General features: G+C 50.4%; 44 protein-coding genes and 2 tRNA genes (2 of these 46 only partly in view). 17 read left to right on the top strand and 29 right to left on the bottom strand.

From position 1 onward, the window contains the following. The 12 genes from CWI69_RS05155 to dnaE form a co-directional block, all read right to left on the bottom strand. Nucleotides 1-98 carry the start of a dihydrolipoyllysine-residue acetyltransferase gene (locus CWI69_RS05155; protein ID WP_126762493.1) on the bottom strand. The gene continues 1,519 nt to the left of window position 1, outside the view, so only the first 98 of its 1,617 coding nucleotides appear in the window; it begins with the start codon at nucleotides 96-98; its stop codon lies off the left edge, out of view. A 14-nt stretch (nucleotides 99-112) separates the two neighbouring features. Beyond that, nucleotides 113-1,090 (bottom strand): alpha-ketoacid dehydrogenase subunit beta, encoded by a 978-nt coding sequence (locus CWI69_RS05160; protein ID WP_126762495.1) that lies wholly within the window; start codon nucleotides 1,088-1,090, stop codon nucleotides 113-115. Beyond that, the gene (locus tag CWI69_RS05165) at nucleotides 1,090-2,289 is read right to left on the bottom strand and encodes a thiamine pyrophosphate-dependent dehydrogenase E1 component subunit alpha (protein WP_126762497.1); all 1,200 of its coding nucleotides are present in this window, start codon (nucleotides 2,287-2,289) and stop codon (nucleotides 1,090-1,092) included. Before CWI69_RS05165 ends, CWI69_RS05160 begins: the two co-directional genes overlap by 1 nt. Nucleotides 2,290-2,375: 86 nt before the next feature. After that, complete coding sequence (gene astE / locus CWI69_RS05170) at nucleotides 2,376-3,413, bottom strand: succinylglutamate desuccinylase (RefSeq protein ID WP_126762858.1); 1,038 nt, start codon at nucleotides 3,411-3,413, stop codon at nucleotides 2,376-2,378. Next, nucleotides 3,406-4,146, bottom strand: a complete 741-nt coding sequence (locus tag CWI69_RS05175; protein WP_126762499.1) for a DUF599 domain-containing protein — start codon at nucleotides 4,144-4,146, stop codon at nucleotides 3,406-3,408. Before CWI69_RS05175 ends, astE begins: the two co-directional genes overlap by 8 nt. 97 nt (nucleotides 4,147-4,243) lie before the next feature. Then, on the bottom strand, nucleotides 4,244-7,432 hold the full coding sequence (locus CWI69_RS05180) for an efflux RND transporter permease subunit (RefSeq protein WP_126762501.1): 3,189 nt from the start codon (nucleotides 7,430-7,432) through the stop codon (nucleotides 4,244-4,246). A 12-nt stretch (nucleotides 7,433-7,444) separates the two neighbouring features. After that, on the bottom strand, nucleotides 7,445-8,683 hold the full coding sequence (locus CWI69_RS05185; RefSeq protein WP_126762503.1) for an efflux RND transporter periplasmic adaptor subunit: 1,239 nt from the start codon (nucleotides 8,681-8,683) through the stop codon (nucleotides 7,445-7,447). A 99-nt stretch (nucleotides 8,684-8,782) separates the two neighbouring features. Continuing rightward, the gene (locus tag CWI69_RS05190; RefSeq protein ID WP_126762505.1) at nucleotides 8,783-10,750 is read right to left on the bottom strand and encodes a monovalent cation:proton antiporter family protein; all 1,968 of its coding nucleotides are present in this window, start codon (nucleotides 10,748-10,750) and stop codon (nucleotides 8,783-8,785) included. Then, nucleotides 10,747-11,646 carry a DMT family transporter gene (locus CWI69_RS05195; protein WP_241971033.1) on the bottom strand — a complete coding sequence of 300 codons (900 nt, stop codon included), beginning with the start codon at nucleotides 11,644-11,646 and terminating at the stop codon, nucleotides 10,747-10,749. The genes CWI69_RS05190 and CWI69_RS05195 overlap by 4 nt, the downstream gene beginning before the upstream one ends. Nucleotides 11,647-11,659: 13 nt before the next feature. Then, complete coding sequence (gene tilS / locus CWI69_RS05200) at nucleotides 11,660-12,667, bottom strand: tRNA lysidine(34) synthetase TilS (RefSeq protein WP_126762507.1); 1,008 nt, start codon at nucleotides 12,665-12,667, stop codon at nucleotides 11,660-11,662. 6 nt (nucleotides 12,668-12,673) lie between these two features. Further along, nucleotides 12,674-13,630 (bottom strand): acetyl-CoA carboxylase carboxyl transferase subunit alpha, encoded by a 957-nt coding sequence (gene accA, locus CWI69_RS05205; RefSeq protein ID WP_126762509.1) that lies wholly within the window; start codon nucleotides 13,628-13,630, stop codon nucleotides 12,674-12,676. A 42-nt stretch (nucleotides 13,631-13,672) separates the two neighbouring features. After that, on the bottom strand, nucleotides 13,673-17,185 hold the full coding sequence (dnaE, locus tag CWI69_RS05210; protein WP_126762511.1) for a DNA polymerase III subunit alpha: 3,513 nt from the start codon (nucleotides 17,183-17,185) through the stop codon (nucleotides 13,673-13,675). A gap of 190 nt (nucleotides 17,186-17,375) precedes the next feature. Between dnaE and CWI69_RS05215 the strand changes: the two genes are divergently transcribed. The 4 genes from CWI69_RS05215 to CWI69_RS05230 all read left to right on the top strand — a co-directional run bounded on the left by CWI69_RS05215 (nucleotide 17,376) and on the right by CWI69_RS05230 (nucleotide 22,427). Continuing rightward, nucleotides 17,376-18,284, top strand: a complete 909-nt coding sequence (locus CWI69_RS05215; protein ID WP_126762513.1) for an SMP-30/gluconolactonase/LRE family protein — start codon at nucleotides 17,376-17,378, stop codon at nucleotides 18,282-18,284. 12 nt (nucleotides 18,285-18,296) lie between these two features. After that, nucleotides 18,297-19,715, top strand: a complete 1,419-nt coding sequence (locus CWI69_RS05220) for a serine hydrolase domain-containing protein (RefSeq protein WP_241971034.1) — start codon at nucleotides 18,297-18,299, stop codon at nucleotides 19,713-19,715. Next, the gene (locus tag CWI69_RS05225; protein ID WP_126762515.1) at nucleotides 19,712-20,317 is read left to right on the top strand and encodes a YqiA/YcfP family alpha/beta fold hydrolase; all 606 of its coding nucleotides are present in this window, start codon (nucleotides 19,712-19,714) and stop codon (nucleotides 20,315-20,317) included. The genes CWI69_RS05220 and CWI69_RS05225 overlap by 4 nt, the downstream gene beginning before the upstream one ends. A gap of 73 nt (nucleotides 20,318-20,390) precedes the next feature. After that, nucleotides 20,391-22,427: a GGDEF domain-containing protein gene (locus CWI69_RS05230; protein ID WP_126762517.1), complete on the top strand. Its 2,037-nt coding sequence runs from the start codon at nucleotides 20,391-20,393 to the stop codon at nucleotides 22,425-22,427. A gap of 48 nt (nucleotides 22,428-22,475) precedes the next feature. Here the strand turns inward: CWI69_RS05230 and CWI69_RS05235 are convergent, their stop codons facing one another. Next, nucleotides 22,476-24,701, bottom strand: a complete 2,226-nt coding sequence (locus tag CWI69_RS05235; RefSeq protein ID WP_126762519.1) for an NADP-dependent isocitrate dehydrogenase — start codon at nucleotides 24,699-24,701, stop codon at nucleotides 22,476-22,478. 197 nt (nucleotides 24,702-24,898) lie between these two features. On the opposite strand from CWI69_RS05235, the gene CWI69_RS05240 reads away from it, so the two are divergent. Beyond that, on the top strand, nucleotides 24,899-25,387 hold the full coding sequence (locus CWI69_RS05240) for a DUF2165 family protein (RefSeq protein ID WP_126762521.1): 489 nt from the start codon (nucleotides 24,899-24,901) through the stop codon (nucleotides 25,385-25,387). 51 nt (nucleotides 25,388-25,438) lie between these two features. On the opposite strand, the gene CWI69_RS05245 is transcribed toward CWI69_RS05240, so the two are convergent. The 4 genes from CWI69_RS05245 to CWI69_RS05260 form a co-directional block, all read right to left on the bottom strand. Further along, entirely contained in the window at nucleotides 25,439-27,640 is a 2,202-nt protein-coding gene (locus CWI69_RS05245; RefSeq protein ID WP_126762523.1) for a M3 family metallopeptidase, read from the bottom strand. Nucleotides 27,641-27,783: 143 nt separating this feature from the next. Further along, nucleotides 27,784-28,131 carry a YkgJ family cysteine cluster protein gene (locus CWI69_RS05250; RefSeq protein WP_126762525.1) on the bottom strand — a complete coding sequence of 116 codons (348 nt, stop codon included), beginning with the start codon at nucleotides 28,129-28,131 and terminating at the stop codon, nucleotides 27,784-27,786. A 36-nt stretch (nucleotides 28,132-28,167) separates the two neighbouring features. Further along, nucleotides 28,168-28,244: transfer RNA gene (locus CWI69_RS05255), tRNA-Asp, on the bottom strand. 26 nt (nucleotides 28,245-28,270) lie between these two features. Beyond that, a tRNA-Asp gene (locus CWI69_RS05260) sits at nucleotides 28,271-28,347 on the bottom strand. A 231-nt stretch (nucleotides 28,348-28,578) separates the two neighbouring features. Between CWI69_RS05260 and dnaQ the strand changes: the two genes are divergently transcribed. Together dnaQ and rnhA are read left to right on the top strand one after the other, a co-directional pair. After that, entirely contained in the window at nucleotides 28,579-29,274 is a 696-nt protein-coding gene (dnaQ, locus tag CWI69_RS05265; RefSeq protein WP_126762527.1) for a DNA polymerase III subunit epsilon, read from the top strand. Next, nucleotides 29,271-29,741 (top strand): ribonuclease HI, encoded by a 471-nt coding sequence (rnhA, locus tag CWI69_RS05270; RefSeq protein WP_126762529.1) that lies wholly within the window; start codon nucleotides 29,271-29,273, stop codon nucleotides 29,739-29,741. Before dnaQ ends, rnhA begins: the two co-directional genes overlap by 4 nt. Before the next feature lie 3 nt (nucleotides 29,742-29,744). Here the strand turns inward: rnhA and CWI69_RS05275 are convergent, their stop codons facing one another. Next, a complete protein-coding gene (locus tag CWI69_RS05275) occupies nucleotides 29,745-30,134 on the bottom strand; it encodes a rhodanese-like domain-containing protein (RefSeq protein ID WP_126762531.1) in 390 nt (129 codons plus the stop codon). After that, on the bottom strand, nucleotides 30,134-30,883 hold the full coding sequence (locus CWI69_RS05280) for a methyltransferase domain-containing protein (protein WP_126762532.1): 750 nt from the start codon (nucleotides 30,881-30,883) through the stop codon (nucleotides 30,134-30,136). The genes CWI69_RS05275 and CWI69_RS05280 overlap by 1 nt, the downstream gene beginning before the upstream one ends. 56 nt (nucleotides 30,884-30,939) lie before the next feature. Between CWI69_RS05280 and gloB the strand changes: the two genes are divergently transcribed. Both gloB and CWI69_RS05290 read left to right on the top strand, forming a co-directional pair. Continuing rightward, the gene (gene gloB, locus CWI69_RS05285; RefSeq protein WP_126762534.1) at nucleotides 30,940-31,653 is read left to right on the top strand and encodes a hydroxyacylglutathione hydrolase; all 714 of its coding nucleotides are present in this window, start codon (nucleotides 30,940-30,942) and stop codon (nucleotides 31,651-31,653) included. Nucleotides 31,654-31,708: 55 nt separating this feature from the next. Then, nucleotides 31,709-33,316: a lytic transglycosylase gene (locus CWI69_RS05290; protein WP_126762536.1), complete on the top strand. Its 1,608-nt coding sequence runs from the start codon at nucleotides 31,709-31,711 to the stop codon at nucleotides 33,314-33,316. A gap of 5 nt (nucleotides 33,317-33,321) precedes the next feature. Here CWI69_RS05290 and ligA read toward each other — a convergent pair whose 3' ends face one another. Genes ligA through smc form a run of 3 tightly spaced genes read right to left on the bottom strand, consistent with a single transcriptional unit; the run spans nucleotide 33,322 to nucleotide 39,979 of the window. Continuing rightward, the gene (gene ligA, locus CWI69_RS05295) at nucleotides 33,322-35,337 is read right to left on the bottom strand and encodes an NAD-dependent DNA ligase LigA (protein WP_126762538.1); all 2,016 of its coding nucleotides are present in this window, start codon (nucleotides 35,335-35,337) and stop codon (nucleotides 33,322-33,324) included. 8 nt (nucleotides 35,338-35,345) lie between these two features. Further along, a complete protein-coding gene (gene zipA / locus CWI69_RS05300; protein ID WP_126762540.1) occupies nucleotides 35,346-36,458 on the bottom strand; it encodes a cell division protein ZipA in 1,113 nt (370 codons plus the stop codon). A 44-nt stretch (nucleotides 36,459-36,502) separates the two neighbouring features. Beyond that, nucleotides 36,503-39,979, bottom strand: a complete 3,477-nt coding sequence (smc, locus tag CWI69_RS05305) for a chromosome segregation protein SMC (protein ID WP_126762542.1) — start codon at nucleotides 39,977-39,979, stop codon at nucleotides 36,503-36,505. A 145-nt stretch (nucleotides 39,980-40,124) separates the two neighbouring features. On the opposite strand from smc, the gene cysZ reads away from it, so the two are divergent. From cysZ to rimO, 4 genes are read left to right on the top strand one after another with little or no spacing between them, the layout of a single operon-like run. Further along, nucleotides 40,125-40,865 (top strand): sulfate transporter CysZ, encoded by a 741-nt coding sequence (cysZ, locus tag CWI69_RS05310; RefSeq protein WP_126762544.1) that lies wholly within the window; start codon nucleotides 40,125-40,127, stop codon nucleotides 40,863-40,865. Nucleotides 40,866-40,886: 21 nt separating this feature from the next. After that, the gene (locus tag CWI69_RS05315) at nucleotides 40,887-41,744 is read left to right on the top strand and encodes a hypothetical protein (RefSeq protein ID WP_126762546.1); all 858 of its coding nucleotides are present in this window, start codon (nucleotides 40,887-40,889) and stop codon (nucleotides 41,742-41,744) included. A 52-nt stretch (nucleotides 41,745-41,796) separates the two neighbouring features. Next, nucleotides 41,797-42,621: a S1/P1 nuclease gene (locus tag CWI69_RS05320; RefSeq protein WP_126762548.1), complete on the top strand. Its 825-nt coding sequence runs from the start codon at nucleotides 41,797-41,799 to the stop codon at nucleotides 42,619-42,621. 1 nt (nucleotide 42,622) lies between these two features. Beyond that, nucleotides 42,623-43,978 carry a 30S ribosomal protein S12 methylthiotransferase RimO gene (rimO, locus tag CWI69_RS05325; RefSeq protein ID WP_126762550.1) on the top strand — a complete coding sequence of 452 codons (1,356 nt, stop codon included), beginning with the start codon at nucleotides 42,623-42,625 and terminating at the stop codon, nucleotides 43,976-43,978. Here rimO and rmuC read toward each other — a convergent pair. Both rmuC and CWI69_RS05335 read right to left on the bottom strand, forming a co-directional pair. Continuing rightward, complete coding sequence (gene rmuC / locus CWI69_RS05330; protein ID WP_126762552.1) at nucleotides 43,975-45,354, bottom strand: DNA recombination protein RmuC; 1,380 nt, start codon at nucleotides 45,352-45,354, stop codon at nucleotides 43,975-43,977. The two genes, rimO and rmuC, sit on opposite strands and share 4 nt — an antisense overlap. After that, nucleotides 45,347-46,858, bottom strand: coding sequence for a fumarate hydratase (locus tag CWI69_RS05335; RefSeq protein WP_126762554.1), 1,512 nt, complete (start codon nucleotides 46,856-46,858; stop codon nucleotides 45,347-45,349). The genes rmuC and CWI69_RS05335 overlap by 8 nt, the downstream gene beginning before the upstream one ends. Nucleotides 46,859-46,978: 120 nt before the next feature. On the opposite strand from CWI69_RS05335, the gene pabB reads away from it, so the two are divergent. The 3 genes from pabB to CWI69_RS05350 are packed head-to-tail and all read left to right on the top strand — an operon-like array spanning nucleotide 46,979 to nucleotide 50,287. Next, nucleotides 46,979-48,304: an aminodeoxychorismate synthase component I gene (pabB, locus tag CWI69_RS05340; protein WP_126762556.1), complete on the top strand. Its 1,326-nt coding sequence runs from the start codon at nucleotides 46,979-46,981 to the stop codon at nucleotides 48,302-48,304. After that, nucleotides 48,301-48,894: a CoA pyrophosphatase gene (locus CWI69_RS05345; RefSeq protein ID WP_126762558.1), complete on the top strand. Its 594-nt coding sequence runs from the start codon at nucleotides 48,301-48,303 to the stop codon at nucleotides 48,892-48,894. The genes pabB and CWI69_RS05345 overlap by 4 nt, the downstream gene beginning before the upstream one ends. A gap of 19 nt (nucleotides 48,895-48,913) precedes the next feature. Further along, nucleotides 48,914-50,287, top strand: a complete 1,374-nt coding sequence (locus CWI69_RS05350; protein ID WP_126762560.1) for an L-serine ammonia-lyase — start codon at nucleotides 48,914-48,916, stop codon at nucleotides 50,285-50,287. A 9-nt stretch (nucleotides 50,288-50,296) separates the two neighbouring features. On the opposite strand, the gene cysB is transcribed toward CWI69_RS05350, so the two are convergent. Beyond that, nucleotides 50,297-51,271: an HTH-type transcriptional regulator CysB gene (cysB, locus tag CWI69_RS05355; protein WP_126762562.1), complete on the bottom strand. Its 975-nt coding sequence runs from the start codon at nucleotides 51,269-51,271 to the stop codon at nucleotides 50,297-50,299. Between the two features lie 81 nt (nucleotides 51,272-51,352). Between cysB and CWI69_RS05360 the strand changes: the two genes are divergently transcribed. Next, nucleotides 51,353-51,688: a translation initiation factor gene (locus CWI69_RS05360; protein WP_198678890.1), complete on the top strand. Its 336-nt coding sequence runs from the start codon at nucleotides 51,353-51,355 to the stop codon at nucleotides 51,686-51,688. Here the strand turns inward: CWI69_RS05360 and CWI69_RS05365 are convergent. From CWI69_RS05365 to CWI69_RS05380, 4 genes are all read right to left on the bottom strand, one after another. Further along, on the bottom strand, nucleotides 51,674-53,317 hold the full coding sequence (locus tag CWI69_RS05365; RefSeq protein WP_126762564.1) for an ATP-binding SpoIIE family protein phosphatase: 1,644 nt from the start codon (nucleotides 53,315-53,317) through the stop codon (nucleotides 51,674-51,676). The two genes, CWI69_RS05360 and CWI69_RS05365, sit on opposite strands and share 15 nt — an antisense overlap. Before the next feature lie 23 nt (nucleotides 53,318-53,340). Further along, complete coding sequence (locus tag CWI69_RS05370) at nucleotides 53,341-53,646, bottom strand: STAS domain-containing protein (protein ID WP_126762565.1); 306 nt, start codon at nucleotides 53,644-53,646, stop codon at nucleotides 53,341-53,343. A 150-nt stretch (nucleotides 53,647-53,796) separates the two neighbouring features. After that, entirely contained in the window at nucleotides 53,797-55,080 is a 1,284-nt protein-coding gene (locus tag CWI69_RS05375) for an amidohydrolase family protein (RefSeq protein ID WP_126762566.1), read from the bottom strand. A gap of 2 nt (nucleotides 55,081-55,082) precedes the next feature. Further along, nucleotides 55,083-57,671 carry the 3' portion of an amidohydrolase family protein gene (locus tag CWI69_RS05380; RefSeq protein ID WP_126762567.1) on the bottom strand. 504 nt of this gene lie beyond the right edge of the window, so the window shows 2,589 of its 3,093 coding nt (coding positions 505-3,093); its start codon lies beyond the right edge, outside the window — the gene reads right to left on this strand; its stop codon occupies nucleotides 55,083-55,085.

The following is a 57,671-nucleotide window of genomic DNA, read 5'->3' on the forward strand; positions in this document are numbered from 1 at the left end:
TCTTCTTTAATGGTGTCACCTTCCTGGACCAACCATTCGACAATCTCGCACTCTACGATGCCTTCGCCGATGTCTGGTAAGATAAAATCTTTACTCATAGGTCACGGCCCTCTTAATAGGTCATCGAAGCTTTAATGGCTTCGTACACTTTCAGGTGGTCAACGAAGTACTCTTTCTCGTGACACAATGGGTACGGGGTGTCTAAACCGCACACGCGGGCGATGGGTGATTCCAGATACAGGAAGCACTTATCTTGTATGGTGGCGGCAACTTCACTGGCAAAGCCACTGGTCAAAGGTGCTTCCTGAGTAACGACTAAACGCCCGGTTTTCATTACCGATTTAGCCACTGTCTCGGCATCCCATGGCAGTAAACTAACCAGATCGATAATTTCACAATCGATACCGTCTTCAGCTGCTTTATCGGCAGCTTTTTCGGCCATTTCAACCTGAGCGCCCCAGGCGACGATGGTAAGGTCTTTACCTTCACGAACAACGTCAGCTTTGCCTAGCTCTAGCGTATACTCTTCTTCAGGCACTTCACCGGTCGACGCACGGTAAAGGCGCTTCGGTTCCATGAAAAGTACCGGGTTTGGATCAAATATCGCGCTCAGCAACAGACCTTTAGCCATGTATGGATTACGTGGCATGACGATTTTTAAGCCTGGGGTGTGGGCGAAATAAGCTTCCGGTGACTGTGAGTGGTAATGACCACCGGCAATGCCACCACCATACGGGGTACGTATGGTCAGGCCACCGACGTTAAATTCGTTACCCGAACGATAACGGAATTTAGCTGACTCATTCACAATCTGATCAAACGCAGGGAAAATGTAATCGCCAAACTGAATTTCAGCAATGGCATAGCTGCCTTGCGAAGCCAGGCCATTGGCAAAACCTAAAATACCTTGCTCGACCAACGGTGTATTAAAATTACGATGACGACCGTACTTCTCGGTTAAACCGGAAGTCGCCCGGAAAACCCCACCAAAAGAGCCGGTGTCTTCACCAAAACTGTAAACTTTTTCACTTTTCGCCATCGCGATATCAAGTGCGCTATTGATGGCTTGTAGCAGATTCATCTTGGCCATTACTTCTCTCCCCCATCAATGCGTGACGCTGTTTTCGGGTACGCTTCCGGGTACTTACGAATATGCGCTTTTAATTGTTCCAACTGCTCTTTAAGCTGTTTGGGTGGAGTGTCATAAACGTCATTAATGAGTTCATCAATATGTGGCGCAGGAACTTTCTCAGCTTTCTTCAGGGCTGCCAGTACTGCGGCCTTTTTCTCAGCGAAGATCTCTTCCGCATCTTTCTCGGTCAGCCACTTCTTCTTGATCAGATAGGTCTGGAAGCGCGCCAGCGGATCTTTCGCGCGCCATTCTTCCTCTTCTTCGCGGGTACGGTAGCCCGTCGGGTCATCTGACGTCGAATGACCGGCCATGCGGTACGACATGCCTTCAATCAATACTGGCTCATCTTCTTCAACTGCCAACTTACGTGCCAGCTGGGTAGCCTGATACACAGCGAGGATGTCATTGCCGTCGACACGGATGGTTTTCATGCCATAAGCGACACCACGTGGCGCTATGCCATCACCGGCATACTGCTCACCCTGTGACGGGGTTGAGATGGCATAACCATTGTTGCGGCAAAAGAAAATAGCCGGGACTTTATAAACTGCTGCCATATTCAGGGCTGCGTGGAAATCACCTTCTGAAGCAGCACCCTCACCAAAATAGCATATGGTGCAGTTGCCGGTTTTATCCATTTTCTGACCGAACGCATAACCTGTTGCTTGCGGAATTTGCGTCGCTAACGGGGAAGCTATGGTCATGAAGTTCAGCGCCGCAGAACCATAATGCACAGGCATCTGACGACCTTTACCTAAGTCGCGCTCATTAGAGAACAACTGATCCATAAACTGCTCAACGGTAAAACCGCGATATGCTAACGCACCTTGCTCACGGTATTGCCCCATGATCATGTCACCATCATCCAGTGCTGCAGCTGAACCAATGCTCGCCGCTTCCTCACCGAGTGATGATAAATAGAAACTGATACGCCCCTGGCGCTGTGCGGCAATCATGCGTTCATCTAATATGCGGATGAATTGCATGGTATCGAACATTTTAAGTGCCAACTCTTTATCGAGCTTCGGCGCCTCTGCACCTTTGTGCAAGGTGCCATCCTCTTTGAGGATTTGAAGCATTGGAATCTTCAACGCAGAACCGTCAATAAATTTCGGTTCGGTCACGATTTCAAGCTGGTGTTGTTTATCCTTTGCCATAACTTTCTCGTTCTCGGAAAAATTGCGCTCACTTTACCTTTACGTCAACTGACATGCAAATGAGCGGGGATGCTTAAATTAAAAAATCAGACCAGTTGCAGTCGTTCGATAGGCACATCTTTTACGATCAATAATGCCCGCTGACCCAACGCCACTTTAGCGTTAGGGAACACGATCCTCTCCCCTGCCTGCTCTACGCGATGTTCTGTGTCACCGTCCATTGCCAGCAAATAACCTTGCTCAAAAGCGGTAAAGTTCGCGACATCATCGGGGAAGTGCAGAGTGAAGTCTTCAACTGTACGGTTTATTGTACGGCAAACATCCAGAACTTTTGTCCGCTCTGGGTCAAACTCCGGCAACGACAACTCCCGTTCACAAATCAGTCGGGTAAACATTCGCTCCGCTGCAGCAAATTTGCTGCGGTCATTTTCGCCAAACGGCCGCACTTTACCTAACTCAACGGTAAAGGCGTCAGCTCCGTGGGTGCGCACACTGTAATAGCTAAAGGTGGTGGTCGGTGACTGACTCAGCAGTATGGTCGTGATACCGCACTCAGCTAAAAAAGTGAGCTGTGACTTTTTGTACGGCCCACCATGGGTATAAGGATAGACGGCAAATTTCTCATAGCGCGAATCGCGGATCGCGGTATGTAAGTCATAGTGAAAGCGCTGGCGTTCGCCCCCGGGAGCATCCTGATAAAAGGCTGTCACATAATGTTCTAAACTCGCAGCACGTTTATGCTCCGGCGTGTCACCTTCAGCATGAGCCCCGCTGAACAGGCGGTTCATATTCATATCGACAAAGCGCTTATTAATTGCTATTGCCGCCGGATTGGCAATTAAAAACAGGGTTCGTTGGACAGGCTTTATCTGGCCTTGCATGATGCCGTGAATCATATCCCGCACGATTTCAATCGGTGCTGTTTCATCACCATGCACCGCGCACGAAAATATCACGTCTTTATCGCCCGGCGAACTGGGCTCTACCACTACCACGCCATAGTCCTGAAAGATCAGACGCCCGCCATCATAATCAACAGTTTTGTTCAGCAGTTGTGCCTCGTCGGCTAACTGTTCACCAGCATAGCCAGCAAGTGTCCATTCAAGTACATCAACATCATTCAGTTTCACTTTTCGACTCCTGTTGTTTAAATCGTCCGGGCTCCAGCCCTTTAATTGCTAACAGGGCGCGTAACACCCGTGAACGGTACTCCCGACGATATAACACCGATACCACTACTATAGTCGCAGCGACAAACAATAAGGGATGTAAAAACCAACACAGAAAAGCTAGAGCAAAATAGTAAGCACGCAAACCATTATTGTATTCATGACCGGCTTGATCGAACACCTTCGCGGCCTGATGCGCAAAAATATCCCGCTGTTCATCGGAGAAATCCGTGCTTCGATACTGTGGTGCGGCGCCGAGTAACACTGAAACAAACCCGAACTGCCGTATTGCCCAGGTAAATTTGAAAAAAGCAAAAACGAAGATGAGAGCTAGCCCGGCTAACTTAAATTGCACTTTGTCCGGTGATGTTGCGGCAGTAAATGGCAGCGATTGCAGCACCAAAACCACTTTATCGGCAGAGGCTAACAAAGTCAGCACGCCTGCTAGTACCAGCACCGTAGAGGAGGCAAAGAAGGTTACCACGCGCTCAACATTTCCCAACAAAGCCGCATCAGCAATTTGGTGCTCTTTACGGGTTAACGTGGTCATCCAGTCAATGCGCAATTGTCTGAGAATATGCGAGAGACTATAAGTACTGCGGGCACGTATTCGGGCGAATTGGATGTAGAAAACCCAAACCGAAAGAAAAAATGCCAGAGTTACAATATCGAGTGTGGTTAAACTCATGCTATTGACCTTGCGCTGACAGCATCGTTAGAAGCCCCATGCTTACCTAGCGCAAGCACGGGGAATCATTAATCATTGTAAGGTCACTAGTTTACCATTATGTGACGGAATTGTCCGACTCAGATTTAGGTGCAGGTTTGTCGGCCAGACCATACCAGGACAACATCGTTTTCAAGCCACGTTTGGTGTCATTAAGAATCAGATACAAGCATGGAATCAACAGCAACGTAATGACGGTGGCAAAGAGGATGCCAAACGCCAGCGAAATTGCCATCGGGATAACCATTTTTGCTTGCAGGCTTTTCTCAAGCACGATCGGCAACAGACCAAAGAAGGTGGTCAAGCTGGTTAGAATAATTGCCCGGAAGCGAGCTGCGCCAGCGTCCTGAACCGCAGTACGCAGCGCTACTCCATCTTTACGCGCCTGATTGACGTAATCGACCATTACCAGTGAGTCATTTACCACAACCCCGGCCAGTGCAATGATACCAAACAAGCTTAAGATAGAGATCGGCATACCGATAATCCAGTGACCAATGACCGCACCGATCATACCAAACGGAATCACCGACATAATGATCAACGGCTGACTGTAAGACTTCAGGGGTACTGCCATCAACGCATAAATCGCAAATAAGGCCAGCATGAAGCCTATTGCCAGCGAGTTGGTGGCTTCCGCTTCGTCCTGCGAAGCACCTTCAAGCTGAACGCTGACCGATGGGTACTTGTCGAGAATCGGTTGCATATGCTGCTGGCGAACCTGTTGCACAACCTCAAAAGGTTCCACCCGGTCTTTATCGACCCGGGCCCGTACGTTGACCGAACGCTCGCGGTCGATACGGGTGATGGTGTTATAGCCTTTAGCAAAGCGAATATTGGCAAGCTCAGTAAATGGAATTAAGTCGCCATCTGCGGTGCGCAGCTTCATGTCTTCCAGATTACCCACCGACTGACGCTCTTCCAGCGGGTAACGCACCATCACCCGAACTTCTTCGTCACCGCGCTGAATACGCTGAGCTTCCGCGCCATAAAAGGCGTAACGCACCTGATTCGCTAGATCACTCAGAGTAATTCCCATTGCCGTCGCCAAAGGTTTCAACTCAAGGATAATTTCATCGTTGCCCGCGCCGAAGGTATCTTCAATGTCAAATACCCCCTCAAACTGGCCCAGAGCTTCTTTGATTTCTTTTGCCGCCGCAGAGAGCTGGCCCAAGTCTTCACCAGCCAACTGAAACTCGACATCAAAGCCGCCACCGCCGCCAATACTGCCCTGGAAGTTAATCGCTTTTACCCCGGCTATTTCCGGAGTCTCTTCACGCCAGCGATTGATGATAGCAAAGCCATCGATCTCACGTTCTTCACCTTTTGCCAGCTCACTCATAACCATGCCACTGGTGGTGCCATTTAGCCAGGTGGTGGTGTGGCGAACGACATCCTCGCCCTGCTCTTCCTTCACCTCTTCGTTAACTTTCATTAACGAAGCTGTGAGCGTCTGCAAAGCATTGATAGTTGCTTCTTCGGATGAGCCGGGCTGCATTTCAATACTGGTTTGAATGAAATCACTCGGAATATTTGGGAAAAACACCCAACGCACCACACCGCCGCTAATCAGGCCGATCATTAAAATAAACATGGCAAAAAACGAAGCCAAAGTAGTGTAACGGTAGTGCAGACATTTTTTTAAGAACGGTCGATAGTAACGCTCGACGAATACCCGCAGGCTGTCAGAAATCTTATTCCGGGTACGTTGAAATGCATTTTGCTTTTCATTTGCTGATTTGCTGAATTTCATCCCTGCAATATGCGCAGGCAGGATTAATTTGGATTCAACCAACGAAAAGGCAAGACAGAGAATGACCACTACTGCGATCGACTCCCAGATCGCTCCCATACCACCATCTACCATAAGCATCGGGATGAAAGCGACCATGGTGGTCAGCACCCCAAAAGTTGCCGGAATCGCAACTTTCTTCGCGCCACGCACTACGTTATCCGTGGTTTTGCCGTACTTCTCAATTTCTGAGTAGGCACTTTCCCCGATGACTATGGCATCATCCACCACGATACCCAACACCAGAATAAAACCAAACAAACTGATCATATTGATGGAGATATCAAACATGGGTAAAGGCATCAGCGCAATGGTGCCAAGAAAACAAATTGGAATACCAATCATGACCCAGAATGCCAGTCGCAACTGCAAAAACAACGACAGCATTAAGAATACCAGTAGACCACCGGTAATCATGTTGTCGGTCATCAGATCGAGACGTCCCTGGAGGTAATAGGATGAGTCCCCCCAATGCGCGACTTTCACTTCGGGTGGTAGTTCTTTCTGCTTACGCTCAACATAATTGCGTACGACCTCAGCGACCGCTAGATCATTTTGATCGCCAACTGAATCGACCCGGACAAAGGTCGCAGGCTTACCGTCAAACCGGGTAAAGCGACGACGCTCAACGAATTCATCTTTGACGGTCGCGATATCCCCGAGAGTTAACCGAGTGCCGTCAGGTCGGTTGATCAGTACGATATTCTCGTATTCTTCGCCAAAGTAGGCCTGGTTGTTGGCGCGCAACAAAATATCGCCGTTCGGCGTGCGGATTGAGCCACCGGCGACGTCAATTGAGGTGCCACGAACAGCATTTACTATCTGTTGGAAAGTAAGATTATAGCGCTGCAGGTCCTGCTCTGAAATTTCAATGGATATTTCATAATCACGCGCACCTACTACATCAACTTTAGTGATGCCGCCAATGGACTTTAAGTCATCGCGAATTGATTTTGCCAGCTCTTTTTGATTGCGTTCGGTCATGTCGCCATAGACACTGATCCAAATCACCTGACGTTGCGGCCGGATACGATAAATATTGGGACTTTCAATTTGCTGGGGAAAATTGGGTATTGCATCCACCAGCATTTTCACTTCGTCCATGACCACCTGCGGGTCATAACCGCTTTCGACTTCTACTGAGACTGAACCGCCACCCTCCCGGGCAGTTGAGACAATACGTTCAACGCCATTTACGTCTTCTAAGGCATCTTCAATCAGTACCAGAACGCCTTGTTCGACTTCTTGCGGTGCCGCTCCGGGGAATGGCACCTGAATACTGATATTGTTCAGTTCAATTTCCGGAAACATCTGCTTCCGTACTTCAAACACCATGAAAAGACCGGTGATGATGATTAACAGCATCAACAGATTGGCAGCAACTTTATTGTTTGCCCACCAGGCGATTAAGCCACGTTCTTGATTCGATTCTGGAGCTTGATTCGGCGTTTGCATGGTCATAATTCCTTACTCGTCAGCTGAAGTATCAGCAGTGTCGTTACTGACATCAGTTGACTCACCTGAATCACCCGGACCTTCCATCTGCTCCGGCAGTGGATCGCCTGGCAACCGCACTTTCATACTTGGTAAGGCATTCGTAAGCTGGGTCAACACAACGTTGTCGCCAGGATTAAGCCCTTCATTGATGATGACGTGATTTTCTTCGGCACGCAGAACTTCAACGTGCTGTCGCTGCAAACGGCGATCATCATCGACTAACCAGACATTGCCGTCAGCAGTTAATGCGTAGCGCGGGATACGGTAAACATTTTCTACATAAATACCTTCAATTTCGAGTGCCACAAAACGCCCGAACCGTAACACGCGCTCGTGGGTTTGGCCCGCCCGGTTGTATGGGTCCTGTACTTCCACAACGCCGTAGATGACCCGGCTTGCGCGATCAAGCACGCCCTCGCTGCGCACCAGGCGCCCACGCCACTGATATTTTTGTCCCGCCACTTGAGACGTCAGCAGAACTTCAGGGAAATCGCTGGTCTGTTCTGAATCTGGCAAATCCAGATACGCGAGATCACGATCACTTAATGGCACGCGTATTTCAGCGGTTTCAGTACCTAACATTTCTGCGATTTGGCTGCTGACATTAACAAATTGGCCTAAATCTACATTTTTGCTTTGCAAAATGCCGTCAAACGGTGCGCGAATGGTGGTTCGATCTAAATCGCGTTGTGCCTTTGCCACCGCAGCTTCTGCCGATTGCATGGCAGCGACCGCACTGGCAACCTGAGGCTTGCGTAAACCTAAATCAGGAATTTCGCCCAGTTGCAATGACTCCCACTCTTCACGAGCGACTTCTGCGCGGGCACTCTCTTCTGCTAACGCTGCTTTTGCCTGCGCGAGATTCGCCTTAGCACTTTGTAACGCTACTTCATAGTCACGGGTATCGATCTGAATCAGCATCTCACCTTTGTTAAAGAATCCACCGTTTTGGAAATTCGGTGCAATTTCGGTAATTTGACCGCCAACTTGCGCAATCAGATTGGTTGTGTGTTTTGGCATGACATTGCCCTGTCCACTGACCAATAAGTTAATATTTTGCGGCTCAGCTTGCTGCACCTCCACCAACACCGCCGGGCGCTCTGTTGAACGCATCGGTAATTGTGGACGCAACATACCTAAGACTACGACCAGAGCAATCGCAACAAGAATAATAAGTGGTGGTAATAGCGCACGCTTTTTGAAAGTCATCTAGATCATTCCAGTTAAACATGAAGATGGCGCATAGTATGCGCCATCCCAGAGGGATTATTAAGGCGGATTATGTTGCGAGTTGTAACAATTGAAACATTAACCGTTTAACAAATAACTTTCGCCGGCTTCGATAGCCCTGGGTCCACCGGCAAGTAGCACGACATCGCCTTGCTGCAAAGTGAAGTCACCATGTACTTCACTATATTCTTCGTTATCCCGGCGCACCGACTTCACTTGAATTGCCAGCTCATCAAGCCCTAACTGTGCAAGCTTTTTACCACAGGCATAAGCATTATCGGTTAGCTGAACGGCATGCAAAAATTGCAAACGGTCAATCTTTTCGGGATCCATGTCAGTGGTCTCACCCGGATAGAAGCCGTGCATATCGCCATAATGCGAACGACGGGCTTGATCCAGTCGGGCCAAAATCCTGCGGATGGGTACTCCGCTGCGACTTAAAATTTGTGATACCAGCATCAAGCTTGCTTCGAGTGTGTCCGGCACCACCTGGGTCGCGCCAGCAGCCATCATTTCCTCTAGCCGCAAGTCATCGCGCGAGCGCACAATAATTTCTGCATGGTCATTAAGTTCCCGAATCGCTTTGAGAACTTCCAGAGCTTTGCTGTCCTCGGCGAAGGTAATAATAATCAGTTCGACCTGATCGGCATGTACCGCTTTCAAAATATCACGTCGTCCACCATCGCCGAAGAACACGTTCGCGCCGCCGGCAATAGCTTCCTGCACCCGTTTGGTGTCGTGATCTATAGCAAGATGTTCGATACCTTCCGTGGTCAGGAAACGACTTACCGTTTGTCCGACCCGGCCAAACCCCAATACCAGAACTTTCTTCGGCTCAGATACATCTGGTTGATTTATGTCGACATCGGTTTTGGCTTTGATTTTGCGCAACAATGGCGCCACCATACTGCGACTGCGCTGAATGACCATTGGTGTCACAGCCATGCCCAAAACCCCGATCCCCACCAGCAAGGAAGCAATATCCTGAGGCAAAAGTGCATAGGACAATGCCAGTGACACTAAGACAAATCCAAATTCTCCCATCTGGAACAACATCAGTCCCGCAGCCCAGGAATCCTCTTCGCGCTCGTGCATAAAGCCTGCAATAGCACGCACCACCAGCATCTTTATTAAGCCAATGACAAGTACAGCCAATACAATCCAGTGCACATTTTGCAGGAACACCATCAGGTTGAGCTGCATGCCGACAGTGATGAAAAATAGTCCCATCAGAATGTCGCGAAACGGTCGAATGTCCGCCTCAAGTTGATGCTTGTACTTACTTTCGCCCAGCATCATACCAGCCAAAAATGCCCCTAACGCCATCGACAACCCGAACAAGTGCGTCAAGCCGCCGGCGACCAACGCCACCAGCAAAGTTGCCAAAACAAAAAGCTCATCGGTCCGGAGTCGCGCAATTTCCCGGAAAATATGCGGTAAAACCCACTTGCCAATAGCCATCAACAGTACTACGACTCCTGCGCCTTTAAGCAGTGCAATGCCCAAACTTTCCCAAATACTAATGTCTGCCGAGGTGCTTGCTAATAACGGGATGATGATCAGCATGGGCACCACAGCAATGTCCTGGAATAACAGCACTGCGACGGTTGCCTGGCCTGTGCGTGTCGTCAACTGAGATGATTCGCCGAGCTGCTTGATCACCACTGCGGTGGAGCTCAACGCCAGAGTACCGCCAATGACCATCGCCGCCGTCCAGTTTCCGAGCCATGCGTAGGCTAAGCCAGCAAATAACAAGCTACAAATAACGACTTGCCCGGCACCCAAGCCAAATACCAGGCGGCGCATCGCAATCATTTTCGGCAACGAGAATTCGAGGCCCAGAGAAAACAACAGCAGCACGACACCCAGTTCGGCAATAAAGTGATACTCATCGGGATCTTTAATCCACGCCGTGACATCAGGCCCGGCGACAATGCCAGCCACCAAATACGCCAAAATAGCTGGTAACTTGATACGCCGAAACGCCCATACGAGGACGACGGCAATGGCAAGGAGTAACAATACGTCTGCAAAAGTTCCGTTCACTTTGGTTTCCTCTGAAGGTAGAGACCAAGACAAATCAAGCTTAAACCGATGAGTGTAGTCACTTGAATCACTTCATCCAGTATAAAGTAGATAAGTACCAGACTGAGGAAAGGACTCAAAAAAATCAACATAGAAAGTTGCGAGGTTTTTTCCGCAGTGCGCATTGCCGTCAACCAGAGTAAGAATGTCACTCCCATTTCGAATACACCAACATAGCCCGCTGCTGCCCAGGCACGCCACTCAAACCAGGGTAAAGGGCGCGGGTCCAACGCAACGGCAATGGCTAAAAACACGGAGCCAAAAGCAAAACACCAAAACATTGCCGGGATAGGTGGATCAGTGTTTTTAGTATTAATAAGCCAATAGCTGGCCCACAACAATGTGCTTAACAATGCCAGTCCAATTCCAAGCCAGTTGGTTTGCTGAAAATCCCACTGACCACCTGTGGCAATAAGCACAACGCCGCCATAGGCAATCAGCATGGCACTAAGTTCACGTACACTTAATCGTTGTTTTAACAGAGGCACTGCCAATAGCGCCATGGTAATCGCCCAGGTGTAGTTGATTGCCTGAGCCTGTTGTGCCGGCAAGCGATCGTACGCAGCAAACAGTACCCAATAATAAATAAATGGATTCAGGGCACCCTGCAGGCTATAAAACAACCAACGTCGCCGGCCCAGCAGCAGGGTCTCGCGCACGCGGCGCTGCCATACCAATAAACTCAGAAAAATAAGCGTGCTGGTGCCCGCGGCAAGAAATAGCAAGTGCAAAGGCGATAGATAGTCGAGGGCGATTTTAAAGGCCGTCGCCACCGTCGACCATAAACCTACCGCTGCGAGACCAAACAGTAACGCGCGTTTCTGACTGGTTTGCATAACAGGTGCTACGGCAGTCATTAGCTGTCCCCGATTAGTTCGTTAAACGGCGATGTAAGACCAAATAACGGTCAGGCGTGCGCGTAACCTGATAAGTTCCCCAGGCGACCACAGGCTGACGATCATTTTGCGTATGTATCATCTGCAGGCGGATCTGTTCCAACTGAGCATAAGAAGGCATGCCAGCATCCTGCTGCTGCAACCACCCCCGCAGCAACGCTCGTTGACTTGCGGCAGAATGAGGTTTCAAGCCATCCACCGCCAGTTCGCCGTTCGCGTTAAGCAGACTTGCGATTTGCTGCCCCAATAACTCATCAAGCACCTGTTGCTGCTCAGCACATAAGCGTGCGCTGCGCAGCACAGCATCGCCAAAATGCGGCCAGCGCTGTTCAAGTTTTGGTACCACTTCATGACGTAAGTAATTCCGATCAATAGCAGTGTCATAGTTGGTATCATCTTCAATCCAGTGCAGTTGCCGTTGCTCGGCGTAGGCGTAAATAGCGGCTTTGCTCACGCCCAACAAAGGCCGCAACCAAACTTGTCTGGTCGCCTCGTTCGCTCTTTGCATCGCGCTGTGCTCTGCCATCGCCGCCAGTCCTTTTGGTCCTGCACCGCGCTTTAGCTGCAACAAGAAAGTTTCGATTTGGTCGTTACGATGTTGGCCAAGGAGAAATACTGCGTCTTCCTCGGCAATTTCGCTTAAACGTTGGTAACGGGCATCACGTCCGGCAGCCTCTTTGCTGATACGAGCCCCCTGCCCAACGGTTAGAACTTCCATATGCAGAGGAAAACCGCGGCGTTCGCAGTCAGCCACCAGACTCTCTGCCCAGAGGCCTGAATTTGGATGGAACTGATGATCCAAATGAATGGCTAAGTAGTTAAATTGCGGGTTTTCACTGCGCCAGCGATCCAGCAAATCAAGTACCGTTTGCGAATCCGCACCGCCGCCAAGGCAAGCAACGAGTTGTTGTTGGGGGCGCAGCTCTGCCTGTTGCAAAGCTGCACAAAAATCGGAATAGAGGTCGCGGTAGTCAGCGGTCACAAGCGCCTAACAATAACCAAATGACATCAGTTTCTGATAACGTTGCTCAAGCAATGCGGTGCGATCTAAACCTTTCAGCTCGCCCAGATCATCAAGCAACCGTTGCTTCAGCCGTTGGGCCATCTGCTCAGCATTACGGTGTGCACCACCCAGCGGCTCTTCGACAATGGCATCAATCAGCCCTAGCTCCAGACTGCGTCCGGCGGTAACGCCCATTGCTTCTGCAGCAATAGCGGCTTTCTCGGCACTCTTCCACAAAATAGATGCGCAACCCTCAGGTGAAATTACTGAGTAAGTTGAATACTGCAGCATATTCACACGGTCACCAACGCCGATAGCCAGAGCTCCACCTGAACCGCCTTCGCCAATAACGGTACAGACGATAGGGACCGTCAGGCGCGCCATAACTTTCAGGTTACGGGCAATAGCTTCTGACTGGCCGCGCTCTTCCGCGCCAATGCCCGGATAGGCACCTGGCGTGTCAATGAAGGTGATGATTGGCATTTTAAAACGTTCTGCCATTTCCATCAGCCGTAATGCTTTACGATACCCTTCAGGTTTTGGCATCCCAAAATTGCGGCGGATTTTTTCTTTGGTTTCGCGGCCTTTCTGGTGCCCGATAATCATTACCGGCTGGCCATCCAGCCGCGCTGTGCCACCGACAATTGCACGGTCGTTGGCAAACGCACGATCGCCGGCCAATTCGTCGAAGTCGGTAAAAATATGTTCAATATAATCGAGGGTATAGGGACGCATAGGATGGCGTGCCATCTGCGCTACCTGCCACGCACCAAGGTCACCAAAAATCTTTTCGATCAGTTGCTCGCGCTTCTCCTGAAGCTTGGCAATCTCTTCCTCGATAGATATGTCAAAATCACCCTTTGCACCGACAGCTTTTAGTTCTTCGATTTGTGCTTGCAGTTCTGCAATAGGCTTTTCGAACTCTAAAAATTGCAAATTCATTTGGACTCCCGTGGGCAACACTGCTTTAGTGCAGGCTGCAAATCAAAATTCTAGCGCAATATGCTTAGCACCGAGCTGCTGCTCTAACTCGTACAATAATTCGTCTTCCGGCGTAATGTACCATTCGGTGGCCGCCTGATAACTGGCGCTGACATCGGGCCGCTGATAGTCAAAAATAAGCGGACATGCTCCACCACGATATGCCTCAAGAGTGGTAACTAAGCGTTTAAATGCCGCGCCCTCAAGCTGCTCTGGTCGCAAGCATAACCGCAATCCTTTCGCGTATTGCTCGCGCATACCGGTTATGGTCATAACTTCTCTGGCGGTCATTGTATTGCCACCGGAGTAATCATCAAAGCTGACCTCTCCTTTTATGACCAAAATTCTGTCTTTTGCCAGAAAATCTTCATAAGTTTCGTAATCTTGTGCAAAAAAGCGTACATCAAATCGTGCTGTTTTGTCATCCAGGGTGACAATCGCCCAGCGTGCGCCTTTTTTGTTCACCATGACCCGCATGTCGATGACTAAGCCGGCTATGGTGGTCATCTGGTCGCGGCCGGTGGGCCGCACATTGGCTAAATTGCATGGTACATAGTTACGCAATTCCGCCCGGTAACGATTAATCGGGTGCCCGGTTAAGTATAGTCCAAGGGTTTCACGTTCGCCGTCGAGCCATATTGCTTCCGGCCATTCGCTCACCTGTTCGAACTCATGCTCTATGGCATCGGTGTCGGCTGCGGTGGTCAATACGCCAAATAAATCAGACTGCCCTATGGCCTCGGCACGCGCATGCTGCTCTGCCTGGCGCATGGCTTTTTCCAGGGTTGCCATCAGCGCAGCACGATGCGGCCCCAACGAATCCATTGCACCTGCGCGAATCAACTTTTCCAGCACCCGCCTGTTAAGGCGTTTTAAATCGACCCGGCAGCAAAAATCAAACAGGTCTGAGAAACTTCCGCCCTCGTTGCGCGCCGCCAGAATCGCTTCAATCGGCGCCTCACCAACGCCTTTAATGGCACCAATACCGTAAACAACATGGCCCTGCTCGTCGACGGTAAATTTGTATTGGCCTACATTAACATCTGGCGGTAAAAGCTTAAGACCCAACTGTTCGCATTCATCGACCAGGGTCACAATTTTATCGGTGTTGTCCATATCGGCGGACATGACCGCCGCCATGAATTCCGCCGGATAATGGGTTTTCATCCACAGTGTCTGGTAGGAAACCAAGGCGTAGGCTGCTGAATGCGATTTGTTGAAACCGTAGCCGGCAAATTTCTCTACCAGGTCGAAGATCTTCATGGCCAGCTCAGGATCGATGCCACTCTTCGCGGCACCGTCGGCAAACACCTCGCGCTGTTTCGCCATTTCCTCTGGCTTCTTCTTACCCATGGCACGGCGTAATAAGTCGGCCTCGCCTAGTGAGTAGCCAGCCAGCACCTGCGCAATCTGCATGACCTGTTCCTGATAAAGAATAACACCGTACGTCGGTTCCAGAATGGGCTGTAGCCATTCGTGCTGATAATCTTTATCAGGATAGGAAATCTGTTCGCGGCCATGCTTACGATCGATAAAGTTATCGACCATGCCCGATTGCAGCGGGCCCGGCCGGAATAACGCCACCAGTGCGATAATATCTTCGAAGCTATCCGGTAGCATTTTCTTGATCAACTGCTTCATGCCACTCGACTCGAGCTGGAATACAGCAGTGGTTTGCGCTTTTTTCAACAACTTAAAGCAGGCTGGATCATCTAGTGGTATTTTATCAATAATGACCGCCTGCTCACCACGCTTAGCGCGTTGCGCGTTGACCATATCCAATGCCCACTGAATAATCGTCAGGGTTCTCAAACCCAGGAAGTCGAACTTAACCAGGCCCGCCGCCTCAACGTCGTTCTTATCGAACTGGGTGACCGGCTGCTTGCCTTCCTCGTCACAGTACAGTGGTGAGAAATCGGTAATCTTATCCGGTGCGATAACCACGCCGCCAGCGTGCTTGCCGGCATTACGCGTCACGCCCTCGAGAATACGCGCCATATCGATAAGATCGCGAACATCTTCATCCTGGTTGTAGACTTCCACCAGACGCGGTTCGATTTCAAAGGCTTTAGCTAAGGTCATGCCCGGGTCGCCGGGCACTAATTTGGTAATTTTATCGACAAAACCATAAGGGTGGCCCAGCACCCGACCAACATCACGGATCGACGCCTTGGCCGCCATAGTACCAAAGGTAATAATCTGGGAGACCGCTTCGCGCCCATACAAATCGGCGACGTGGTCAATAACCTCATCTCGCCGATCCATACAAAAATCGATATCAAAATCGGGCATGGAGACCCGTTCCGGGTTCAGGAACCGCTCAAACAGGAGATCAAGTTCAAGGGGGTCGAGATCGGTAATTTTTAACGCATACGCAACTAAAGAGCCGGCACCAGAACCGCGCCCGGGACCGACCGGTATGTTGTTATCTTTCGACCACTGAATAAACTCCATTACAATCAGGAAGTAGCCCGGGAACCCCATCTGATTGATAACATCCAGCTCTATCTGCAAGCGTTCATCGTAGGCTTTGCGCTGTACTGCGCGTTCTTCTTCGTCAGGAAACAGTTGTAACAGCCGTTGTTCTAATCCTTCCTGTGACTTTTTCACTAAAAAGTCTTCCGGCGTCATGCCTCCGGTAGGAAATTCAGGCAATACGTACTTATCGAGAGTAATAGTAACGTTACAGCGTTTTGCGATCTCGACAGTATTTGCCAGCGCCTCGGGGATATCAGCGAACAGCTCTGCCATTTCCTCAGGACTTTTTAAATACTGTTCCGCGCTATATTTTTTAGGTCGGCGTTTATCATCCAGAGTATAACTATCAGCGACTGCGACCCGCACCTCGTGCGCATGGAAGTCCTCCTGTTTAAGAAACACCACCTCGTTGGTCGCCACCACAGGCACATCCTGCGCGGCCGCTAAAGCCACGGCCGCATGCAGATAATCATCTTCCTGCGGACGGCCGGTACGCAATAACTCGAGATAAAAACGATCGGGGAAGTGCTGCTGATAAAACGCCAGCTCCTGTTCGGCTTCGTCCTGTCTGTTTTGCAGTAGTTTACGGCCAATATCGCCTTCCCTGCCACCGCTTAATAACAGCAAACCTTCAGCATGCTCTGCTAACCATTCTTTATTAACACAGGGGCGACCCATGCGGTGCCCGGCCAGATAGCCACGACTTATGAGCTGAGTAAGTTGCTGGTAACCCGCGTTGTTCATAGCGAGCGCAGTTAGCCGAAATGGCTGCTCTTTGCTATCCGCTGTCCAGTCTTGTGGCAACACCCAGAGATCACAGCCAACAATAGGTTTTAAGCCTTTATTCTGGGTGGTCCGATAAAACCGGACCAGACCACACATGTTCATCTGGTCCGTTATCGCCAATGCTGGCATGCCCTTATCTACAGTCGCTTCGCAAATAGGACCAACTTTGGCCAGGCCATCGATCATGGAGAAATCGCTGTGGACCCGTAAATGAATAAACTGGGGGGCTGAAGTTTGCACTGGTTCTGTCATGCGCCTTTATCGTTATCTCTTAGTGTCACATCTTTATCTATTGTGCCGCATGCGTAACGCTATGTCATGCTCCATTGTCGTCTAAGTGTAATAACCAGCAATGGTTACCACAGCTTGATTTATTAGCTAAGAAATGACCTTATAGTGCTATCCAGATTTAAAAGATCCAGGTCTAAACAGGAGCTAAGTCATGTTAAACAGCTTAAATTACTGCGGCGTTATCAAAGTCAGTCTCATTTCTCTGGCGTTATTCGTTACTAATGCACATAGTCAGGATCAGGAACATAGCCAGGAACATAAATACGAAATCGAAACCATCAGTGACGGCCACCGGTTCACTGAGGGCCCACTCTGGCACGGTGATAAGCTCTGGTTTTCAGATATTCCCAACAACACGGTTTACGCATGGTCGCCAACTGGCACAACCGAGGTTGCCATACGCCCATCAAGTAATGCCAATGGCTTAGCACTTGATAGCGAACAGCGCATCCTCATGGCGCAACACCTCAGCCGTCGCATTGCTCGATTAAACGAGGATGGCACACAAACCGCGTTAGCAACCTCTTATGAAGGCAAACGCCTGAACAGTCCGAATGATTTGATTGTCGCTGCCGACGGTGCAATTTACTTTACCGATCCTCCCTTTGCCATCGACGAAGAAGATAACGAACTGGGCTTTGCCGGGGTGTTCAAAATTAATGCCGCTGACGAGTTGGTCTTACTCGACGATAGTCTGGCGCTGCCAAATGGCCTCGCCCTAAGTCCCGATGAATCGACGCTGTATGTTAACGATGCCTATAAATGGGTTATCTATGCCTACGACGTCTCCGCCGCGGGCGTCACCAATAAACGTGTATTTGCCCGGCTCGACGGCAGCTACGACCAGGGTATGGATGGCATGAGTGTCGCCAGCGATGGAACTTTGTACGTCGCAGGACCGGAAGGTATTTATACCTATGCACCTGATGGTGAGCTTATCGAGCTCATTGAATTACCCGATTTTACGTCGAACGTTACTGTGCTTGAGACCGATGGCCGTGTACTTTACGTGACCAATCAGACTGAGGTGCTTAGAATCAAACTTACTGCTAACCATTAATCAGGAACTCTTATGCGCCATTTCGTTCGTTTCGCCCGACTTACCATGTTGCCACTGGCACTCGCTGGTCTGCTGGGCCAAGCCGCAGCAGCAGAAACTGAAACTACCCTGAACGCCTATGCCGCGGGTTATGTCGCCGGCTTTACCTGCAGCGCCACCTTTAACGGCGGGAAGAGCCCGGAACAAATTCGCGAGCATGAGCTCGGCGGCATCTATCCCCTTATAGCCGATCGTGTCGATAACTTAACAGCGGAAATCAATCGCGAGCAGAAGTGGGTTCGCGTCGCTTATGATGATGGCCAGCGCGCCCGTATTTCGATCTGGCGGCCTAAGCTCGGTTGTGTGGATTTACCCGTCGGAGCAAGTTTCGCGCAACACGAACACCTGGCAAATCCCTATGTAAGTGCCGAGCCTCCCGCTGCAGATAATGGGCAACCCTGGCAAACAGGTAATTCTCCATTACCCGCTGAGCAGCAAAGTGCACTTGCAGCTGTCATTGATCAGGCTTTTAGTAAGCATTACGGGGCCGGCGCGCGCACTTCCGCAGTGTTAATCGCAACCCCTGAGCATCTGCTGGCGGAACGTTATCTGCCAGGCTTTACTCCGGAGACCGCGCAACGCACGTGGTCTGTGGCCAAGAGTATTGGCGCCAGTGTCATTGGCGCCGCTGTTTACCAGCGTTTACTCGAGGTTGATGAAGCAGCAGGATTGGAAAACTGGTCTCATCCGCTTGACCCGCGTGGCGCTATTACATTGGAAAATCTGTTACAGATGGCCTCTGGACTGGATAGCAATGTCGCAGGCAATCGTACCGACCGGGTTTACATGGGCGGTGGCCTGGTCAGCGATACAGCAACTGAGGCAGCTTTAGAAGTCACGCCAGGCGAGCGCTGGAAGTATGCCAACAATGACACCATGCTTGCGCTGCGCACCTTACGTGAACGTTTTGCCACCCTCGATGATTACCTGCGCTTCCCCTTTCATGCGCTACTCGACAAAATCGGCATGCAGCACACCTATCTCGAGACCGACTGGCAGGGTGATTTTATCTTGTCCTCTCAGGTCTGGACCACTGCGCGTGACTTAGCCCGTTTAGGCGTACTGCATCTGAACAATGGCGAGTGGTACGATGAACGGCTGTTACCCGAAGACTGGCTGACCTACATCAGTACCCCAGCCCCAGCGCAGCCGGACGCCGGTTCGCCGGGTTACGGCGCACAGTGGTGGCTCTACAACGAGCGTTTCCCGGAACTACCCAATGACACCATCGCGGCGCGCGGTAACCGGGGCCAATTCCTGGTGATTATTCCAAGCCATGATCTTGTTGTCGTCCGCCGCGGTTATGACCTTGCCGGACAGCCCGGCTTCAATGAGCATGATTTCACCCGCGATGTACTGAAAGCCTTGGCAACTGGTGAACAGCGACCATGAGTAAGCCCTTAGTTCTCTTTATTCATGGTTTTGGCTCAAACGGGTTTGGCAGCAAAGCACAAGCCATGCGCGCGCACTGTCAGCAGCACCACGTGCCTTTCATTGCTCCTTCACTCTCGCATATACCAGCCCTGGCGTTGCAGACGCTGGAGGAGTTGATTGAACAATTGTCGGCCGTAAGCACTGAACACAAAGTCTGTCTCATGGGGTCCTCTTTAGGCGGTTTTTACGCACAGGTGCTGGCGCTTAAATACCACCTGCCGGTGGTTTTAATCAATCCGTCGATGCATGCTGGCAGGTCTTTACGCCGAGCGTTGGGCACAGCTACCCATTACTTTGACGACAGTACGTACGAGTGGCGGGAAAGTTATGTTGCTACTTTGCAAGAGATCGAGCCTGACTACCCGTTGCCGTTCACTGCCAGCCAGTGTTGGCTGCTGGTGCAAACCGGTGACGAACTGCTCGATTATCGCGAAGCGCTGGACGCTTTGCCTGAGGTAAAAACAACCGTTGAGGAAGGTGGTGATCATGGGTTTCAAGGGTTTGCTGAGCATCTAGAAGACATTCTGGCTTTTCTTGAAAATTCAGTTAACCATTGTTAAAACCGGACAAATTCTAGACACCCCTATTATTTGGCGGTATTGTTCAAGCATAAGTTTATCATTGAAAACCACTATGCAATGTCATTCGCAGCGCCCACAGCACATGATTCCACTCGCCAGTTTGCTGCTGGTTGCTTTAATCTGCCCGGTGTCTTTGCCTGTAACTGCCTCCAGCCTGCCAAGTTTCTTCGATTTCAGTGAGGATGACAAACGCGAAACCTATGCCACCACGGATGAACGTGATCCTTTGCTCGAAGCACAAATGGACGCGATGTTAGATGGTGACTTCATTCCAAGTAATCCACAAGCGCTGGACGATTTGTTGCGCTCCGTGGACGTCGACACGCCGGTAGAGTCGTTTGTTCGCGCTCAGGGTTATCATATTTTAAGCCGAGCCATGCAGGAGAATCTGACAGCAGCTTTAGTGATTGCCGATGAAGTCGAACAAATTGCTGCAGCATCAGGCAACGTCAACGCCATAACCGAAATCCAGGTAGTTATCGCTGAAGCTTACGTCGCAAATGAGCAATTCGAAAAAGCAAAGGAAAAGATTGACCCCATCCTGGAGTTGCTTCCTGCGGTGACCAATATCCGGGTCAGGTATCACGCAAATCATCTCATTGCGCGTGTCTTACAGAATGTTAATAACACTTCTGATGCCCTGGAATATTTATTATCAGCACGGGCTCTTATCCCCCTGACTGAAGAACAGGGACAACAGCGCCGACGCCAGTTTGTTAATCTCCATCTGGCACGAATTCAGGCTAATCTTGGTCGTTGGAGTGCTTCGGTCAGGACTGCTGAGGACGCTATCGAAGATGCCCACCGAAACGGTATTACCACTCATTTGCCCGAATTATATTTGCTCCGCGCTTATTCGAAGCAATATCAGGACGGGCCGTCAGAAGCAATCGTAGAAGCCTTTCTTGAGACCGCCGAAGTCGCCCGGGAAAGTGCTAATCCAAGAGTGGAAATGCTGGCCTACAACAATGCTGGTGCCGCAAAACTCTTAATGGATAAACTTGAGGACGCCACCGAGTACCTGGAACGTGGCCTCGAAATCGCACGCCAAATCAATAACGTAAATGAGCGATCCGTCACCGAATTTAACTTGGGTTACATTAAAGTCTTACAAGGTCAGCATGATCAGGGCATTGCTGAAATGCTGGCTGCAGCGGAGGTTTTCAACAGCTTTGCATTGAAACGTGAACAAGCCATTCTGCTAACTCATATCGCGCGTGCCTATGAGATTGCCGGACGCTATCAGCAGCAAGCCGAGACCCTGAAGCAGCAAGCGCAACTTCGGGCCGAAGTCGCAGAAACGCAACGCGAGCAACAAATCAATGAATTACAGGTTCGTTATGAAGCTAGCGAGAAGTCTTACGAAATAAAATTGCTGGAGCAGCAAGCTGAATTGCAACGGCAACAGCTTGCTAATCAGCAGCGTAATCAGGATTTTGTATTACTGGCAAGTGCCTTCATGCTGGTTCTGCTTATCCTTTTTGCCTTTAGCTACCGCAAAACCCGTAAGCTCAATTTACTGCTTAATAAAGCTAACAATGAGCTGCAGGAGCAATCGCTACGCGACCCTCTCACCGGCTTGCATAACCGCCGGGCAATTTACGATCGCTTATTGCGTGACGACCATCGCATTTACACGGGCGATCACGCCGTATTTATTTTAGACATTGATCATTTTAAAACCATAAACGACAAGCATGGCCATACTGTCGGTGACGAAGTGCTGATCGAATTTGGTCGGCGGATAAGACATACCCTGCGGCGTACCGATATGGCGATTCGCTGGGGCGGCGAGGAGTTCCTGCTAATCCTTGAACACATTCAGCGCGAACAAGTATTACAGGTGGCCCGAAAACTGCTGACTGATATTGGTGAAAAAGCCTTTCATACCAGCGCCGGCCGACTGCATATTACCCTAAGCGGCGGGTGCACCATCATCAGTAACAGCAAGAATCAGGCCGCGCCTGACTGGGAAGCCACTGTCCGTCTTGTCGATGAACTTCTCTATGAAGCAAAAAACGAAGGTCGCAATCGCATTCGCTATCAAGTCACTGAGGGTGTGCGCGAAACCATTTACCTGCGGCCATAAAAAAGCCGCAATGGGTTAACATTGCGGCTTGTCTGTTGCAGTCCAGCTTTAAAGGTTAGCAAGTGCCGCATTCAGCGTCGCTGAAGGACGCATCGCTTTAGACACAAGCTCAGTATCTGGCTGGTAGTATCCACCAATCTCAACGCTTTCACCATGCACACTGTTAAGCTCTGCGATGATTTTCGCTTCATTCTCGTTCATGAATGTTGCCAGCTTATTCATGCGCGCCGCCAAATCAGTATCTTCTGACTGGTTAGCTAAGGCTTCAGCCCAATACATCCCCAGGTAGAAGTGGCTACCGCGGTTGTCGATTTTACCCAACTTACGAGCCGGTGACTTATCGTTTTCGAGGAACTTCGCAGTAGCTTTATCCAACGCGTCGGCAAGAATCTGCGCGCGTTGATTGTCGGTACGCTGTGCCAGGTGCTCCAGTGATGCCGCTAACGCCAGAAACTCACCCAGTGAATCCCAACGCAGGTAATTCTCTTCGACAAACTGTTGTACGTGCTTAGGTGCTGAACCGCCAGCCCCAGTTTCAAACAAACCACCACCATTCATCAGTGGTACGATAGATAACATCTTCGCAGAGGTACCTAACTCAAGAATTGGGAACAAGTCGGTAAGGTAGTCACGCAGCACGTTTCCGGTAACAGAAATCGTGTCTTTACCCGCTCTCATACGTTGCAAGGTATGACGCGTCGCCTCTACCGGAGCCATGATTTGCAGATCCAGACCTTCGGTATCGTGATCCTGCAAGTAGGTATTCACTTTTTTGATCAGTTCAGCATCGTGAGCACGATTTTGGTCAAGCCAGAATACCGCAGGCATTCCACTTAAGCGTGAGCGATTGACCGCCAATTTAACCCAGTCACGGATCGGTGCATCTTTCACCTGACACATACGCCAGATATCACCCTTTTTGACATCATGGCTGAATATTTCGTCGCCAGCTTTGTTGATGACTTTTACAGTACCGTCTACCGGGATTTCGAAAGTCTTATCATGTGAACCATACTCTTCTGCCTTTTGTGCCATCAGGCCGACATTCGGGCAGGTACCCATAGTGGCCGGATCAAATGCGCCATTTTCACGGCAGAATGTAATGGTTTCTTCGTACACCCCGGCATAACAACGATCAGGGATCATCGCACGGGTGTCCTGACGCTCGTCATTTTTGTTCCACATTTTGCCTGAGTCACGGATCATCGCTGGCATGGAAGCATCGATGATGACATCGCTGGGCACGTGCAGATTGGTGATACCCTTGTGTGAATTAACCATTGCCAGATCAGGTTGGTCTTCGTAAACAGCCTGGATATCAGCTTCAACTTCTGCGCGCTTATCGGCTGGAAGGGTCGCGATTTTTGCGAGCACATCGCCAAAGCCGTTGGTCACGTCAACACCAAGATCGTTGAACAAATCTGCATGCTTGTTAAACAGGTCTTTGAAGTAGACACGCACAGCATGACCGAACATGATCGGGTCTGAGACTTTCATCATGGTCGCTTTCAGATGCAATGACAGCAATACACCTTGTTCTTTCGCTTTTTCTGTCTCACGCGCGAAGAATTCCTGCAATTTGGTAACGTCCATACACGCAGCATCGACAACTTCACCCGGCAATACTTTTACTGAGTCTTTTAAAACGCGCGGGCCTGCAGGTGTATTTAATATGATTTTAAGATCGTCACCACTGGCAAAGGTCGTCGACTGTTCACTGCCATAAAAATCGCCTTCATCCATATGCGCTACACGTGTCTGCGAGTCTTTGCTCCAGGCGCCCATGCGATGCGGATGTTTTTTGGCATAGTTTTTAACCGATGCCGGAGCGCGACGGTCAGAGTTACCTTCACGTAATACCGGATTAACGGCAGAGCCTTTAACCTTGTCATAACGAGCGCGAACATCGCGCTCTTCATCAGTCTTTGGCTCAAACGGATAATCAGGAAGCTTATAGCCCTGACTCTGTAGCTCTTTAATACAGGCAACCAACTGAGGAATTGAGGCGCTGATATTAGGTAACTTGATGATATTAGCTTCTGGTGTCTTGGCCAGCTCGCCGAGCTCAGCAAGGGCATCGTTAATCCGCTGGTCTTCGCTTAAATACTCTGGAAACAATGCAATAACACGGCCAGCTAAAGAGATGTCACGGGTTTCAACCGATACGCCTGCGGCTTCAGTAAACGCGCGAATTATCGGCAACAATGAGTAGGTTGCCAGGCGCGGCGCTTCATCAGTTTCCGTATAAATAATCTTTGAACTATCAATCGCCATAGTCGTTCCTTACTAGGTTCGGAAAGGATTAGAAAAGTGGCGCGAAGTATAGCAAAGATGGGCAATATAGACCAGTAAGCAAGAGTTAAATTCCACTATTCACCGTGTTTATTACGGTACCATAAAATTGACTTTTCTCAGTCTGCAAACTAGGAGTAAAGACGGCAATAACGACAACAATAAACAAGGAGACTCTCATGACACTGCGCTGGATCAAAGTTCTTCTGGTACTCAGCATGGGCGTGATGTGCCTGTTTTACGCCCTGCAAAATCTGGCCAACCTTGAGGCGGCCTACTATTTTGTAGCTTCAGTATTTACCATGGCCGATCATGAATACTACCCCAACACCTTCGCCTTTGCGGTAAATAATGAAATTCTTATTCAGGTTTCCACCTGGGTGATTATTCTATTGGAAATGCTTGCCGGACTACTGTTTCTATTTGCAACCTGGCAACTCATACAGCAGCGCAACGCGCCGGCTGAGATTTTCCAGAAAGCAAAATCAATGACATTTATCGCGGCAGGCGTCGCCACATTAGTATGGTTTGGCTTGTTTCATGCCATTGGTGGAGCCTTCTTCCAAATGTGGCAAACACCTCTGGGTGACAGTGCTTTCAAAGGTTCTTTTACCTACTTCGCGTCCATTTTACTTATTACGTTTTTCGTGAATCTACGGGAAGATTAAAAAAAAGGCAGACACCTGAGTGTCTGCCTTCTGTTATCAACTAATTAAAATTTAGTCGATTTTCGGTGCTGTCAGACCACGACGTTCAAGCAAAGCGTCAACCGTCGGTTTCTGACCACGGAAGTCGATGTACTGTTGCATCGGATCTTTACTATTACCTTTTGACAAAATCGCATCACGGAACGCCTGACCATTTTCTAACGTCAGACCACCATTTTCCTGCACGTATTTAAAGGCATCAGCGGCAAGTACTTCTGACCACATGTACGCGTAGTAACCTGCCGAATAACCGCCGGCAAATACGTGGGCAAAGAAGGTAGAACGATAACGCGGTGGTACCGCATCAAGGTCTACACCATTACGAGCCAAAGCAGCTTTTTCAAATTCATTTACATCTTCGATGCTCGCGGCAGCCTCAGGTGTCAGGGTGTGGTACTCAAGATCCAGCAAAGCTGCAGCAATGTACTCAAGGGTGTCATAACCCATGTTAAAGTTCTTCGCTGCCATCACTTTCTCAAGTAACTCTTCCGGAATTTGCTCATCTGTTTCGTGATGTTTTGCCATGTTGGCAATAACTTTCGGATTCAGGGTCCAGTCTTCCTGGAAAGTTGACGGGAATTCGACATAGTCACGCGACACTGACGTACCCGCCAGTGACGGATACATGACGTCAGAGAACATACCGTGTAAGGCATGGCCCATCTCATGGAACATGGTGCTTACTTCATCAAAGCTCAGCAAGGTCGGTTCGCCGTCCGCTGCCTTGGTGATGTTCATGTTGTTCAGAATCACTGGTTTGTTATCTAACAGATGAGACTGTGAAACAAATGAACTCATCCATGCACCACCACGTTTACCTTCGCGGCTAAACCAGTCACCGTAAAACAGACCTAAGCTTTCACCGTCGACGTCTTTGACTTCATAAACCACGATGTCATCAGCGTAGGTAGGAATGTCATCACGCTGTTCAAAGGTGATACCAAACAACTGGTTCATCGCATAGAATACGCCATCTTCAACCACGCGGTTGAACTCGAAGTATTGCTTAACTTCATTCGAATCCAAGGCATATTTTTCAGCACGAACTTGCTCGGCGTAGTACGCCCAATCCCACGGCTGCACTTCAAATTCTTCACCATTGGCATTGATAACTTCCTGGATCGCAGCCATTTCTGCTTCAACATTGCTGACTACGGCCGGAACCAGATCACGCAGCATTTGTTGCGCTGCTTCTGGCGCTGACGCCATACTCAATTCCAGTACGTATGCACCCCAGTTTTCGTAACCTAATAACTGCGCTTTTTCTGCGCGCAACTCAGCAAGCCGCTTAACCAGCGGACGGTTGTCAGTCGCGGTGTTACCCGTACCCCGTAATGCTGATGCTTTCCATACTTTTTCACGTAGTTCACGATTTTCCAGTGAGGACAGAATAGGCTGGCGAGTGGTATTAGTGACCGTAATCACATACTTGCCCGGCATGTCTTTCGCTTCAGCAGCATTTGCCAGGCTAGCAATTTGCGAGTCACTTAAGCCGGCGAGTTGTGCCTTATCTTCGACCACCACCATATTTTCATCAACCAGGCTCATCAAGTTATTGCGGAACTCGGTGATCATTGATGACATTTCGGAATTCACTTCACGAATCCGCGTTTTCTGCTCTTCGCTCAACTCAGCGCCGGCGCGAACAAAACCTTTGTAGGTATCTTCAACCAGGCGTTGTGCTTCGCCCTCAAGCTGGTCACGATTCTCGTAAACCGCTTTAACACGGGCAAACAATTCTGGATTCAGGTTAATGTTGTCGCTGTGAGCAGCAAACTTAGGTGCCATTTTTACTTGCAGGGCACGGAAGTCGTCGTTACCAGCAGAGCCGGCAAGGTTGCCAAATACAGCAGAGACGCGGCTCAGCAGGCGACCTGATTTCTCCATCGCTACAATAGTATTCTCAAACGTGGCGGGTTCAGGGTTAGTTGCAATAGCGTCGATTTCGGCAGCGTGCTCTTCCATACCGGCAAGCAGAGCTGGCTCATAATGAGCGAATTCAATTTTGGTAAAGTCAGGAGCAGAAAATGGCAATGTGCTCTCTGCATAAAATGGGTTGCTTTGATCAAACTCAGCGACTGAATTTTGCTCGCTTGCTGTTTGTTGAGTTTGTTCAGCTGTTTGTTCGTTGGTATTTTGTGCCGCTTCTTGATCAGCACATGCAGCAAGTGTGAGTGCTGCGCCGATAGCTACGGCAATGATGCTCTTACGCATTGGAGGATCTCCCTGTGTGTTCGTTGATCTCTACCTTAACAGATAGGATTCGCTTTTAACGCACAATAATGTAACCGCTGGTAACGCGGCACTCAAGAGCTTTTCGTGGCTTCAAACCTGCCATTGAACCTATTCGCGGATAGTTAAGCGACTTCTTTGATCGGAATCAGCGGGGCAAGACCATGTCTCGCACGTGCCTTATCACAATAGGGATTGATGCCTTCGTCGCCAGCAACAAAGTCACGACAGGGCGATGGACGATTGGAATAGATGCGACAACCGACCTGTTGGCCAATTTCACCTTGTAAGGCGACACAACGTGGCTGGGGCTGATTTGTACCCTGCATGCATAACAAATGAGGATGAAAGTTTTCGGTGAGTTCGGAGGGAACATAACCTGCAGGTGCGCCAGTGGCTTCACCCCAATAAAACGAAACACGATAGGACGCGCAGCAAGCTCCACACGTCAAGCAGGCCGAAACCGTACTCATCGCGCAACACTCCACAACAGAAACTTCTTGTTGAAATGGCGGAGCGGACGGGACTCGAACCCGCGACCCCCGGCGTGACAGGCCGGTATTCTAACCAACTGAACTACCGCTCCGCAGCGGTGATTTGCATTCAGGAAAGTGGCGGAGCGGACGGGACTCGAACCCGCGACCCCCGGCGTGACAGGCCGGTATTCTAACCAACTGAACTACCGCTCCAGTTTCCTGATTCTGAGTTTCCCGGATGGGTCCCCCCGAATGCGGAGCGAATATTACGAGGGCGCCCGCCCCCCGTCAACCTTTTTTTTGAAGTTTCGTTTTGTTTGCCTGAAAAACAACCAAATCGGCGTATCTTGTCTATTTTAAAGGCTGATCGAGGATCGCAATTGCGCCTGAGTTCAGGTAATCTTCTTAAGCGAGAATAAAACTAATAAAGGTAATCACAACCGCATGCGTCAAATTGTACTCGATACCGAAACCACAGGTCTTGATCCGGCTCGCGGCCATCGCATCATTGAAATTGGTGCGGTCGAACTTATCGGCCGCAAGCTTACCGGGAATACCTTCCATGTTTACATCAACCCGCAACGCGTGGTGGAACAGGAAGCGATCGAAGTACACGGTATTACCAACGAGTTTTTGCAAGACAAACCCGTCTTTGCACAAATTGCAGAAGAATTTCTTGCCTTCATTAAGGGCGCTGAGCTGGTCATCCACAATGCCGCTTTTGACGTCGGCTTTATGGATCATGAATTTGCCCTGCTACGCAATGGCACCGGCCGGACCAGCGAGTATTGCAGCATTCTCGATACCTTAATGTTGGCCCGCGAAATGCGCCCCGGGCAAAAGAACAACCTTGATGCCCTGTGCCGTGCCTTTGGTATTGATAACTCGAATCGTACCTTCCACGGTGCATTACTTGATGCCGAGTTACTGGCTGACGTTTACCTGATGATGACTGGCGGGCAAACCAAACTGGAACTCGCTACCCAAAAACAATCCCACCAGCAAAATGGTCAGCAAGTGGACTGGCGTCCGGTCCAGAATAAACCTGCGCTAAGAGTGATCAAGGCGACCGCCGCAGAAGAGCAGGCGCATCACGAACGTTTGCAGCTTATTGACGCTCCGCTGTGGCAACAACCATGAAACATGTCCACATCTATACGGATGGCTCATGTTTAGGTAATCCGGGTCCAGGTGGTTATGGAGCGGTTATCGAGTACGGTGAGCACCGCAAAGAATTGGCCGCCGGGTATCGTTTAACCACCAATAATCGCATGGAAATGCTGGCAGCCATCAAAGCATTAGAAGCATTGAAGCACGCATGCAAGGTCACCCTGACCTCAGACAGTCAGTACTTAAAACAAGGCATTGAAAGTTGGATCTATAACTGGAAACGCAATGGCTGGCGCACCTCAAACCGCAAACCCGTGAAAAATGCTGACCTGTGGCAAGCTCTGGATAAAGCTGCTGAGCGCCACACCATCGCCTGGGAATGGGTGAAAGGTCACGCTGGGCATCCGCAGAATGAGCGTTGTGACGAACTTGCCCGCACCGCAGCCAGTGGCTCTGACTTACTTGAAGACACCGGCTACCAGGCGCAGGCAAACTAAAAGTTATTCACCGGTCACTTGTGGGTACTTGCGTTCTTCCCATGCCTGCATACCGCCGTCGACGGAAATAACCTTGTCGAATCCCATACGCTGCAGTGACTCTGCAGCTAACGCGGAACGCCCACCTGAACGACAAATAAGATACAAAGGCTGGTCGGCCATACGCTGTAAGGCATCATCATAACCTGCTACGTCAGGATGTTGAGTCAACTGCATTTCCAGTACGCCACGCGGCATGTTTACCGCCGTACGAATGTGGCCAGCAGCATATTCGCCCGGTTCACGCACATCAATCACACGAGCGCCTTCAGCAATGCGTTGCTGCAGTGTGTCCACATCGATTTCCTCAACGTTACTCTTCGCTTTAGCACATAACTCTTGTGGTGATAACATCAGTACTCCTTAGGTTGTGTTTGATTCGCCAACGGAGCGGATTGTAAATTCGGCCGCAACTGACGTTGCTTTTGTCGCGCGGTAATCCGGGTTAACGGGAACTCACGTTTTTTAGCAATAACTAAATAAAGGGTACCGCATTGTGGCAGAACATTAAACAGTCGCTCTGCCCCCGTTTGTAGCAGCCCCCATCGCTCCAATAAAAAACTGGGCGCAAAATAGCGTTCAACGGTAACTTCAAAGTTTAGCAATGTCAGCCAGTCCACTAACCGCGCTTTGGTAAAATAACGGCCGGACCAGGGGTATTGTTTCATTTTGCCCGGCCATAAGCTGGTTAAGAGGTTTGGGCTTAACGGATTAAACCCCACATAGATCAATTTGCCGTCGGCAATTAAACTGCGACTCAAATCTCTTAGTACCTGGTGAGGATCCTGTTCAAATTCAAGTTGTCCCACCGCTAAAATGGCGTCAAGGGAAGCTTCTGCAAAGGGCCAGTCGGAACTTTTGGCCTGTACCTGAACTTGCTCGTGCAGCGCAGCAGCGACCGAGAATTGATGTGCGATGGCGAACTGTGGCAAGCTCAGTTCAGCGCTCAGACAGCCAACGCGAGCGAAATGATAACCGTAAAGCCGCTTACACTCTTCAGCAAGTTGCTGCTCTACCTGGTCTTTCAACCAGCTTCCGCAGGCAAGTTGTTGCCAGTGTTGCGGCGGTTTTACAGCTTTTTCACGAAATGCTGGTTTTAACATGAGCTCGGCTCACCTGTATACTGGTTGCACGCTAATGCAAAATGAATGGGTAAATTATGCTTATATCCCCGATCAGAGCTTTTGATGATAACTACATTTGGGCAATTCAGCCAGCAGCCGGCGCTCCGGCTGTTATCGTTGACCCTGGAGACGAAACGCCTGTTCTCCAGTGGTTAAAAACACAACAGGTTGATTTAGCGAGTATTTTGATTACCCATCACCACTGGGACCACACCGACGGGCTGTTACCTTTGCTAAAGCACTTCGATGTGCCGGTATATGGTCCGCATAACCCGAAAATTGAAGGTATAAGTCACCCGGTTGCTGAAGGTGATCGCTTTACCCCCGCAGGACTTGAGCTCGAGTTCAGGGTCATCGAGACCCCTGGGCACACGCTTGATCACATCAGTTTTTATGCAGAAGATATTTTATTTTGCGGCGATACACTTTTTAGTGCAGGCTGTGGCCGCATGTTTGAGGGAACTGCGCCACAGCTTTACAATTCTTTACGCAAACTGGCAGAACTTCCGACCTCGACAGCCGTCTACTGTGCGCATGAGTATACTGCAGCAAATTTGAAATTTGCCGCAGCAGCAGAGCCGGATAACGCAGCTGTTAAGCAAGCTCAACAGCAAGTTGCCAAGTGGCGCGAGCACGATAAGCCTTCACTGCCATCTGATATTGCAAGAGAACTTGCGATCAACCCTTTTCTGCACGCGCGCAATGCCGAAGAGTTTGCTCAGTTAAGGCAGTGGAAAGATAAGTTTTAAACTCGTACACTGCGCACATGCAGTCGTAGGGAATACAGAATAGGAATAGGGCTAAATGAAGAACTGGCTAGTGCTGACACTAAGCGCTCTTGTTGTTACTGGTTGTCAATCAATACCAGCTGAGCAACAACCATCACAGTCGACTCATCAGCAGCAAGATGACGCCACTTCGACACCGGTGATCGATACTACCCCATTAGCGGCACTTTTACCGACTGAGCCTGAGCCACCACTCAAGGCTCCCGTTGTTGTGGAACTAACACCACAGCAGGAAGCCGACATCTGGCAGCGTATTCGCCGACAACTCAGTCTGCCAATTCCAGCGCAAGCACGGATCGATGCGCAACGTGATTATTACCTCAAACATCCAGCTTATATGAATCGGGTCGCTGAGCGGGCAACACCCTTCATGCATCTGATTGTCGAAGAAATAGAACGGCGCGGTCTGCCCCTTGAGTTGGCGTTACTGCCTATAGTAGAAAGCGCTTTTGATCCTTTTGCCTATTCGCATGGACAAGCTGCCGGCGTCTGGCAATTCATCCCGGGCACTGCACGGCAGTATGGACTTGACATTAATTGGTGGTACGACGGACGCCGGGATGTTTATGCCTCAACCCATGCTGCGCTGGATTATCTGACTGACCTGAATAATCGCTTTGACAACTGGTTGCATGCGCTGGCCGCGTACAATTCTGGTGGCGGCCGTGTTTCATCGGCGATTCGCAAGAACAAACGCGCCGGTAAGCCAACTGATTTCTGGTCGCTTGACTTACCACGGGAAACCCGTGCTTATGTGCCAAAGTTATTAGCCTTAGCTGAGATTCTCAAGCACCAGGAAAAGTATCAGGTCAGCTGGTTAACTATACCCAACAAACCTTACCTCGAAGTGGTCGAAACGGATGCACAGATTGATTTAGCATTAGCGGCTGAAAAATCAGGACTCAAACTTGACCAGTTGCATCGCTATAACTCCGGGTACAATCGTTGGGCGACTGATCCAGAAGGTCCACATCGCTTGTTGTTGCCGAACGAAAACGCGCAGCACCTGCAAGCCTGGCTCACTTCAGCGGATAGCAAAGACCTGGTTCGCTGGACCCGGCACAAAGTGAAATCCGGTGAAAGCCTGAGTGTTATTGCCAGGCAATACCACACAACTGCCCAAGCAATTCAGCAAGCCAATTCCATTCAGGGACATTTGATTCGTGCGGGTGATTACCTGCTGATTCCTGCGGCATCGCGCGATCTCAACGACTACAATTTATCTGCTGATCAACGGCTGTCAGCGACTCAGTCGCAGCAACGCGGCGCGTATAAGATCACCCATGAAATTGCGAGCGGCGATACGTTTTGGGATCTCAGTCGTAAGTACAACGTAAATCTGCGCCAGCTGGCAAAGTGGAATGGTATGGCACCCACGGATCCGCTGCGTCCGGGACGGCCACTGGTGGTATGGCTCAAGGATGACAGTAAACCGAGTGGGATCACCCGCAACATTCATTATCAGGTTCGCTCAGGCGATTCATTGGCACGCATTGCGCAAAAATTTAATGTCGCCATAAGCGATATCGAAAAATGGAACCAAATCCATCGTTCTAACTACTTACAACCGGGCCAGCGTCTTAAGCTTGTCGTTGACGTGACCCGAGTGGGAACGGATTCCTGATATTGCTAATCACCAATTAATTGCTGCAGATCAGCTTCGCTGAGCACTGGTACGCCCAGCTGCTCAGCTTTACTCAGCTTAGAACCGGCATTATCACCAGCAATGACTGCTGTGGTTTTGGCTGAGACACTGCCACTTACTTTCGCACCACGCGCTTGCAGCGCTTGCTTGGCTTCATCGCGCGTCATCTGCGTAAGGGTACCCGTAAGCACATAGGTGTTACCAGCTAAGGTCGCTTCGCTCTCAGCAAGCTTCTCGACCGGCGGCCAGGAAATTCCAAGCTCAAGTAAATCACGCACGACTTCTTCATTGTGAGGTTCACGGAAGAACTGATAAATATGGCTGGCGACGACGGTACCCACGTCAGCCACCTTTTCTAGTTCGGCCTGGTTAGCTGCCTGAATAGCTTCCAGCGAGGCAAAATGGCTGGCCAGATTGGCGGCAGTGGCTTCCCCTACTTCACGTATTCCCAGGGCATAAAGAAAACGAGGTAAGGTCGTCTGCTTGCTGGTTGCTATTGCGCTGGCGATATTCTCCGCCGATTTCTCTCCCATGCGCGGTAACATAGCCAACTCCCGGGCTTTTAAACGATAAAGATCGGCGGGCGATTTGAGCCACTCACGCTCCACTAATAGTTCAACCAATTTATCGCCTAAGCCATCAATGTCCATGGCTTTACGTGAGGCAAAATGTTTCAGTGCTTCCTTACGCTGGGCAGCGCAGATCAAACCACCCGTACAGCGGGCAACGGCCTCACCCTCAGCGCGCTCTATATGCGAATCACAAATCGGGCAGGTGGTGGGAAAGACGATGCTTTCAGCATTGTCAGGCCGCCTGTCTTTGACCACATTAACCACCTGTGGGATGACATCGCCGGCCCGACGGATGATGACGGTATCCCCAAGTTTTATATCCAACCGGGCAATTTCATCGGCGTTGTGTAGCGTGGCATTAGCAACTGTGACACCAGCTACCGCAACCGGTTCAAGCCGCGCTACCGGGGTTATCGCGCCGGTTCTTCCAACCTGAAAATCGACACCATGAATCACTGTCATTTCTTCCTGCGCCGGAAATTTCCAGGCGATCGCCCAGCGCGGCGCCCGTGATACAAAGCCAAGATCCTGCTGCTGCTTAATCGCGTCGACCTTAAGCACCACGCCATCAATTTCATAACGTAGTTCATGACGACGCGCTAAAATGTCGTCGTAGTACTTTGCACAACCTTCGGCATTGGTAACACACTTGACCTCAGCGCTAATGGGTAGGCCCCAGCCTGCCAGCTGTTGTAACCGCTGGAAGTGCGAATCTGCGAGTGCAACATCATCGCTAACTACACCCATACCGTAGGCGTAAAAATGCAGCGGCCGCCCCGCGGTGATCCGGGAATCAAGCTGGCGTAAGCTGCCAGCGGCAGCATTGCGCGGGTTGGCAAAGGCTTTTTCACCACGTTCAACTGCTTTCTGGTTGTAGTCTTCAAAAGCTTGCACCGGCATAAAGACTTCGCCACGAACTTCAAAACGCTGCGGGAAATCACCTGCCAATTGCAGCGGTAGGTTGCGTATGGTGCGCACATTGGCAGTAATATCTTCGCCGGTTTGGCCGTCACCGCGGGTTGCGCCACGCACCAGCTTACCATTCTCATAAAGCAGGCTTACTGCGGCCCCATCCAACTTAGGTTCACAGCAATAAGCAATTTCGCTGGCGCTATCGAGACGTTCCTGAACACGTTTCGCAAAGGCTTCGAACTCATCTTGCTCGAAGGCGTTATCAAGCGACAACATTGGCATTTCATGCTGTACCTGCTGGAACGCGGATACGGGTTGGCTGCCTACTTTTTGGGTCGGTGACGCACTACTACGCAACTCTGGATAATCTTTTTCGAGCTGCTGAAGTTCCCGAAACAAGCGGTCATATTCCGCGTCGGGAACACTTGGCTCGTCAAACTCATAATATTCTTTGTTGTAACGGGTTATAAGCGCACGTAGTTCCTCTACGCGCTGGCGGACATCTGTCTTTGTCATAGGATTAACTACTGCCGAATAAGTCGTTTACGTTCGTATTCCCGAATACTCTGATGGATATGCTGCACCGCCTGACGGGTTAACGGATTACGGTTCTCATCAAGTACCTGGCCCCCTTCAACCGCTGCGGCAAGCTTCTCAGCGGCGTTCTGCATCATGGTAAAGGCCTTGACCGAATTGCTCTTAATCGGCAGTGCCAAAAATAGTGCTACACCCCTGGTTTCAAATTGATCCATGGCATCGATATCAAAGGTGCCCGGATTAAACATATTGGCAAGGCTGAACAACACAGGTCCCTGTCCGGCGGTGTCGACATGACGGTGGAAAATATCAAACTCGCCGTACTTAAAGCCCAGCTCAGTCATCTGTTGTAACAGTACCGGACCAGTGATAGTGCCCATCACATGCAGTGCAATCACCAGATCCGGTGCCTGGCTAAGCGCTGGCTCGTCATCTGGTTCCAGCGGTAATTCCATACTTTGCTGAGTTGGCTCAGCCGCTGACGTTTTTCGCGCTGCGGCCGTTGGTTGCGGTTTACCTTTGCTTTTTGACTCCGCGCTTTGCTGGGCTTTTTTAAGTTCATCTGGCTCTGCCGCCAACGACGGCAAATCAAGCTCGTCCTCATCCTGCATTGCCCGGATAGGATCTGAGATCGGTTCATCCAGCGGTGCTGCATGCCGGTTCCTGATTGGATCTGAGTGGGGATCTGAGTGCGGATCCGAGTGCTGATCTGAGTGCTGAGCTGAGGTCGGCTCTGAATCTGCACCTGAGCGCGGTGGCTCAGGCGCGTCAGCAAAGTCTGCGGTTGGTTTTGCCTCGGCCTTAGTATCTCGGCGTAATCCTTCAGCTTCACGCCGCGTCGACGGTTTCGGCTTGGTTACCTGCTGCTTGCTGTCCCGCTCCGAAACACGCTCTGAGGCTCGTTGAATGACCCGCACTTCACCAATACCGTCGTCGTCAAAACCGGCAGAAGGTTGTGTTTGCTGGCGTTTTCGCTCAAGTTCAAGCTGTTGTTCACGAGCACGACGCTCGTTACGGCGAATGTTCCACATGCCATGACCAATAATCAGGCCAATCAGCAGTAGACCGATAACGCTAAAAACAATTTGCATGGTACTCATTGCAGGCTTTCCATGATCTGTAGTTTACCCTATGGTTCTTGTTTTTAAGATGCTTCTGTCAAAGCAACAGCTTCATCGACATCGACCGCAACCAACCTTGATACACCAGGTTCCTGCATGGTGACACCGGCCAGATGCGAGGCCATTTCCATTGCCACCTTATTATGGCTGATGTAAATAAACTGTACTGTCTGTGACATTTCTTCTACCAGTCGGCAAAAACGGCCAACGTTGGCATCGTCTAATGGCGCATCAACCTCATCCAACAAACAAAATGGTGCAGGGTTGAGTCGAAAAATAGCAAAAACTAATGATAAAGCCGTCAGGGCTTTTTCACCACCCGATAACAGATGAATTGTGCTATTTTTCTTGCCCGGTGGCCGCGCCATAATCGCTACTCCTGTTTCGAGTAGATCATCTTCGGTAAGTTCCAAATAGGCACTGCCGCCACCAAATACCTTAGGAAATAATTCCTGTAAACCACTGTTTACCGCATCAAAAGTAGTTTTAAAACGTTGCCGTGTTTCCCGATCAATTTTGCGAATGGCCGTATCTAACGTCTCCAGGCTCGAACTTAAGTCTTCATGTTGTTGATCGAGATAGGCTTTTCGTTCGCCCAGGGTTTCTGCTTCTTCAATTGCCGCCAGATTAATCGCGCCTAGCCTGGAGATTGCGCTTTGCAGGCGGTCAACTTCAGATTGCCAGAGTTTCTCTTCAGCTTCTTCCGGCAATTGTTCGAGGATCGGTTTTAATGGCTGCTGCATCTCGTCAAGTACGGCGAGTACATTGCGCGTACGTTCCTGCAACGCAGCAAGCTCCATCTGTGCACTTTGTAATTGTTGTCGAGCTTTTTCAATACGTGTCTCGACACCTTTAGCTCCGCTGCTTACATCGCTCAACTGCTGTTCGATATCGGCCAGTTTATTGGCCCACTCGCGGCGCTCTTCGTCTACGCGTTCGCGTTGTTGCAGTAACTCTTCAAGTTGCAGCGCCTGAACTTCCAGTTGCTCTTGCTGATCCACGTCAGGATCGGACAGTAACTGCAATTGCTCCTGCGCTTGCCCTTGTTGTTGCTGCACGCGCTGCACTAGAGTTTGCATATGTTGCAGCTGGCTTTTCACCTGCTCTAATTGAAGTTTCTTATCTTGCCATTGCTGCTGTCGCTGCTGCTGTGTCTCACGCAACTGACTGCGCTCACCCTGCAATAGCTCGCGTTTCTGCTGCCAGTCGTCATCACTTTGCTGATCCTGCTCCTGTTCGGCAAACTCAGCGAGTTGCAATGCTAACTCTTCGTGTTGCAACTGCAGTTCTTCAGCCTGCTCATCGAGTTCGCTGCGGCGTTCCATTAACGCAGCCAGCTTAGCCTCCAGTGCTTGCTGTTGTTGTTTCTGCCATTGTTGCTTTTCGCGCCAGGTCGCAAGCTCTGCTTGTCGTTCACTATGCTGTTCACGTTGTTGCTGCAGCTCGGCGTCGAGCTTATCCCGTTCAGATTTTAGTCGCTGTAATTTCTGTTCTAAGTCTGCAATACCGGCAACCACCTGCTCCAGCTCTGATTCCATTTGCGTCAATTGTTGCTGTTGTAACAATTGGCTATCTGCCGCCTCGATCTGCGCCGCCTGGTAACCAGCAGCTGACCAGACTTCTCCTTTTGGCGTCAGGGCATAAGCCCATTGGGCATCGTCAAGTTTCGCTTGTGCTTCTTCAGCGTTACTAACTAACGCAACCTGTTGCGCCCATGGCCAGCGATTTAGTGGTGCAGCTAAAACACTCGCAAGACTTCCTGTTGGAGCTGCATGCTCTGCTAAAACGACTAATCGTGTGCCGAGCTGCTGTGGCCAAACGTCTGGTGCAGCAGCTACCACATAAGCATCCAGCCAGTCAGCAGCAAGCTGCTCGACCGCAAACCGCCAATCATCAGAGACACTCAGTATGTCGCGCACCTGTCCACTGTGCTGTACCCCATGTTCGTTCAGCCAGCTCGCCAGAGCTTGCGGCCAGTCGTGTGCCTGCGACGCTTCAAGCAGCGTTCGCAACGAGCTCTGCCGACCTAACAGTTGCTGCTCAGCCTGACGTTGCTGCCTAAGCTCTTGCTCATTAGTGTCTCGCTGCTGGCGGAGCTGCTGCTGTTTCTCTAATAAGCTCTGCAGCAATGCTTCGCTTTCGCGGAAGTGTTGTTCTGCCTGTGCTAATTCTGCCTCAGCAGCGTTATCACGCAACCCCTGTAGCTCTTGTTGTAACTGTTGTTGTTGTTGCTGCAGATCCTGATGTTGCTGTTGTACCCGTTGGATTTGATCGGCTGCGCGTTCATGCTGTAACCGCAACTGCTGACCACGTTCGCGCTGCTGCTGTTGTGCTGTTAGGTGTGCCTGATAGTCATTTTGCAACTTTAACCAGGCTTCTTCATGATCATTGAACTGCTGCTGGGCTTGCTGCGCCAGCGCCTCTGCTTCTTCCAGCTCGGGCTCGAGCTCGCCAAGTTGCAACTTCAATTCGGTCGCTTGTTCAACGTCACGCTGATACGTCTCATCCAACTGTTCCAGTTCTGCGCGCAATTGTTGTTGTCGTTGTTCACGTTGTTGCAGCTGTTGCCGGGCGCTTTGTAACTGGTGTTCGGTGCGCGTAATATCGTTACCGAGGTGGTAGAAACGTTGCTGGATTTCGTCCAGTTTTGCTTTGGTTTCTGCGGCTTGCTCTCTTAATTCAAGGGTGCCGCGCTCGCTGCCGCGTTGCTCAGCAATCCAGCGCTCAAGCTCAGCTTCGTGTTCGCGAATCGTCTGCCGCAGCCGATCAGCCTGCTGCTCATGAGCGAGCCATTTTAACGCCTGTAGTTCAGCTTTAAATTTGCGTTCTTGTTTTTTTAAGTCTTTATAGCGTCGCGCTGCTGCCGCTTGTCGCTGCAATTTGTCCAGTTGGCTGCCGAGCTCATCACGCACATCGTTCAAGCGCTCTAAATTGTCGCGGGTATGCTGCATCCGATTTTCGGTTTCCCGGCGCCGTTCCTTGTATTTCGAAATGCCTGCCGCTTCTTCAATAAAGACCCGCAACTCCTGGGGTTTAGATTCGATTAAGCGCGAGATCATCCCTTGCTCAATAATCGCATAGCTGCGTGGCCCCAAACCAGTGCCTAAAAATAAATCGGTGATATCACGACGACGACATTTACTGGCATTAAGAAAATAATCAGAACGACCATCGCGGGTGACTAAGCGCTTCACAGAAATTTCCGCGTAGTTTGCGTACTCCCCCTGAATTCGACCGTCGGAATTATCAAAAACCAGTTCGACACTTGCCTGTGATACCGGCTTTCGCGCGCCCGAACCGTTGAAAATGACATCTGTCATAGCGTCGCCGCGCAGATTTTTCGCTGAGCTTTCGCCCAAAACCCAGCGCACGGCATCAATCACATTCGACTTACCACAACCGTTTGGCCCGACAACACAGGTCATCTGGTGCGGAAACGGCACTTTGGTCGCGTCGACAAATGATTTGAAACCAACAAGTTTGATGTGTTTTAGGCGCATTCGGTTTGCAGCTGCTTTGTTATTGTTGTCCGTTCATAATGCTAGATTTTGTAACATTTTCAAGGGGAGGTTAACTAGTATAAGCTCGTATACTGCGTAAAGCTTTAGCAAACACAGACTTGCTCGACTGATAAAGGAGTAAAGAATGCCTCCAGCTGCTTACAGTGAATTTGGTGCCAGTTACGTTGCACGAGGTTTTGAACTTGCGTTTCAAAAAGGCGTGCGACGGTACGCGTTGATTCCGTTGAGCATTAATATCGTACTATTTAGTGTCGCGATTTACTTTATTTTTCATTATACCGCGCTCTGGGTTGCCGATCTGGTAGCCTGGTTGCCGCAATGGCTGCAATGGCTGGAGATTATCATCTGGCCGCTGATCATTATCGGTGTCTTGTTGTTATTCGCACTCACGTTTACCAGTGTGGCTAACATAATTGCTTCGCCGTTTAACAGTTTACTCGCCGAAAAGGTGGAGGAGCGACTCACTGGTGTTACTGTTCCAGGTGGTGGTGTCGCGGGCATGATTAAAGATATCCCTCGTACGCTGGGTCGGGAAATGCAAAAGCTGGTCTATTTCATCCCGCGTACGCTTGGTTTTCTGCTATTGCTGGTATTCATTCCGGTAGTCGGTCAGATCCTTTGGATCTTGTGGGGTGGCTGGATGATGACCATTCAGTATGCGGATTATGCGTTCGACAATCACAAAGTACCTTTTCGGGCCATGCGTACAAGTCTTCACAACCATCAGGGTAAAAGTTTGAGTTTTGGTGTAGTCGTTGCATTTTTAGCCTCTGTACCGGTCATTAACTTAATCATGATCCCGATCGCTGTATGCGGCTCTACCGCCATGTGGGTAGATCATATGCGCGAACAAAATTTACCCTAGCGCAACGGCCACGCAATGGTTATGATGGTTAACTTCTTGTTAGCCATTGAGGTTTGCCCGGTGCGTTTAGTTCGCCGTTTTGCGATAACCCTACTGCTGCTTCTGGGCATTACCCCCAGTCTGCAGGCAGATGATATTGAAATATATTGGGGCGTTAACAACGCTCCACCGTTTCATATTGCTGAAGGGTATTTCGCAAATCAGGGCGTTTGTGACGTTATGGTCGAAGCCTTTAAACGCGCCCTACCCAAAACCAAACAAACAATCCGACGCTATCCGCAGGGCCGCATTGCAGCATTAATCCGGCAAGGTGATGATTTGTGCTTCCCGTGCGTGATTAGACGCGAAGATGACACTAAGGTGGCGTATTACTCAGACACTGTGCTTGCATATCCTGCGCATGGCATAATTACCCGCCCTGGATTAGCCCAGGATTTTACCGAAAAATATGGTAACCCTGTGGATTTTGTCGAACTTCTGAAAACCGGGAAATATCGTTTTGGGCAGCCCATGGGTCGCCGCTATGGCACGTTGCAACCCTACATCGAGAGGTTCTTATACAATACCTCGCGATTCAGCGAAATATCTGGCTCAGATGCTAATGCCAACATGCTGGCGATGGTTAACGCTAAGCGTCTGGACTTTGTCATCGATTATCCAATGCTGCTTAATTACCATAGTGAAATACTGCCAATCGAACTGGTCTTTTTGCCGATAAAGCAAAATTACGCAGAGACCGTCGAAGGCGCTGTTGCTTGTCCGGCAACGCCCTGGGGTAAAAAAGCCATAGAGCATATTAACAGTGCTATTCCGGCAGTCATTCAGGATGCCGAATTACGCATTGCAAAAGATCGTTGGCTTCTGCCACAGAACCCGTAAAATAGAGCCCCTGTTGCGCTCGTAGCGCGTTCACCAACAACGGCTTTATACAATGCATGTATTTTCTTCATCTCTAGCGACGGTTGCAGCTTTAACCCTTGCCTGCGCGAGCTCCTTGGTTACCTCTGACGCACATGCCTGGGGCAAAACTGGCCACCGGATTACCGGCAAAATTGCCGAAGCCTATTTAACCGATGAAGCGCGTGCGGCCATCCAGGCGCTGCTGGGTCCGGAATCGTTGGCCGAGGCCTCGACTTATGCCGATGAAATGCGCTCTAATCCAAGTACCTTCTGGCAGGAAACCGCAGGGCCATTTCATTATGTAACCCTGCAGCAACCACACCACTATCATGCCGAAGACGAGCCACCGCAAGGTGATGCTATGAGTGCGTTGAGTGATTTCACTGCAACCCTGCAAAATCCTGATGCGACCCGCGAGGAAAAACAGCTCGCGTTGCGCTTCATCGTGCACATCATCGGCGATCTACATCAACCTTTGCACGTAGGCTCCGCAGCCCTAAATGATCGCGGTGGCAATGACGTTAAAGTGGTCTTCTTTGGCGAGCAGAGCAATCTGCACCGGGTCTGGGATTCCGGCCTCGTTGACCATCAACAGCTGTCTTACAGCGAGTTTTCAGACTGGCTACAGCGCAAAATATCAACTCCGCAAGCACAGTCGTGGGCAACTCCTGATCCGTACGCCTGGATTAACGAAAGCTCAAAACTGCGGGACGAAGTCTATCCGGCTACAGACGAACCCTATTTAAGCTGGGATTACGTGTATAATTACACGCCTATAATGAAACAGCGTTTACAACAAGGTGGTGTACGCATCGCTGCCTATTTAAATCACGTATTTGCAGAAAACCAAGGTTAATATGAGTGTTGAAACTTTTTCTCCGGTGACGCCAACTGTGGCGACTCAGCCAAAAATCGGTTTTGTTAGCCTCGGCTGCCCAAAAAACCTGGTCGATTCTGAGCGCATCCTGACCCAGTTGCGCACCGAAGGCTATGACATTGTCAACACCTATGACAATGCCGATATGGTGATAGTAAACACCTGTGGTTTTATCGATAGCGCGGTACAAGAATCTCTTGATGCTATCGGTGAGGCTCTGAATGAGAATGGTAAGGTCATTGTCACCGGCTGTTTAGGGGCTAAAGACGATGAGATCCGTGAAGTGCATCCCAATGTACTCGCCATTACTGGTCCTCATGCCTACGAAGAAGTAATGGGTCATGTGCACACCTACGTGCCAAAGCCTGAAACTATTCCTTTTGAAACTTTAGTACCTGAAACCGGCGTGAAGCTGACGCCCCGGCATTTTGCTTACCTGAAAATTTCCGAGGGTTGTAACCACCGTTGTACCTTCTGCATTATTCCGTCCATGCGCGGCGATCTTGTTAGCCGCCCTGTCGGCGATGTTCTTGCCGAAGCCCAGCGGTTGGCTAATGCCGGTGTTAAAGAATTGCTCGTCATTTCGCAGGACACCAGCGCCTATGGCGTCGATGTAAAACATAAAACCGGATTCTGGGACGGACAACCGGTTAAAACCCGCATGCTGGAACTGTGCGAAGCTCTGGGTAAGCTCGGTATTTGGGTGCGCCTGCATTACGTTTACCCCTATCCATCGGTCGATGACGTTATTCCTCTGATGGCTGAAGGTAAATTGCTACCTTATCTGGATATTCCGTTACAGCACGCAAACAAGCGAATTTTACGGTTGATGAAGCGCCCGGGCTCTGCCGATCGCACCTTAGAACGCATTCAGAACTGGCGTAAGATCTGTCCTGATCTGACGATTCGCAGCACTTTTATTGTTGGCTTCCCGGGTGAAACGGAAGAAGAATTTGCCGAACTGTTGCAGTTTTTGCGCGATGCCAAACTTGATCGGGTAGGCTGCTTTACCTATTCCGACGTTGAAGGTGCCAAAGCCAATGATTTACCGGATCCGGTGCCAGAAGAGATCAAGCAGGAGCGCTACGCGCGCTTCATGGAAGTGCAACAGGAAATTAGTGCCGCACGTCTGCAGCAAAAAATCGGTCGCACCCTGCAGGTATTGATCGATGAAGTTGACGACGAAGGCGCCATTGGCCGTAGTTACGCAGACGCTCCGGAAATCGATGGCCTGGTCTTTCTCAACGGCGAATATGACGTCAAACCTGGTGACATGGTTAACGTGCGTATCGAACACGCCGATGAATATGACCTGTGGGGAACGATAGCGAGTTAGGACTCGCTATCGTCGTCGAGTAACTTGTTGTCGAGTTTCTTCGAACTCTGCACACCCATCTCTTTAAACTTCTCGACCCGGCCAACTAAGTTGCCACGCCCGGTCGAGAGCTTATTCATAGCGCCATCGTAATTTCTTCGTGCCGAATCCAAGCTGTTGCCAATCTTTTGCATATCGTCGATAAAGCCAACGAACTTGTCGTAAAGTTTACCTGCGTCCGTGGCAATTTGCTGTGCGTTACGGTTTTGATACTCGTACTGCCAGATGTTATTCACGGTGCGTAACGCAACCAACAGATTGGTGGGGCTCACCAGCATAATATTATTATCCAGCGCCAGTCGGATCAGCTCAGGATCGCGGTCAACTGCGAGCAAAAACGCCGGCTCAATCGGAATAAACATCAGCACATAATCAAGGGTGCGAACGCTTTCCAGCTGCTGGTAGTTTTTCTTACCCAGGCCTTTGATGTGCACACGCAGTGAATTGACATGTTCATTCAGCGCCGCTTCACGGGCCTGATCGTCGTCACTGTTGAAATAGCGCTCATAGGCGACCAGCGAAACTTTTGAGTCGATAACGACGTCTTTATCGTTGGGCAAATGAACCACAACATCAGGCTTAAACGACTTACCATCCTCATCGCGGTGGTGACTCTGGGTCTCATATTCATTACCTTCGCGCAGCCCCGATTGACTAAGAATGCGCTCCAGTACCACTTCCCCCCAGTTGCCCTGAGTCTTGGTATCACCTTTTAACGCTTTGGTCAGCGCCTCAGCTTCGCTGGCCATTTGTTTGTTCAGGTCCTGCAATGAGGTGATCTGCTGAGTCAGCGAGGCACGCTGTTTAAGCTCCTCGGTGTACTGTGATTCCACCTGCTTTTTGAACGCTTCTAGCTGTTGTTTGAATGGCGCCAGCGTGGTCTCCAGCGTGGTCTTGCTGTTTTGCTGCAAGCGCTCGGATTTTTGTTCGAAAATCTGTTGCGCCAAACGCTCAAATTCTTTTTTCAAACGCTCTTCGCTGGCTTCCAGCAACTGCTGTTTTTCCTCAGCATGCTTCAGCGTACTCTCAAGCTGACTTTGCGATGCAGCTAAGTCAGCTTGCAACTGACTACGCTGTTGTTGCGCGTGTTGCAGCTGTTGCTCCAGCTGCTCGTGCCGCAACTGGGTCTGCTGCAATTGCTGTTGGTTGCGCTGCTCGCTGCGTTCGGCATCCTGCTCAAGCTGTTGTTCCCGCTGCTGTGCGACGGCTTGCTGATGGGCCATTTCCTGCCTTAGTCGCGCCAGCTTAGGGCGTTGCACTGCCCAACCTATCAAACAGCCGGCTGCCAGAGCGCCAGCGCCAGCAGCGAGCCATTGCCACAGCAACAAGTTAAGCATCGGCAGCTTCCAGCTTCACACGCCAGATGGCAGGCCCGGTTTCGTGCGCATTTTCACCAGTACTGTCGACCGCTACGGTGACTGGCATATCTTCTACATCAAACTCATAAATGGCTTCCATACCTAAATCCTCAAATGCCACGACTTTGGCTTTTTTGATTGCTTTCGCGACCAGGTAAGCCGCACCGCCGACCGCCATAAGGTAAACCGCTTTATGCTGCTTGATACTCTCGACTGTTGCAGGTCCGCGCTCAGCTTTACCGATCATGCCGAGAATGCCGGTTTTGTCCAGCATCAGGTCAGTAAACTTGTCCATACGGGTCGCGGTAGTAGGCCCTGCCGGCCCCACAACCTCGTCACCCACTGGATCGACCGGGCCAACGTAATAAATAAATTTATTGGTAAAATCGACCGGCAGAGTTTCGCCTTTGTCGAGCATGTCCTTAATACGTTTGTGCGCGGCATCACGACCGGTCAGCATTTTGCCGGACAACAACACCGTTTCACCGGTTTTCCAGGTCTCGATGTCCGCCTGGGTAATTTCATCTAGATTTACCCGCCGGGCGTCGTCGCCAAGCTCAAAGGTAATATCAGGCCAATCTTCCAGTTTTGGCGGCTGCAGATCGGCAGGACCTGACCCATCAAGGGTAAAATGCGCATGCCGGGTTGCTGCGCAATTTGGAATCAGGGTCACTGGCTTTGATGCAGCGTGGGTCGCTGCGGTTTTGATTTTTACGTCCATTACCGTGGTTACACCACCAAGCCCCTGGGCACCAATACCCAGCTTATTCACGCGTTCATAAATCTCTAAGCGCAGTTCCTCTTCGGCATTTTGTGGACCACGGTCAAGTAACTCCTGAATATCGACCGGATCCATTAAGGCTTCTTTTGCCAAAACTGCAGACTTTTCTGCAGTGCCGCCAATTCCGAGCCCAATCATCCCCGGCGGACACCAGCCGGCACCCAGTTTTGGCATGGTTTCCACCACCCAGTCAGCAATGGAATCGCTGGGGTTCAGCATGACCATTTTTGATTTGTTTTCCGAGCCGCCACCTTTAGCAGCGATCATCACTTCAACTTTATCGCCTGCCACCATATCGATATGCACCACCGCTGGGGTATTGTCGCCGGTGTTCTTGCGCTTGCCTGCCGGGTCGGCCACAATCGATGCGCGCAATGGATTTTCCGGGTTGGTGTAGGCCTGACGCGTGCCCTCATCTACCATTTGCTGGACCGTCATGTCGGTCTTGTCCCACTGCACTCCCATACCTACTTTGACAAAGCAGGTGACGATCCCGGTATCCTGACAGATCGGACGATGGCCTTGTGCGGCCATGCGGGAATTCGTTAGGACTTGCGCGATCGCATTTTTCGCCGCTTCACTTTCTTCTTTGTGATACGCCTTTTCCAGGGCTTGGACAAAATCCAGCGGGTGGTAATAGGAAATATACTGCAGCGCGTCTGCGATGCTTTCAATGAAATCCGCTTGCCGAATGGTGGCCATGACTACCTCTAACTCCTCGGGTTACAATTGGCCGCTATCATAGCGTTTTCATTGCACGCTGACCAGTTTTCACATGGCTTATGTTAAGCTTATTGAAAATCATTCGGGAGCGATTAGATTGTGTCGATTACTGCTGTTGCTATTGACCTTGAAGTAGATTTTGCCGAGCTTTTCACAGCTGTTGCGGAGGAGCCCTGGGCGCTGCTGCTTGATAGCTGTGAGCACCCCACCAGTCGTTATGATTTTATCTTTCGTCAGCCCGAACAGGTGGTCACGCAAAGCGACGACTGGCCCACACAGCTGCACCAGCTGCTGACTCAGTTACCCAAATATCAGGGACCAGTGGATCTTCCCTTTCAGGGTGGCTTAGCCGGTGCCTTGAGTTACGATGCGGGTCGCGCGCTCGAGCGTCTGCCAACACAAGCAAAGCGTGATATTGATGTGCCTGAAATCGCGGTAGGGTTATACACCCAGGCGTTGATCCGTTGCCGCCTGAGCAAGACCACTTGGTTAGTTGCTCCTCAGCAACAGCTCGAAACCCTAAAAGACTTTTGGCAACGCCGCGCCACATCAGCTAAGTCAGTAGATGATTTTAAATTGACTGCGCCGTGGCAGAGCAATATCAGCGCAACGGACTATCAGCACAAGTTTGCTCAGGTGCAGGAGTACTTACATGCGGGCGATTGTTACCAGATTAATCTCGCACAACGCTTCTCAGCGCCTTTCTCCGGTGACCCCTGGCGTGCCTATCAACATCTGCGGGCAAGCAACCAGGCTCCCTTCTCCGGCTTTATGCGCTTAACCGACGGTGCCATTCTCAGTCATTCTCCTGAGCGCTTTTTGCAGGTTGATGCCAGTGGTCATGTGCAGACTAAGCCGATAAAAGGCACCCGTCCACGCGCGGATGATGCCAGCGCTGATCACGCACTGGCCAATGAACTGCAACATGCCGCAAAGGATCGCGCGGAAAACGTGATGATAGTTGATTTGTTGCGCAACGATTTAAGCCGCGTGTGTTTGCCCGGCTCTGTAAATGTTCCGCAACTCTTTGCCATTGAAAGTTATGCGGCAGTACACCATCTGGTCAGCACCGTTGAAGGCAAACTTGAACACCCGACCCAGGCATTAGAGCTTATTGCCGCTTGTTTTCCCGGCGGCTCGATAACCGGAGCACCAAAAATTCGCGCGATGGAAATCATAGATGAGTTAGAGCCGCACCGGCGCAGTTTCTATTGCGGCAGTCTTGGTTACATTTCACAACATGGTGCTGCGGATACCAATATTGCTATACGCACCCTGGTAACAACCGCGGAGCACATTTATTGCTGGGCCGGCGGCGGTTTGGTCGTTGACTCGGACGGCGTTGCTGAATACCAGGAAACGCTGGATAAAGTTGCGAAAATTTTACCCGTACTAACTGCCACGCTGGAACCGGAGGCGCTATGACACGGGATGAGTTTCTGCATCGCTTTCAGTTGCATCCGACACGACAGGCTAAACGCCCGACATTAAAACGTCTGCGCCCGGCCGCCGTTTTAATTCCGTTATGGGAGCGTGAGGGTGAGTTGCAGTTAGTGCTCACTCAGCGGGCGGCGAACCTGCGTCACCATGCCGGTCAGATCAGCTTCCCCGGCGGCCGGCAGGAACTCAACGACAGCTCACTTTACCAGACAGCACTGCGCGAAGCGCATGAGGAAATCCATCTAGACCCCAGTGCGGTTACCCTGGTCGGCCAACTGCAAGACTATCCGGTTATCAGTAACTTTATCATCCGGCCTTATGTTGCCTTCATCGATCCGCAACAGCCTTTGCGCCCGGATCCACGTGAGGTGGCGGAAATTTTTACCGTGCCGCTCAAGCATGTACTGCACCAACCTCAGCATTTTGCTTACAGGTTGCAGCGTTTTTTGTACGATCAGGTATACTTTATTCCATATCAGCATAGAAATATCTGGGGAGCGACGGCTGGAATTTTGCGAGAATTGGCCGATCACGTGTATCCTGAACGGCATTCATTTTTTCGTTCTCTAAACTAATAGGTTAACGATACCAATTATGATAAGTGTTTTTGACATCTATAAAGTGGGCATTGGCCCATCCAGTTCTCATACCGTTGGCCCGATGCGCGCCGCTACGGAATTTCTGCGCGCAGCCGATAAAGCGGTCGGGCTATCCGAAGCTACCACCATCAAGGTTGAGCTGTTTGGCTCCCTGGGACAAACGGGTAAGGGGCACGGCACTGGCAAAGCAGTCATTTTAGGTCTGGCCGGTGAAGCGCCTGAAACCGTCGACACCACAAAAGTCGATGAGTTTTTGGCCAACGTAGATAAGAGCCAGAAACTTAAGTTGTTGGGTGAGCATGAAATTAAGTTTCCACGCGAAGGGGCGATTACCTTTCATCGCCGCAAAACCAAACCCCGCCATGCAAACGCAATGGAGTTACGCTTATTAAAAGGCGATGAAGTGATCTATAAAGACCTCTATTACTCCATCGGCGGCGGCTTTATCGTGCGCGATGCAGATTTCGATGACACCCTGGAAGAAGCAATTGAGCAATCCAGTAAGCCGATCCCTTATCCGTTCGACTCTGCCGCTGACCTGCTTCGGCAGTGTGCTGAGCATGGCATGCGTATCAGTTCATTGATGTTAGCCAATGAAAAAGTATTCCGCAGTGAAGCTGAGGTGCGCAAAGGACTGATGCATATCTGGCAGACCATGGACGCCTGTATCGACAACGGAATCAAAACCGAAGGTATTCTGCCTGGTGGTCTCAAAGTACGTCGCCGCGCTCCTGGCCTCTACCAACGCTTACGCAATGAAAAATCTTCGGACCCAATGCAAACTCTTGACTGGGTCGACTTATTTGCCTTAGCGGTTAATGAAGAAAATGCAGCCGGCGGACGTGTGGTCACAGCACCCACCAATGGCGCTGCAGGTATCATACCGGCCGTCATGAAATATGCTGATAAATTTATCGCTCCGCTCGACGAAGAAACAATTGTACGTTTCTTATTGACCTCCGCGGCAATTGGTATTCTATATAAAAAGAATGCTTCTATCTCAGGTGCGGAAGTAGGTTGTCAGGGCGAAGTAGGCGTGGCCTGCTCGATGGCCGCCGGCGCCCTCGCGGAACTTATGGGTGGCAGTGTCAGTAATGTGGAAAATGCCGCCGAAATAGGTATGGAGCACAACCTCGGCTTGACCTGCGATCCCGTCGGTGGCCTGGTTCAGGTGCCATGTATTGAGCGCAATGCGATGGGTTCGGTCAAAGCTATTAATGCCGCACGTCTGGCATTGCGTGGCAGCGGTGACCACAAGGTATCCCTGGATAAGGTCATCAAAACCATGTGGGATACTGGCAACGACATGAAAACCAAATACAAAGAAACGGCTCGCGGCGGCCTCGCCGTTAACATTATCGAGTGTTAATCCCGCTTATTACAAGGTGGGTAGCCTGATACTTGCAAACAGGCGGTCAACAGCTTCTTGCGTACGCTGTTGCATCGCCTCCTCCACCACAGGCTTGGTCAGATGTGGGGCGAAAGTTTCGATAAATTCAAACATGTAGCCACGTAAAAATGTACCTTTGCGGAAACCTATTTTGGTTGTGCTTGGTGCAAACAAATGCTCAGCTGGCAACGCCACCAGGCCCTTATCATTGGCAGCATCGAACGCCATAGTGGCAACCACACCCACGCCTAAGCCTGCCCGGACATAAGTTTTAATCACATCTGCGTCAGTAGCGGTAAACACGACATTCGGCTGAATGCCTGCCAGATTAAAGGCGCGGTCTAGCTCAGAACGCCCGGTAAAACCGTGTACATAGGTAACTATCGGGTGCTCACCAAGCTGCTCAATAGATACCTTGTCAACCTCCGTTAACGGATGCCCTTTTGGCACTATAATGGAACGGTTCCAGTGGTAACAAGGCAGCATAATCAGATCGTGGTAAAGATGCAGCGCTTCGGTGGCGATTGCAAAATCCGCTTTACCTTTTGCTGCAGCTTCGCTGATCTGCTCCGGTGAGCCCTGATGCATGTGCAAAGATACCCGCGGGTAACGCTGCATAAACTGTTTGATTTTTGCCGGTAATGCGTAACGCGCCTGAGTATGGGTAGTGGCAATATTAAGCTTGCCTTGATTTGGCAGGGTATGTTCACTGGCAACCGCTTTAATGCTATCCACCTGAGCCAGAACTGATCGGGCAATCTGAATCACTTCCTGCCCTGCTGGGGTCACCTGGGTCAGGTGTTTCCCGCTACGCTCAAAAATCTGTATGCCAAGCTCATCTTCAAGCATACGAACTTGCTTACTAATGCCGGGCTGCGAGGTATACAAACTTTCTGCGGTCGCTGATACATTAAGGTTATGATTTAATACTTCAACGATATAACGCAGCTGTTGCAATTTCATAGCAAAATCCGATTGGGTTACTTATTCTAAAAATATATAACACGATCGGTATTTATTCCAAGATCAAAATAAGAGGTTTTTGTGTCAAGTTTATCCGATCAGCTAAAAAACTTAGGCTTTGCATCGTCCGGCGAGCCGTCTGAAAATGAAACTAACCCGCTCACAGCCATTGATAAAAGCATTCCCGTGCGTATTCAGCGACAGACCAAGGGCCGCAAAGGTAAAGGCGTGACCGTAATTCTCGACCTACCCGAAGACCCTAAATTATTAGCCGACTACGCCAAGCAGTTACGCAAAATGTGCGGTGTTGGCGGTAGCGTTAAAAATCAAACCATCGAACTACAAGGTGACCAGCGTGACGCCAGCAAAGCCTTTCTTGAGCAACAGGGATTCAAGGTTAAACTAGCGGGAGGCTAAATGATAGCCGAAGGACACTTTACGCCCGTTATCAGTCCAACGCAGATCGTCCGCTAACTGCTGTAACAGATCTAAGCCACGCCCATAGGGCTGACTCAGCCTTGTCGTGCTAATCGGCTGATCAGGTTCCCAGGGCACTCCAGTGTTACTAACGCTAATCCTCAAATAGTTTTGACGTTGATCAAAACGAACTTCAATACTTATAGAGCCCGATTGCAGTGCCTGCAGTCGCTCTGTCCGCAACTGATAGTAATAGGCAAATCCTTCAGGATCACTTTTCATGCGTGAGTCAAGGCCGAGCAAACCATGTTCCAGTGCGTTATTGAAAACTTCGGCGAGTAATAAATAAATGGTGGTGCGATGTCCATGCAGTGCAGGCAAGCGTCCCAGTACACCAAGCACCGAAGTCACCACGTCAACTTGCCGCAAATCTTCGGCATCTAAGGTGGTCTGGAAGGTAAACGGCAGAGCTTGTACTTCATCGCCATATTCTGGCGAGGCGAGTCCGGTCGGGCAGCATTGTAAAATCGCCAGTGACAGATCATCGTGCAACGGCTGGGTGCCGCGAAAGTTCTCTAACTCCGTCACCAGGCTCTGAAAATCATCCCGGCCCGGATAGGTTTGAATAAGATGCTCGAGCGCTTCCATGCCCAAAAACTCGCGTTTCTGACTCAACATCTCGATGACGCCATCAGTAAACAATGCTATTGCGTCCGTTGCCTGGGTCCGAATAGTCGCGACCTGACTGTCGAAGTCATCAACGCTGAGCACCCCAAGAGCCATGTGCTGTGCCTTGAGTCGATGTTTCACCACACCGTCCTGACCAAATACCAGTGCCGGTGGCATGCCACCATTCCAGTAGCTCAACCGCTCGCCGTTGGCGGATAATTCAAGCAGAAAACACGCGCAAAACATATCATTAGGTAACAGACGATTAAGACGGTAGTTAAACTCGACGACCATTTCTGCCACCGAGACGCTGCGATCGGCCATCGCGAAAAAAGCCTGGGAAAGTGGCAAGGCGCCGGTCGCAGGTGCCAGTCCATGGCCGGTGAAATCAGCCATTAAGACGTAAAGGTTGCCTAAGGGACCGGGGGCAACGAGACAGAGATCACCGTTAAACTTGGATGCAGGCGTCAGTAAGGTGCGGATGTGTTCGTAGTTGGTAAAGTTTCGGCTAAGGGCGTTACGGAATATATGCTCGACTAATTCGTGCTCGCGTTCAACCCGTTGGGTATGCAAAATCAGACTTTTCCGGACAGCGTGCAACTGCCGCATGGTATTGAAACTGGTTGCCATTAGCTGAACACGTTGCAACGTGAGTCCGACTGAAGATGGCCAGGGCAGCACATCGCCATGCCATTTCAAGCTTTCCTGCTGATCAGTTTCGCGCGGCAGAACGAGCAACTGATGAGGACAGTCTAAGGCTTGCAGAAAACGCGTTTCAAGTGCGGCGCTAACCACTATCGTAGGATGCAGTAAAGACAGGTCAGGATGCCAGTCCGCTGCGCTTCTTAAGCGAATACGTCGAGCAATACGAAGCCGTTTCAGCTCATCCACAACTGAGCGAGCAAAACTCGAATCATCCTGATAGATGTCGATAACAATTTGCTGGGACGGCTTAAGCATCAGCTTGGCCTCTGCGTTTTTTGCTACTCGATGGTAAACAACTTATCGAAGCGTGAAATATCGAGAATAGTTTTAACTTCCGGACGACTATTGATGATGTGAATACCTTTTACGTTGTCGCTGACCGCTTTGCGCATATTGAGCAACATGCCAAGCGCCGAGCTATCCAAGTATTCAGTCTCCCGTAAATCAATGTAAATTGTCGGTTTCTCATCTCCTATAGAGCTGTACGCGCGACGAAATTCATGGACAAGACCGAAGTCAAATTTGCCGTGGACTGCAATAGTCAGCTCCTTGCCATCGTTTGAAACATGACGAGTAATCGACATCGTTCACCTGCTTACTTGTTATTATTAGATTAGACAGTTGTAAATAGTGCCAATACATGCCAGTAAACACAAGCGGCAGCGGCTAAATTTCGTGGTAAATAGACAAAAAAAAGCCGGTTACTTCGAACCGGCTTTTGTGTGTTTTTCAGATTAAGGCTTTTGCTGATACTTATTATAGAGTTGCAGGTGTCGATTGTTCAGGTCAACCAACCGGCCTTCAATGAATAACAACTCAACTTTCTGTCCGATCGGGTCCATCAAGTCACCAGCAGAAACCACTACAGTTCCTTGCTTACCAACTTCTAACGAGCCGACGCTGTCAGCCACTCCCATGAACTCTGCAGGAGCGAGAGTGATAGCGCGTAGCGCGGCATCTTTGTCCAGACCATAGGCCACCGCATTACCCGCAGCAAATGGCAGGTTACGGACGTCCCAGTAGCCCGGATAACTGATGGCGAAGTCGACACCAGCTTCTGCTAACGCAGCTGGTGTTGAAAATGCCTGATCAAACGCTTCGTCATGGCGTGTAGGTAAACCATATGGTGCACCAAATACCACGCGCACATCGGCGGCAGCAAGTTGATCTGCCATCCGCCAGGCGTCACGTGCCCCCATCAATACCCAGTCAAAGCCAAACTCTTTGGTGAGATCCATAGCTTCGCGAATCTGCCGTTCGTCATCGGCATGCACGTACAAGGTGCTGCTACCGTCAAACAAGCCAAGCATTGCTTCCCAACGCAGGTCTGTACCATTTAACTCACCCGCTTGCTTAGCATCGTAGTAAGCCTTGGCTTCGATAAACGCCCGTTCAAGATTCTTGCGAGCTTCGGCGTTCGCTTTGCGTTGTTCTTCGGGGCTACGACTTTCCCACCACGAGTTACTCACACCAACACGAGGCCAGTTCACGTGCACGCCAATATCAAGACTCTCAGCTGCGTCCTCATAGGTCCAGCCGTCAAGCTGCAAAACACTTGAACGACCGGTGATCAGCTCACCCTGTGGCACGATTTGAGCGTGCGAGATACCATTATAGCGAATGGTCGGAATCACCTCAGAATCAGGGTTATAAGCGACATGACCGCTGACTTCAGGGGTGATCGCACCAGTTTCATCAGAGTCTTCAGTAGCACGTACCGCCTCAATTTCTTTCAGACCTAAGGTGGTATCCATGGCGATGACGCCCGGGTACAAATGCTTACCCGTAACATCGACAACCTGAGCCCCCGCCGGGATTTCCAGGTCTTTACCAATGGCGCTAATCTTACCGTCTACCATCAGCAGGTCCGTGTCTTGTTTAACGCCGTCCGTTACTGTGTAAAGGGTTCCACCTTGCAACAAGATAGGTTGTTGCTGCGGTTCGCCAGGAACAATGTCATGCGCTACAGCACTTAGGGTAAGGCTTGCAGCAGCAACTGCTGTCATTAATTTTTTCATTATTAGTGTCCTCCGTGGCTATGCGCAGTAAAGGTTTGTAGCCATGTGTCATGCTCGGTATCGCAGTGCCAGCTTGGCTGTTCACGCTTATAGCCGTTCTCGGCGCCCTTGCTTGCTGATGGATCCGCCAACACTTTTTGCATTAACGCCTGCTTCTCTTCCTGCAACTCTGCGCGCAGGACTTCGTCGCGCTCACGGTTGAAGTAGTTGCGGGCATTGATCCAGGTTTGTTCAACCCGGGCATAGGAACTTAACGGATGATTATTCCAGATTACAAAGTCGGCATGTTTGCCTTCAGCAATACTGCCCACATACTGATCAACCTTAAGTTGCTTGGCCGGATTCAGCGTTACCATTTGCAGCGCTTCATGCTCAGACATACCACAGTAGGTGACCGACTTCGCAGCTTCAGTATTCAGACGACGCTGCAAATCGTTACTGTCAGAGTTAATGCTGGTCAAAACGCCTTTTTCAGACATCAAACACGCGTTTTGTGGAATCGCATCATAGACCTCAAACTTGTATGCCCACCAGTCGGCAAATGAAGAACCGCCCGCACCATGTTTCGCCATTTCAGATGCTACTTTGTAGCCTTCCAGAATGTGCGTGAACGTGGTCAGGGTGAAATTAAAATCTTCCGCCAGCCGTAACAGCATGAGGATCTCTGATTGCACGTAGCTGTGTGCGTGCACAAAGCGCTCACGGTCGAGGATTTCCAGCAGCGTTTGCAAACGGTAATCCGGACGTGGTGGCGCAGTTTTCGCGCGTTCACTACGGCTTAGCTTTTTATAGGCCTCCATCCGCTCACGATAATCAAGCGCTGCTGTAAAACCGTCACGCATCAGGGTTTCAACACCCATGCGCGTCTGCGGATAACGGCTACTCAACCATGACGGATAACGACTTTGTTTAACGTTCTCACCCAAGGCGAACTTAATTGACGGCGGCGCTGCATCAAACTTCATTTGGTCGGCAGTTGCGCCCCAACGCAGTTTAATCACCTGTGCCTGGCCACCAATTGGGTTCGCTGAACCATGCAGTAACTGCGCCATGGTGGTACCACCAGCCAGTGAACGGTAGACATGAATATCATCAGGGTTAACCACGTCACCAATGCGAACTTCAGCAGTGATGGCTTCCGACGCTTCGTTCACACCGCGGTCAATCGCAATATGCGAATGCTCGTCGATAATACCCGGCGTGACATGCATGCCGGTGGCGTCGATAACGGTATAACCTGATGGTGTACGAAGGTTCTCACCAATGCGATAAAACTCGCCATCACGGATCAGGATGTCCGTTTGTTCCAATACCCCTTGTTCATCTTCTGCAGTCCAAACCGTTGCATTTTTGATATGCAGGTTTTGACGTTCCGGGAGTCCATCAAGGCCATAGGCAACATTTGGGAAGGTTAAGCGGCTAACGTATTCAACCTTCGCAGAAGCATCTGTATTAGCGCTCTCGGTTGCAGCACTCGCAGCTTCGCTACTGCCGGTAAAGTTTAACTCACGTCCGTCAGGTCCGACCGCTACACCGGCGTAGGTATTTTCAGCAGTTTGTTCAAGCTGCATGCGCCAGGTGCCGGCAGTACCAGCCAGTTCAGCATCAACCACAAACGACACCGAGCTTTCATCACGACGACTTGCGCGCAACTTGCTGCGACTGTCGCCAACGACCAGTTCGCCAGCAATGGTTTCGTCACCCTTTAACTCGAGCGTCACACCCTGGTTGGCAATCGTGGCCGCGATGGTGCCGCTAAAGTCAGCCTTGCGCAGCGGTGCAAGTTCTTTTTCTTCACCTTGCAACCAGACGGATTTGATCGTGCCCTTAGTAAACAGATCGCCTTCAGCAACCACTAAATCAGCCATATACCCCGGAGCGATTTTTCCGGCTTTGTCAGAGACACCGGCGATACGCGCCGGAATAGTTGTTAATGCCGCCAGCGCGCGTTCTTTACTCAAGCCATGCTGTACAGCCTTCCGCAGGTTTGGCCAGAACTCATCGGCTTTCTTCAGCTGATGCAGGGTGAAAGAGAAATCAACATTTGCCGCCGACAGCGCAGCCGCGTTACCGGGAGCTCGCTCCCAATGACGCAAATCGGCTAATTCGACGTCAAGATGATCATTAACGCCTGAAACCTCTGGTGCGGCCGGAAAATTCAACGGTAAAATCAACGTAGAATTGGTCGCCTTGATGGCGTCGAGACGCGCATACTCGTAATTTGAGCCAACATAGGTTACCGGCACATCAAACTCACTGAATACACTGTGCGCACGTAATAATGATTTATCATCAGTTACCGCGAAAACCATTCCTTCCTGTTCCACAGGTACAAGCTCAGCCAACGCTGCATTGTACTCTACCGGTCCTTTGTACGATTCTTTACCGTAGGCCTGCTCGTACCAGTTCGCGTCCGACAAGGTTTGCCGGATTAAAGCGATAGATCCCATCAGGGAATTCGGGTATTGCTGCTGTGATGAGCCTTTGTCGAACGAGCCGAAATGGCGTGCTTGCGCTTCATAAACCACGTCATTGGCAATCTTGTCGGCCAGCGAAAGAGTTACCGCCTGCCCCTGAAAGATGCCATCAAG

The sequence above is a fragment of the Pseudidiomarina halophila genome, assembly GCF_003987215.1.
GTDB lineage: Bacteria > Pseudomonadota > Gammaproteobacteria > Enterobacterales > Alteromonadaceae > Pseudidiomarina > Pseudidiomarina halophila.

Excerpts from the sequence above, each read along its gene's own strand:
- CWI69_RS05160 (WP_126762495.1), bottom strand. The coding sequence starts at position 1,090 with ATGGCCAAGATGAATCTGCTACAAGCCATCAATAGCGCACTTGATATC.
- CWI69_RS05165 (WP_126762497.1), bottom strand. The coding sequence starts at position 2,289 with ATGGCAAAGGATAAACAACACCAGCTTGAAATCGTGACCGAACCGAAA.
- CWI69_RS05175 (WP_126762499.1), bottom strand. The coding sequence starts at position 4,146 with ATGAGTTTAACCACACTCGATATTGTAACTCTGGCATTTTTTCTTTCG.
- CWI69_RS05180 (WP_126762501.1), bottom strand. The coding sequence starts at position 7,432 with ATGCAAACGCCGAATCAAGCTCCAGAATCGAATCAAGAACGTGGCTTA.
- CWI69_RS05185 (WP_126762503.1), bottom strand. The coding sequence starts at position 8,683 with ATGACTTTCAAAAAGCGTGCGCTATTACCACCACTTATTATTCTTGTT.
- CWI69_RS05195 (WP_241971033.1), bottom strand. The coding sequence starts at position 11,646 with ATGACTGCCGTAGCACCTGTTATGCAAACCAGTCAGAAACGCGCGTTA.
- accA (WP_126762509.1), bottom strand. The coding sequence starts at position 13,630 with ATGAATTTGCAATTTTTAGAGTTCGAAAAGCCTATTGCAGAACTGCAA.
- dnaE (WP_126762511.1), bottom strand. The coding sequence starts at position 17,185 with ATGACAGAACCAGTGCAAACTTCAGCCCCCCAGTTTATTCATTTACGG.
- CWI69_RS05215 (WP_126762513.1), top strand. The coding sequence starts at position 17,376 with ATGTTAAACAGCTTAAATTACTGCGGCGTTATCAAAGTCAGTCTCATT.
- CWI69_RS05220 (WP_241971034.1), top strand. The coding sequence starts at position 18,297 with ATGCGCCATTTCGTTCGTTTCGCCCGACTTACCATGTTGCCACTGGCA.
- CWI69_RS05225 (WP_126762515.1), top strand. The coding sequence starts at position 19,712 with ATGAGTAAGCCCTTAGTTCTCTTTATTCATGGTTTTGGCTCAAACGGG.
- CWI69_RS05230 (WP_126762517.1), top strand. The coding sequence starts at position 20,391 with ATGCAATGTCATTCGCAGCGCCCACAGCACATGATTCCACTCGCCAGT.
- CWI69_RS05235 (WP_126762519.1), bottom strand. The coding sequence starts at position 24,701 with ATGGCGATTGATAGTTCAAAGATTATTTATACGGAAACTGATGAAGCG.
- CWI69_RS05240 (WP_126762521.1), top strand. The coding sequence starts at position 24,899 with ATGACACTGCGCTGGATCAAAGTTCTTCTGGTACTCAGCATGGGCGTG.
- CWI69_RS05245 (WP_126762523.1), bottom strand. The coding sequence starts at position 27,640 with ATGCGTAAGAGCATCATTGCCGTAGCTATCGGCGCAGCACTCACACTT.
- CWI69_RS05250 (WP_126762525.1), bottom strand. The coding sequence starts at position 28,131 with ATGAGTACGGTTTCGGCCTGCTTGACGTGTGGAGCTTGCTGCGCGTCC.
- dnaQ (WP_126762527.1), top strand. The coding sequence starts at position 28,579 with ATGCGTCAAATTGTACTCGATACCGAAACCACAGGTCTTGATCCGGCT.
- rnhA (WP_126762529.1), top strand. The coding sequence starts at position 29,271 with ATGAAACATGTCCACATCTATACGGATGGCTCATGTTTAGGTAATCCG.
- CWI69_RS05275 (WP_126762531.1), bottom strand. The coding sequence starts at position 30,134 with ATGTTATCACCACAAGAGTTATGTGCTAAAGCGAAGAGTAACGTTGAG.
- CWI69_RS05280 (WP_126762532.1), bottom strand. The coding sequence starts at position 30,883 with ATGTTAAAACCAGCATTTCGTGAAAAAGCTGTAAAACCGCCGCAACAC.
- gloB (WP_126762534.1), top strand. The coding sequence starts at position 30,940 with ATGCTTATATCCCCGATCAGAGCTTTTGATGATAACTACATTTGGGCA.
- CWI69_RS05290 (WP_126762536.1), top strand. The coding sequence starts at position 31,709 with ATGAAGAACTGGCTAGTGCTGACACTAAGCGCTCTTGTTGTTACTGGT.
- ligA (WP_126762538.1), bottom strand. The coding sequence starts at position 35,337 with ATGACAAAGACAGATGTCCGCCAGCGCGTAGAGGAACTACGTGCGCTT.
- zipA (WP_126762540.1), bottom strand. The coding sequence starts at position 36,458 with ATGAGTACCATGCAAATTGTTTTTAGCGTTATCGGTCTACTGCTGATT.
- smc (WP_126762542.1), bottom strand. The coding sequence starts at position 39,979 with ATGCGCCTAAAACACATCAAACTTGTTGGTTTCAAATCATTTGTCGAC.
- cysZ (WP_126762544.1), top strand. The coding sequence starts at position 40,125 with ATGCCTCCAGCTGCTTACAGTGAATTTGGTGCCAGTTACGTTGCACGA.
- CWI69_RS05315 (WP_126762546.1), top strand. The coding sequence starts at position 40,887 with ATGATGGTTAACTTCTTGTTAGCCATTGAGGTTTGCCCGGTGCGTTTA.
- CWI69_RS05320 (WP_126762548.1), top strand. The coding sequence starts at position 41,797 with ATGCATGTATTTTCTTCATCTCTAGCGACGGTTGCAGCTTTAACCCTT.
- rimO (WP_126762550.1), top strand. The coding sequence starts at position 42,623 with ATGAGTGTTGAAACTTTTTCTCCGGTGACGCCAACTGTGGCGACTCAG.
- rmuC (WP_126762552.1), bottom strand. The coding sequence starts at position 45,354 with ATGCTTAACTTGTTGCTGTGGCAATGGCTCGCTGCTGGCGCTGGCGCT.
- CWI69_RS05335 (WP_126762554.1), bottom strand. The coding sequence starts at position 46,858 with ATGGCCACCATTCGGCAAGCGGATTTCATTGAAAGCATCGCAGACGCG.
- CWI69_RS05345 (WP_126762558.1), top strand. The coding sequence starts at position 48,301 with ATGACACGGGATGAGTTTCTGCATCGCTTTCAGTTGCATCCGACACGA.
- CWI69_RS05350 (WP_126762560.1), top strand. The coding sequence starts at position 48,914 with ATGATAAGTGTTTTTGACATCTATAAAGTGGGCATTGGCCCATCCAGT.
- cysB (WP_126762562.1), bottom strand. The coding sequence starts at position 51,271 with ATGAAATTGCAACAGCTGCGTTATATCGTTGAAGTATTAAATCATAAC.
- CWI69_RS05365 (WP_126762564.1), bottom strand. The coding sequence starts at position 53,317 with ATGCTTAAGCCGTCCCAGCAAATTGTTATCGACATCTATCAGGATGAT.
- CWI69_RS05370 (WP_126762565.1), bottom strand. The coding sequence starts at position 53,646 with ATGTCGATTACTCGTCATGTTTCAAACGATGGCAAGGAGCTGACTATT.
- CWI69_RS05375 (WP_126762566.1), bottom strand. The coding sequence starts at position 55,080 with ATGAAAAAATTAATGACAGCAGTTGCTGCTGCAAGCCTTACCCTAAGT.